This window comes from Streptomyces sp. NPDC002055 (assembly GCF_040296705.1).
GTDB lineage: Bacteria > Actinomycetota > Actinomycetes > Streptomycetales > Streptomycetaceae > Streptomyces.
Window position 1 is genome coordinate 112,698 of record NZ_JBEOXS010000009.1, and the last position, 56,705, is coordinate 169,402.

The following is a 56,705-nucleotide window of genomic DNA, read 5'->3' on the forward strand; positions in this document are numbered from 1 at the left end:
CCTCGGACAGGGCGGCGAGTTCGCGGCCGGTCAGCACGTCGGGGGCCAACGCGTCGACGTCCAGCGCCTGATCGATGGGCTCGACATCCAGTCCGACCTCGGCCGCCCGGCAGAACGCCACCCCGACCAGCCGGCCGCCGTGCGTCACGGAGAACCGGATGCCGCCCGCCTCCTCCGCGCCCCGGAGGCGAACCTTGCCGTGCGGTCCGCCGCACTGCGGGCACTGCCGTACGAGAGGGACGTCCGCGGGGTCCGCCCCCAGGTACGCGCCCAGCGCGATCCGGCTGATGGCACAGCCCAGCAGGAACCGGTGCCGGTCGTCCGGGCGGGCGTACGCGTCGAGCCGGGTCCGTTCGACCGGGTCGAGGAGCCGTGCCAGCCCGTCGTGCGCGTCGTCCAGCCCGGCCCACCACACATGCACGGCACGGTCCGGAAGCGAACTGCCCGTCAATGCCCCGCTCCCTTCCCTCGATCCGACATCCCGTGGTCCCGTGGTCCGACGCCCCACGATCCGACGTTCCGTGATCCGGCATCCGGCGATCCGACGTTCCGGGGCCGACGTTCCGCGGTCGATGCCCGGCCGCAGGGGGCGAACCGTCGCCGTGGGCGGCAGTCCGCTCCCGCCCGGTGCACCGCCGCTGATCCGTCCGGGGGCACCCGTCGCCACTCGCCGGCGCAGGTCCGCTGTGCCGGGCCCCGACACCGGACCGGTGGAATTCCCACCCAAGCGGAATCTTGTGCTCCGCCGATCGCTTCCGTTCGGAACATCCTGCGGAAGGTGTCACCACTGAACGGAAGCGGCGAGGAAAAACTGCGGTACCGAAAAAGAATTTCCTCTCATGGAATATGGCACACCATGAGAGGAAATCGAAGGAAGGCTGAGCTTTCGAGGATCAGCTCAGTCGTCGTCACTCGTGGGGCGGAGATTCCGGGATTCCGCGATGCCGCGGTCCTGGTCGCGCTCTTCCTTGTCGTCCGAGGTCGTCGGCTTGCTGCCGAGTTCCCGCTGAAGAGCATCGAAGTCCGCTGAGGGAGACGAGTACTTGAGCTCTCGGGCCACCTTTGCCTGCTTGGCTCGCGCGCGGCCACTTCCCATAGCTGCATCTCCCCGGAACAGGAGCGGTGCGGCCGGCTCATCGACGGAACCGCTCGTCTTTTACGTCACGCAGCGTAGGTTACCATGTGCACTACACCCACGCCATGTCAGAGGGGCCCCGGACGGCCGTCCGGCCTGCGCCCGCGCCCCCGTCGACCGTCCCGCTCCCCGGGCGGGACGGATGGGTCGTTTCGCGTCGTCAGCCGCGCGATGTATGACCTCAGTTGAGTCGTTGGCCCTGCTCGGCGTCGCGGTGCCCGGGCCCGTCCGGGCGGCTCCCCGCCGTTCCCGTGGCGACGTGCTCCGCAGGGGCTTCCGACGGCTCCACCCGCTCCCGCACCCCCGCCGGTAGCCGCGCCGTCCCCCCAGGGGTGACGCTCAGTGAACGGCGCGCAGCAGGCGGGAGACGTTGATGCGGGTGGGCGACAGGTCCACCTCGATGCTCTCCATCATCCGCTCGCCATTGAGGCGGCCGTAGGCGAGCAAGTCCACATTCGCCAGGTTGAATTCCGGCCAGGTGTGAATGCTGAGGTGTGAGGCCGACAGCAGGAGAATTGCCGTCACGGCGCCGTTCGGGAATACGTGCGAGGCCTCCCCGAGGACCTTCGCATTTCCCTTCTGGGCCGCGCTGCGGAGCACCTCCAGAAGGCGGCGCTCATCCGTCAGAATGGTCGGGTCACCGACCCATACATCAACCGCGTAGGAGCACAGGTCGTCGACATTTATGTCTTCGGGGCCGGTGGCGAGGTCGTTCGTCATGGGCGATGGGGGACACGCGCCACGCGTCGACCCCCGTCTCCTTTCGCTGTGGTCTGAATTCCGATACGCGATGTTGCGGTGTTCCACACAGGCGGCAGCCCGACGCTCGGATGACGCCATTTTAGCATCCATGCCCCAAGTCGCCCTTCGTGAAGATCGTCCCACCTGGACCGCAGGCAGGACCGAACTCGACTGCTGCATAAGCGATCTGAATCGCCGTCGCCGTCAGCGATACGGCTCGGAGGGCGGAGCTGTTCGGGTGGTGCGGCTGCGGCGCAGGTGGTGAGGCCGGGTGCGGTGCCGGCCGGTCCGGTGCGGCCGACGGGTGCCGGCGACGCTTTCCGCCGGTGGGTGGGTGTTGTGCCGGGGGGCGGGCGGTAACGCGGCCTCGGGCGGCTTATCGTCAATGCCCTGCATAAACCGCGCTTTGCGGTGATGCGGGTGGCTGCCGAATACTTTTGATGTTCCGTCAGGAATAGGAGGCGTGCCTGCCGGGCCGGGAGCACGGCAGGAGGCCGGCCGAGTGGCGCGGCCCTGCCGCCGTGCTGTCGCGTCGCTGTGCCGCGCTGTCACGCTGCCGTGCTGTGCTGCGACGCCCCGGCGCCGGTGTGGTGGAGATCGCCTCGGCGGCGTGCGGACGCCGCTACGATCGGACGCAGTGGCCGTGCCGGTGTCGCCGGACGGTCCGACGGGGGCTCTCGCACGGGGTGAGTGGCGCCCGGCCCGGCGCCTGCTCCGGGGCGCCCGACGGGGCGTCAGGCTGCGCCTGTATCACAGACGTTCATCTATACTGCGAGATCATGCGTACATTTGGAACCCTATTGTGACGGGCCCGCGTTCGGGCGAACGAAGCCTCGGGGCTGAGGGAGTTCTGCACGAGGTGGCCGGCGCGGTCAGGCTGCAGGAGGGCGCACCGGGTGTGCGTTCGGTCCTGCGAGCGATTCGCCGACTGGCGCCCGCCTCGACCAAGGACATCAGCCGCGCGACCAGCATTCCGGTCCCCATCGTCGCCGCCGTCGGCAACGAACTGCGCCGCCGGGGCATGCTGACCGAGAAGCGGCCCTCTCGCCTCACACCCTCCGGTCTCTCCCTCGTCGCCGAGCTCGGTATGGATCTGGTGCTCGATCCGACCTGCGGCACCTGCGAGGGCCGGGAACTGGTCATCCCCGACGTGCTGGACGAGGCCGTGGAGCGGCTGACCGCCATCATGGCGGCGGGGCCGCAGGCCGACATGAGTCTGGACCAGTCGCTGTGCACCCCGGAGACCAAGGTGCGCAGGGTGCTGGCACTGCTCCGGGCGGGCGTGCTGCCGGGCGGTTCCCTGCTGCTGGTCGGCGACGACGACACGATCTCGCTCGCCGTCGCGGTCGTCGGGGAGGTCCTCGGTTCACCGCTGGTGGAGCGGGTCACCGTCGTCGACATCTCCCCGGAGATCCTCGGCCACATCGCGGAGGTCTCCGCCGGGTTCAAGACCAGGGTCGACACGGTCGAGCACGATCTGCGGCAGCCGCTGCCGGAGGTGCTGCACGGCCGGTTCGACGCGGCGATGACCGACCCGCCCTACACCCCGGAAGGCGCACAGCTGTTCCTCTCCCGGGCCGTGGAGGGGCTGCGTCCCGGCGCCGCGAACAGCATCTTCTTCTCCTTCGGCGCCAAGAGCCCGAACGAGATGCTGGAGGTCCAGCAGGAGATCATGGATCTCGGGCTCGTCGTCAACGGGTTCATCCGCAACTTCAACGAGTACGAGGGCAGCGGGATCCTCGGCGGCACCGGATTCATCCAGCACCTGCTCACCACCAGCGCCACCCAGGCGTCGGTGGGCGGCAGCTACGGCGGACCGCTCTACACGCGGGACAAGCGGTCCCGGCAGCGGGAGTACGAGTGCGTGTCCTGCGAGGCCCGTACGCCGGTCGGACCCGGTGCCCGGTGGAGCTCGGTCGGCGCGCTGCGCGCCGACGGCTGCCCGCAGTGCGGCGGCGGCCCCTTCAAGCCGCGTCAGCTGGTCAGCATGGCGGCGACCGGGGACGGTGCCGGGCCCGGTGATGGCAATGGTGCCGGTGATGGCAACGGTGTCGGTGACAGCAGCGGGGCCCGTGACAGCAACGGGGCCGGTGACGGTCCGGCGGCCGGGGACATTCCGCATGTCCGCCCGCCCGCGGAGCCGGCGTCCGGCCCGGGGGCCGATCCGGTGTCCGGTGCGGCGCCCGGTGCGACGTCCGGTGCGACGTCCTTCGGTGGATCCGAGCCGGTGGCGCCTGCCTCGGCCCCCGTATCGGCTGCTGCCGTCGAGCAGGCTCCGCTGTCCGTCTCCGCGACCGTGGCTCCGGGGGCCGAGCTTCCGGGGGCCGAGCTTCCGGAGCCCGTGCTTCCGGAGTCCGCGCTTCCGGGGTCCCCGCTTTCGGGGCCCGTGCTTCCGCGGGATGTGGCCGGGCAGCGCACCGTCGTCTGGCAGCCGCCCGTGGCGCGCGAGGTGCTGGCGAGCGTCGGGGAGCGGGCCGCGCCGTTCGTGACCCGGCCCGCCGATGAGCGCGACCTGGACGCCATCGCCGCCTTCGAGGCGGAGATCGCCCGGATCTCCTTCGGTGACGCCGCGGTCGACAACCCCGAGCGGCACCGGTCGCGGCTGTCCCGGGCGATGCAGAAGTCCCGTGCGGGCATGTACGTGGCCTGCGGTCCGGACGACGACACGGCCGTCGGCTGGCTGTGGATGAGCATCAACCAGAACACGATGACCGGCGACCGGTACGCCAACTTCCGTTCCCTCGCCGTGGCGCCGATCGAGCAGCGGGCCGAGGTCGGCGAACTGCTGATCGCGGAAGGGCTCGCGTTCGCCGTCGAGCACGAACTGATCGAGGTGGTCGGGAAGGTGCACGTGGGCAACGTGCCGATGCGCACGCTCTACCGGAAGTACGGCTTCGAGTCGACCCACATGGCCATGAAGCTGCAGCTGGCCGAGGTGAGGCGGGCCGGACGATGAGTCACCCGGTGCATCCGGCCGATGGTGCGCAGTCCCGTCCGGCGGGCGGTGACGGCGGGACCGGCGCCGTCGCGTTCGACCGGGTGAAGTGCGTCGTCTGGGACCTCGACGGCACCCTCTGGGACGGAGTGGCGGTCGAGTCCGAGACCGAGGTGCTGCCCGCCTTCCGGCCCTGGGTCCTGCGCACCATCGACCGGCTGGCCGAGCGCGGCGTGCTGAGCAGCATCGCCAGCCGCACCGCGCCGTCGGTCCTCGAAGCGCTGCGTGCGGACGCGGAGGTGGCCGAGCGGTTCGTCGCGCCGCAGGTCGGCTGGCAGGACAAGAGCGAATCGCTGCGCCTGATCGCCGAGGAGCTGGGCATCGGGACGGACGCGCTGCTGCTGGTCGACGACAGCCCCTATGAGCGGGCCGAGGTCGCCACCATGCTGCCCGGGGTGGCGGCCATCGCTCCGGAACAGGTGCCGGACCTGCTCGACGGCCTCGATTCCGGTCCGCTCACGGCGGACGCCCGGGAACGTGTCCGGCGTTACCGGACGGAAGCCGTCCGGAAGGACGCGGGGCGGCAGTTCGCCGGAACCCGGGAGGAGTTCCTCCGCTCCTGCGCGATGCGGCTCTCCGTCGGCACCGCGAGCGACGACGACCTGCCGCGGGCCGTGGAACTGGCCACCCGCACACACCGGTTGAACTCGTCCGGCCTGCCCCTGGACGCCGACCGCGTCCGGAAGCTGACGGCGGACGGTGGGCACGCCCTGCTGGTCGCCCGGCTGGAGGACCGTTTCGGGGAGTACGGGCTGATCGGCGCCGCGCTCGTCGAGCACACCGCCGACGCCTGGTGGGTCCGGCTGCTGGCCCTGTCCTGCCGGGTCGCCGGCCGCGGGGTGTCACTGGGCTTCCTGCGCTGGCTGATGGACCGGGCCGCGGAGTCCGGCGCCGCCGAGTTCCGGGTGGACTCCCGTCCGACCTCGGCCAATGTCGAACTGCGGCTGCTCTTCCGGCAGGCGGGCCTGCGGGTGACCGACGACGCGAGGGCGGAGGGCGGCCCGGTCACGCTCGGCCGTTCGCTGGAGGAGCCGTTGCCGGAGAACCCGTCGTGGCTGGACATTACCGGCCGGTAAGGAGACGCCGACGATGGCGCAGTACATGACGACGACCGAGGTGGAGCGGACCATCCGCGCGCTGCTCGCCGAGGCCCTGCGGACCGACCGGGAGGCCGTCGACCGGCTGCCCGCCGACACCGAACTCTTCGGGCCGGAGATCGCGCTGTCCTCGCTGGCCGGCGCCGCCCTGCTCCGCGGCATCAAGGCCCGCTACGGGGTGGACGTGGCCGAGGAGGACCTGAACCTGGACTCCCTCCAGTCCATCGCCACCCTCCGGGACTTCGTGGCCGCGTACCGGTGAGCGGGGTCGGCCCGGGCGCTGGTGAGAGCGGTGGCCCGGGGCGGTGAGCGGGTCGGCCGGGGGCCGGGGGAAGCGGTGTCCCGGGGCGGTGAGCGGGTCGGGGCGGTGCGGGAGCGGACCGGGCCGGGGCAGGTCAACGCCCGGCCCGGCGCGGGGTGTCAGGCCTGGGGGCCGCGCTTGCGTTCCATCATGTGACGGCCCAGGGCGCGCTTCTGCTTCCACTCCCGGAGGATGTCGGCGCGCAGCCGGGCATCGCTCTGGGAGGCGATGCGCTCGTTCTCCCGGACCAGCTTGCGGTAGCTCTCCAGCCGCCGCTCCGGCAGCGTGCCGTCGTCGATCGCTTCGAGCACCGCGCAGCCGGGTTCGACTGTGTGCGAGCAGTCGTGGAAGCGGCAGTCGCGGGCGAGTTCCTCGATCTCGGCGAAGGCCTGGGCGACGCCGTCCTCCGCGTCCCACAGCCCCACACCGCGCAGCCCCGGGGTGTCGATGAGGACACCGCCGGCGGGCAGTGGCAGCAGATCGCGGGTGCTCGTCGTGTGCCGCCCCTTGCCGTCGCTGTCGCGGGTGGCGCGGACGTCCTGCACCTCGTGCCCCAGCAGAGCGTTGGTGAGGGTGGACTTCCCGGCTCCGGACTGGCCGAGGAGGGCGGCCGTCCGGCCCTGTTCGCCGCCGAGGAGCTCGGTGAGCACCTCGATGCCCAGCCCGCTCTCCGCGCTGACCGGCAGCACCCGCACGCCCGGAGCGGCGGCCTCCGTATCGGTGGTCAGATACGACAGGCCGATGGCGTCGGGCACCACGTCCGCCTTGGTGAGCAGCACCACGGGCTCCGCGCCGCTCTCCCAGGCCAGTGCGACGAAGCGTTCGACCCGGCCGAGGTCCAGCTCGGCGGCGAGGGAGACGGCGATGAGGGCGATGTCGACGTTGGCGGCCAGGACCTGGCCCTCGGACCGCTGCGAGGACGTGGAGCGGATGAACGCGGTGCGGCGCGGGAGCAGCGCCCGGACGGTCCGCCACTCGGCGTCGATGGCCGCCCAGTCGCCGGTGCACGGGTTCCGGACCGGGTCCGGGGAGGTCACCGGGCCGGTGTCGGCGTGCAGGGTCAGCAGGCCCTCGCCCGCGTCGGCGACGGCCTCGCACCGGCCGCGGTCGACCCGCACGATGCGGCCGGGGACGAGCCCGTCGGCGGCGTGGGGGGCGAACTCCGCTGCGAGCGCGTCGGTCCAGCCGTAGCGGGTCAGCGGGGTCGGGGCGGCGGCACGGTTCAACACGGGACCCTTCGACGGGCGGCTCCGGCGGCGGACGTTCCCGCCGGTGACTACGGGGTGGGGCGGTTCGGTCTTCCGGATGCGGCGGCGCCCGCCGTGACGACGGCCGCGGCACCCCCTGCCGCCGTTCCACAGGCTCTGGCACCGCCGGGTGCGGCGGCACCTCGGCCCGGCGGGAACGGTGACCGCTCGGCTCCGGTGCCCGGACGCACCTCGGCCTCGGTCGAGGACGGCACGACAGCCCGTGGGCGGCCGCATGCGGAGCAGTGTAGTGCCGGGCCCCGGCACCTCCGCGAGGCCATTTCGCGGTGGACGAGCCCCTGGTGACGCTGCGTAGGGCGGCGGCGGGACGGTGGGTGACGTGCGGCCGGGCCGTGCGGCGCGGCGGCCGGCGGTGATGTTCGGGGTGCCGGGCGGAGTGGCTGACGGGCGAGTGTCAGTGGCGGGTGTCACGCTGAGTACCGAGCTGACCACCAGCTCTCCTCCTCATGGATGCGCGTATGGGACGTGCGAAGGGAATAGCCGTGATCACCACTGACTTTGTGCCCGGTTCCCCCTGCTGGATCGATCTGGGCGCCCCCGATGTCGCCGCCGCGACCGACTTCTACACCTCGGTCTTCGGCTGGGATTTCCAGTCCTACGACCCGGAGGGCGGCCAGTACGGCCTCTTCCGGCTGAACGGCAAGGCCGTCGGCGCGATCGGCCCGCTCACCGAGGAGGGCGCCCGGTCCGCGTGGATGATCTACCTCCACACCCAGGACGCGGACACCGCGGCCCAGTCCGTGGAGCGGCTGGGCGGCACGGTGCGGGTCGCTCCGCTCGACGCCGACGGCATGGGCCGGCTGGCCCAGTTCACCGACCCGCAGGGCGGCCAGTTCGCGGTGTGGCAGCCGCAGAGCAACAGGGGTCTGGAGGCGGTGGACGAAGCGGGATCCCTGTGCTGGACCGAGCTGTACACCACGGACACCGCCGCGGCGAAGGAGTTCTACGGCAGCCTCTTCGGCTGGCAGTTCCAGGACATGGAGCTGCCGGGCGGCGAGGGCGCCTACGGGCTGATCACGCCCGCCGGGCTGAACCCGGACCGGATGCACGGCGGACTGATGCAGCTCCCGGCCGAGCAGCTGACGGCGGCCGGGGGCCGTCCCTACTGGCACCCGGTGTTCGCCTCCGCGGACTGCGACGCCACGGTCGCCCGGGTCAGACAGAAGGGCGGCACGGTGCAGATGGGGCCGGAGGACGCGGAGGGCGTCGGCCGGCTGGCGGTCTGCCTGGACCCGGCCGGTGCGGACTTCGTGGTGCTGACCCCGAGCGAGGTGGCGGCCTGAGCGCGGTGCCCGGCCTCAGCCCTGCCGCGCCGCCATGCGCTCGACCTCGTCCTTGGCGCTCTTCAGGTCGGCACCGGTGATCTCCCGGTAGGCCTTGATCGCGGAGATCGTCCGGCCCTCCCGCAGCAGCGCCTCGACCCGGTGGAGATCCGGGCCCGCGGCCTGGAGACCGAGGTGGCCGAGGATCACATCGAGCTTCTGGTCCATTCGGGTGACCTTGCGGTCGATCCGCTGAATCCTGCGCTCCATTCCTGCGCTCAGCAGGATCACCACGGCGATGAGCACGTACACGGCGTATATCTCCATGATCCGGCATCGTAGCCCGTGGCCGAGAAGTGACCCCGGAGCAATGGCCGGGAGCGGCAGGGGGGTTGGGATGCGGGCGCCGGGGCGGCCGAGCGGGGGCGGGCCGCTGCCCGTTCGGTCGCGGTCCCCGGGCCCGGGGGTGCGTCCCCGGCCCGGGGGTGCGGTCCGGGGCGGGTGCCGGGGGCCGGCGCGGGGTGCCGCACGGACCGGACCGCAACCGCGGCGGTGCCGGTGCGGGCGGCCGGACGTCACCCGAATGGCTCGCCCACCGGCCCGGAACGGCTGTTCGGGCGCAGGGTGGTGCCATGTGGTCCCGACGACTCGCCCTGGGCGCCGTGGTGCTGCCGCTGGCTCTGCTGGTGATGCGTGATGCCCCCGTGCGGCTGCTGCCGCCGGAACCCGCTGCCGTCGGCCCGGCCGCGCCGCACACGGCCCCGCAGCCCGCCATCGTCAAACGGTCGGTGTGGCGGGCGGACGAGCACATGGTGCGGCACCGGGCGACGTACACGGGTCCGGTGAACGCCGTCTTCATCCATCACACCGGACATCCCAACGGCTATGACTGCGCCGACGTCCCGGCCATGCTCCGGGCGCTGCAGATGGACCACATCCGGGTCGAGGGCTGGGACGACATCGGCTACAACTTCGTCGTCGACCGCTGCGGCAACATCTACGAGGGCCGGGCGGGCGGCATCGGACGCTCGGTGCACGGTGCCCACACCCAGGGGTTCAACGACGACAGCGTGGGCATCGCCGCGCTGGGCAATTTCGGGGCCGGGGTGACCGTGCCGAAGCCGCTCCTGGAGGGCATGGCGAAGCTCGCCGCGTGGAAGCTGCGGCCCGGCGTCGATCCACGGGGCACCGTACGGCTGGTCTCGACGAACGGTGAGAGCCGGTACCGGAAGGGCGCCACCGCCGAATTCCATGTGATCTCCGGGCACCGGGACAGCCACCAGACCCGCTGTCCGGGCGACGCGCTGTACGACCGGCTGCCCGCGATCAGGGACACCGTGGCCCGCATGAGGAAGGACTGAGGTGCGGAAGGGCTGAGGCGCGGAAGGGCTGAGGTACGGAAGGACCGAGGTACGACGAGGCACGGGGGACGGGCGGGGGTGTGGCGCGCACGTATGCCTGAGGGGCGGTGTTCTCCCTCCGTTTCCGCCTGCTGCCGTCATTACCCGGCAGATACCCGTCCCGGAAGCATGGCGGTGGGTGACCGACCACCCATCGACTCACGAACGGGGCTTGCTTTCCATGCGCATCACCAGCCGGTTCACCACGTCCGGGAGAGCCACTGCGTCCGGGGGAACCACCACGTCCGCGAGGGCCACGCTGTTCGGGGGAACCGCGACGTCCGGGGGAACCGCGACGTCCGGGCGGGCCCGGGCCGAGAAGGCCGAGAGGCGCTTGGCCAAGAAGACCAAGACCAAGACCAAGAAGACCGAGGAGGCCAGGAGGAGCGCGGCGGGCACGGGGCTGGCAGCGGTGCTGCTGCTGGCCGCCGCCGGATCGTTGCTGCCCGCCGGCCCCACGGCGGCGGACACCGGGCGGACGGCGACCACCGGGGGGATGACAACGCCCGGGCGGAAGGCGACCGCCGGAGGGACAGCTACCGCCGGAGGGACAGCGGCCACCGGCCGAGCGGTGGCGGGCCGGCCGACGGACGGCGTCTGGCGCATGGACGGCTACGGCACCGTTCTGGCCGTGCACCGCGGTCGGCTGCGGGAGTACCAGACCACGGCGGTCAGCTGTCTGCGCGGGATGAGCGGGCGCAGTACGGACGAGGGCGGGAGCGGCTCCCGGGCCGTCCGCTTCGCGCTGTCCGACGACGAGACCGGCACGCTGACCGTCGGCCCCGGACCTCGGCCCTCCCGGGCGTCGTTCCAGGTGCACGGGTCTGCGGGCGACCGCGGCCTGCGGCGCATCGGGGCGTTGCCCGCCGCCTGCACCCGGCCCGTCCCCGACGACCCGCGGGCCGCCTTCGACGTCTTCTGGCGGAGCCTCGAGGAGAACTATCCGTTCTTCGCGGCCAAGGGCATCGACTGGCAGGCGGTACGGGACCGCTACCGGCCCGAGGTGCACGCCGGAACCACCGACGACGAACTCTTCGCCGTCTTCCGCAAGATGATTGAGCCGCTCCACGACGCCCACGTCAGCATCGACGGCGGCCCCGGCCGTCGCTTCGGGACGAGTCGCCCCGGCACCACCCTGCCCGGCCCGGACCTGGACCGCGATGTCACGGCGTACATCCAGGAACGGGACCTCGGCGGGCGCCCGTTGCGGACGTTCGCCCGGGGGCGCATCGGATTCGCCGACCTGCCCGGAGGCCTCGGTTATCTGCGCCTGTCCAGCTTCTCCGGCTGGACCGACGACCGGCACCCCGGCTACGCCGCGCACCGGAAGGAGCTCGACCGGGCCCTGGACGCGGTCCTCACGCCGGAGCGCACCCGCGGCATGCGCGGCCTGATCATCGACCTGCGGATCAACGGCGGCGGCTACGACGCGCTGGGGCTCCGGCTCGCCTCCCGCCTCACCGACCGCACCCACCTCGCGTACGCCAAGCGCGCCCGCAACGACCCGGCGGATCCGTCCCGGCACACCGAGCCGCGGCCGGTGTACGTCCGGCCCGCCGACGCGCCGCGCTTCACGGGCCCCGTCGCCGTGCTGACCGGTGGCAGCACCATCAGCGCGGGGGAGACCTTCACCCAGGCCCTGATGGACCGGCCGGGGCGGACGGTCCGCATCGGGGAGCCCACCCAGGGCGTGTTCTCCGACGTCATGGGACGCGCTCTGCCGAACGGCTGGACCGTCGGCGTGCCCAACGAGGAGTTCCTCACCTCCTCCGGCCGCACCTTCGACGGCGCAGGGGTTCCCCCGCACCTCGCCGAACCCGTCTTCACCGAGGCGGAGTTCGCGCACCGCCGGGACTCCGCGTTCGACCGTGCGCTGACGGTGCTGCGGCGGCGTCCCGACGACCGGTCCTAGGTCGGGTCGTCGAACTCCCCGAACCCTGCCGAACCCTTCCGAACTCTTCCGGGCCGGTGCGGGAGGGAGCCGGTCTGGTCCGATAGCCAGTCCGGGAGGGAGCCAGTCCGGGAGGGGACCCGGGGGCGCGCTCGGCGCACGGGGGTCGAGCGCGCCCCCGCCGCGGCGGGTGGCCGTGTGTGCCGTGCGGAGGGGGAGGGAGCCGTGGGGAGCGGGTGGCGCGGAGGGCGGTCCGGAAGGGGACGTCCACGGAAGAGATTTCCGCGTACACGGGTATGACGTGGACATGGCGCGCATATGATCTGGAGCCCCCCACGGAAAGGCAGTCCCATGAAGAAGACCTCCGCTCGGAGGATCACCGGCCGGATGCTGCTCGCTCTCGGCTGTGTGGCGGTGATGACCCTGTCGGCCACCGCCGCGGGCGCCGCCGAGCGCTTACCCCGCACGGCCACCGACGCGCACCCCGACACCCACACCCACACCGACTCCGGAACCCACACCGGCACCCGCACCGACTCCGGCCGGGGCGGCCGGTGCGTGGTCGTGTACTTCGACCTCGGCGAGACGCTGGTGCACACGGCCGAGGACAAGAGCATCAGCTACATGCCGGGAGCCGCCGCGCATCTGCGCGCGCTGCGCGCCCGCAACATTCCTGTCGGCCTGATCACCAATGTGCCGTCCTCCTGGGGCGCGACCGACGCGGAACGGGCCGCGGAGCTGAAGAGAGTGATCGACAAGGACTGGAAGGGGTCGCGCCCCTTCGACTGGGCGGACTTCGGCGACCGGATCTTCACCCCGCGCACCGAGGAGGAGCGGAAGCCCGCGCCCGCGCTGTGGCAGCGGGCCAGGGACGCCGCCGGGGGCTGCCGGATGGTGTACCAGGCGGAGACCGACGACGAGATACAGGCCAGCCGGGACCTCGGGTACGTGCCCTACCTGGTGGGGCGGCGTAACTGGCCCGCCTACATGCCGGCTCGGCTGATCACGGCGCTCGCCCATCTGCCGCAGCTGCCCTCCCTGCCGTCCCTGCCGCGTCTGCCGAAGGGGAACGCGGCTGCCGTCCAGGCCGGTTGAGCCCTGCCCGGGCACCCGGGCACCCGGGGCCGGGGCCGGGGCCGACGGGTCGTGCCGCTGAACCCGCGGAGTCGCCGAACCGCCCGGCGGAGAGCCAGAACGGCGGAGAGCCAGAACGGCAGAGAGGCCGTGCGGCAGAGCGGCAGAGAGACCGAGCGGCAGGGCGGCAGGGCGGCAGATCCGCGGATCCGCAGCTCGGCCGCGTGCGGTGAGTGAAGCAGTGGAGCCCCGGGTCGATGGCCCGGGGCTCTGGTGCCGATACCGGCCGTCCGCCGGGAGCGGGGCCGCTCGGATCAGGTCGCTCCCCGCCGGGGCGGGCTACTCCCCGCCGGGAACGGCCATCTCGCCCAGCAGCGACCAGTCGTCCTGCGGGATGTCCGCGTTCACGATGCGCGGGGTCTCGGCCAGGTGCGGCGGCAGGGTCCGCTGGGCGGTCCGGAAGTGCTCGGACTGCACGTGGGCCGCGCCCGCGTCGCCGTCCCGGAAGGCCTCGACCAGCACGTACTCCGTCGGGTCCTCGATGCTGCGGGACCAGTCGAACCACAGGCAGCCCGGCTCGCGGCGGGTGGCCGCGGTGAAGTCCGCGGCGATCTCCGGCCAGCGGTCGGCGTCCTCGGGACGGATCCTGAACTTGGCGGTGATGAAGATCATCGGCTTCCTCTCGTCTGGACCGCGCACCCGGTCCGCGCGCCGCCTCCTCGTCTCGTGCACGCACGCTACCAAGGTCCACGAGCCCGGCGCGCAGCACCGCGCCCCACCCCGCGCAGGGCGCTGACCGGCGGAGATACGGTTCGCCGATGCGATTCGCCGATGCGGTTCGACTCGGAGGTCCGCCCCTGAGGATCCGGCGCGGGCGTCCGCACCGGATTCCCGCGTTCCGCCCGTCGGTTAGCGGGCCACGAACTGGGTGAGGATGGCCTGTACCTCGTAGATGTCGACGCCCTTGGTGAACGTCTTCTGGATCGGCGTGGCGCTGCCGGAGAGCCAGATCTTGAGCTCCGCGTCCAGGTCGAAGGTGCCCGCGGTCTCCACCGCGAAGTGGGTGATGCTCCGGTACGGAACGGAGTGGTACTCCACCTTCTTGCCGGTGATCCCCTGCTTGTCGACGAGGATGAGCCGGTAGTCCGTGAAGAGGATGGTGTCCCGGATCAGCAGGAAGGCGGCGTGCACCTGCTCGCCCTGCCCCAGCAGCCGCGCGTACTCCTGCTGTGCCGTCGCCGGATCGATGGTGTGCGCGTTCCCGAACAGTGCCATGACGGCCCCCCGCGTGGTCAAAGTTGCACGATCTTCGCACTGTATACCGGACCGGTGCGGGGCGAAGGGCGTCCCTTTCAACGTCCCCGCACAGCAGTGCTGTTCGGCCCGCGTATGGCCGCGTGCGCGGTCGGGTCAGTCGGCCGGGTGGGCGAGTCCGGTGCTACGGGCGGTCTCGACGCGGGTGCGTTCGTAACCCGCCCGGTCCACGATCGGCCAGGCCGCGCCTCCGATGGCGAGGACACCGCGGGCCGGCAGCGGCGCGTCGCCGATCCGTGGGTTCCGCTGCAGCCGGACGGGCCGGCCGAGGTCGGCGCCGTCGAGCACGGCCCGGGAGTCCTCGACGAAGTACATCCGTCGTGGCATGAGGATCCCCCGGTGGCCGCTCGGCATCACCCCGGTCAGCCGCAGATCGCCCATGCCCAGGGCGCGGGCCATCAGTTCACGGGCCCGGACCAGGGCGCGCGGTCGCCACGTGGCGGGCGGCAGGGCGGCGCCCACCGCGTTGATCACATCGAGAAGCCGGGTGGACGAGGCGGTGAGACTCCAGTCCAGGCGGAGCGCGTCCACGGTCACCCGCAGGGACGCCGGACCCGTCCAGGTGAGACCGATGCGGGCGAATCCGGTCCGGTCGCAGGCGGCGCCGTAGTACCGGGGGCAGGCCGTGTCCAGCCGCGGGCCGTCGACATGGATCGACCAGCTGCCGGCCGGGTCGCGGTGCCACAGCGTGCGGTAGGGCGCGAAGGAGTTCTCCGGGAAGACGCGCAGCGCCAGGACGTGCCCGGAGTCGAAGGGCAGCCCGAACACGCCCCAGCCCTGTACGTATTCGTGGTGCGGCCAGGGCGCGCGGTCCCGTGCCGTCGGGAGGTCCGACAGAGCGGAGGACAGGTCGAGCATCGGCATCACCCCGCGCGGTCGGCTCGTGGGTTCGCCCCGCTCCGCGTTTCGAACCCTGTTCCGGCTCCGGTTCCAGCGTAGAGCGGGCGGGGCCGGACGGCAGTGGCCCGCGGACGGCAGTGGCCCGGGGAGGGCGGGGCCGGTGCCGGGGCGGAGGAGGGGCGGCCCCCGGCGCGGTGCGAAGCGGTCCTCCCACGGGGTGCGGATCCGTCCGGGGTGACGCCCCGAGCGGGCGTGGCAGGGAAGGGCCCCGCGGTCCCCCGGGCCGGGGTGGGGACCGCACCAGCCCGCGGTGGCTGGGCTGCTCCATGGTCACCGGACACCCCGGGGAACAACGCTTGCGGCATGACACCACGCATGCGAACACCCCTGTTGCTCGCTCTCGCCGCGGTCGCCGGCACCCTGGGTTCGGCCGCCCCGGCCACCGGCGCCGGCCCCGCGGCCCCGACGTCCGCAAGCTCGACGTCCGGAAGCTCGACCGCCGGAGCCCTGTCTGCCGGAGCTCTGACTACCGGGGCTCTGTCTGCCGGAGCCCTGACTACCGGGACCCCGGCTGCCGGGACCCCGGCTGCCGGGACCCCGGCCTCCGGAACCCCGACGGCTGCCCGTGCCGACGCCCCGGCCGTGTTACCCGGCCTCGACTGGAAGCCCTGCGCGACGCCCGACGGCCCCGCCGGGCAGGAGTGCGCCACGCTGCCCGTGCCGGTCGACTACCGCGACCCGGACGGTCCGCGGCTCACCCTCGCCGTGACCCGGCTGCGCAGCGAGGAGCCCGCCGCGCGGCGGGGCACGCTGCTGATGATTCCCGGCGGGCCGGGCGGATCCGGGGTGCAGCACCTGCGGCGCAAGGGCGAGGCCTTGCGGAAGGCGACGGCCGGGGCCTACGACCTCGTCAGCCTCGACCCGCGTGGCGTCGGCGGCAGTACGACGGCGAGCTGCGAACTCGACCCCGACGACCGGCATCTGGTGAACCTGCTCGCCTGGCCGGATCCGGACGGCGGCATCACGGGGAACGTCGCCCGCGCCCGGCGCGTCGCCGAGGCGTGTGAACGGCACGGCGGCCCCGTGCTGCGCAGCATGACCACCGCCAACGAGGTGCGCGACATCGACCGGTTCCGCCGGGCGCTGGGCGAGCGGACGCTGTCGGCCTGGGGCGTCTCGTACGGCAGCTATGTGGGGGCGGTCTACGCCCAGAAGTACCCGCAGCACACCGACCGCTGGGTCCTGGACAGCGCCGGGGACCCCGATCCGGCCCGGGTCGCCTACGGCTGGCGGCGGAACACCGCGGCGGGTGCGGACGACCGCTTCCCCGACTTCGCGGCCTGGGCGGCGGACCCCGCCCGGGAGGACGAGGGGCTCCGGCTCGCCCGGCGGCCCGAGGACGTACGGCCGCGGTTCCTGGCCCTGGCCGCGCGGCTGGACCGCGAGCCGAAGCGGTCGAACGTGCCGGATGTCCCGCTCACCGGCAACCGGCTGCGGCAGGCGATGCAGGTGGCCCTGGAGAGCGACAACGCGTTCCCCGCCCTGGCCCGGCTGATCAGGGACGCCCGGGACCCGGACGCCACGCCCGTTCTGCCGCCCGACGTCGCCGGTCCCCTGCCGGACGCGGAGGCCGCGGCGACGATGGCGACCGTCTGCAACGACGTGCGCTGGCCGACGTCGGTCCCCGCGTACCGGCGTGCGGTGGCCGCGGACCGCGCCCGGCACCCGCTCACGGCGGGAATGCCGGCGAGCGTGCCGGCGTGCGCCTTCTGGAAGGACGCGCCGGTGGAGAAGCCCACGCGGATCACCGGTGACGGCCCGTCCAACATCCTGATGGTCCAGAACCTCCGGGACCCCGGCACTCCGTACTTCGGGGCCCGGAGGATGCGCGAGGCCCTCGGCGGACGGGCCCGCATGGTCACCGTCGACCGGGGCGGGCACGGCGCCTACCTGGACAACGGCAACGCGTGCGGCGACCGTACGGTCACCGCGTTCCTCACGACCGGCGAGCGCCCGGACCGTGACACGGTCTGCGGCGCGGAACGGGCGCGGGGCCGGTGACGCCCCCGGCCCGGGCGGGTCGGTCGGTGAACCACCGGGCCTGCCTCCGACGATGCGGGCCTTGCGCGTCCGCCTCATCCGGGGAAGGGATTCCAGCCAGGCCCTGACCAGGCCCGCACAACGGTCCGTCCCCGGGCGACCAGGAGCAGCGGGCGGGCGGGGCAGGCCCGTCCACTGCCCGCCCCCACCTCCCGTCCTGACGGGAGGTCACCTCCGATACGCCCTTCCCCCTCCCCGATCATGTAACGACTTCTAAACTCACCGTTACTGGGGGTGCTGGCGGAGGGGGAGCCGGATGACGGTGAACGGAACGCTCGGGCCGGACGACGACACCGCGTCCGAACCGACGCTGGAGAGCCTGCTGTCGGTGATGGGCACCGGGGCGCTGGAGCTGTGCGTGGCTCCGCGCGGCCTGAAGGTGCCGGTCGCGGGCGTCACGCTGTTCGACCCGCTGGAGCCCGGGATTCCGCCCGGGCAGGTGCTGCTGGCGGTGGGGATCGATCCGCAGTCCGCGCTCGCGGTCGACTGCGTGCGGGACGCCGGCCGGGCGGGGACGGTCGCGGTGGTCTTCGGGCGGGGCGGTACGGGGCCGGCGCCCGCGGCGCTGCGGGCCGCCGCGGAGGACGCGGGGACGGCCGTGCTGTTCCGCACCGCGTGGTTCAGCTGGACGAAGCTGATGGCCGAGCTGCGCGCGGGCCTGTTCTCGGTGGGACTCCCCGCCGATCCGGCGCTGGCAGGGGTGGCGCTGGGCGACCTGAACGCCCTCGCCGACGCGACGGCCGCCCTGGTCGGCGGGTCCGTGACCGTCGAGGACATGGAATCCCGGGTCCTGGCCTACTCCTCGACCGAGGAGGACGTCGACGAACTGCGCCGGCGGACCATCCTCGGCCGCCGGGTGCCCCAGTGGCGTGTCGCCGCGATGCAGGAGGCCGGTTTCTTCCGGGCCCTGTGGGGCTCGGGGGACGTCATCCACCGCCCCGAGCACGGGGAGAACCCGGAGCGGCTGGTGGTAGCGGTCCGGGCGGGCGGCGAGGTGCTGGGGTCGATCTGGGTGGCCGCCGCGGGCCGCTCGCTGGCACCCGACGCCGCCGACACCCTCCGGTCGGCGGCCCGGATGGCCGCCGTGCACCTGGTCCATCACCGCTGCCACCGCGGGCAGGCCCGGCTCGTCGAGGAGGCGGCCCGCGCCCTGCTGGACGGGCGGGGGCCCGCCGAGGCGCTGGCCGAGCGCGCCGCCTTCCCGCCGCACGGACACTGCGCGGTCCTCGCCGTACGGACCGGGAACGCTCCGGGCGGCGTCGACCACGGGAAGCTGACGAGCCTGCTGGGGCTCCAGTGCACCGCGTACGGCCACCAGACCGTGGTGGTGACGCTCGACGGGGGCGCCCTGGTGCTGCTGGGCACCCTGGATCCGGCCCGGCAGCGGGCCGAGGACCAGGTGGCACGGCTGGGCACGGCACTGGCGCGGCAGCTGTCGGAGGTGTTCGGCACGGCCGTGCGGATCGGTCTCGGCACGGTCGTCGGAGCCCTGGCGGAGCTGCCCGAGTCCCGGCGGTCGGCCGAACTGGCCGTACGGGCCCTGGTGTCGGCCGGCGGGAACCGTGCCGTGGCCTTCGCGAGCGAGGTGGCCGAGGCGGTCGCCCTGAACCAGGTCATGGACGCGCTGGAGGGGCTGGCCCCGGCCCCGGAGACCCCGGTGGCCCGGCTGGTGGCGCTCGACGCCAAGCAGGGCGGCGGCACCCTGCTGGAGACCCTGCGGGTGCATCTCGACCACTTCGGTGATGTGCCAGCCGCCGCCCGGGTGCTGGGCGTGCACGCCAACAGCCTGCGCTACCGCATCCGTCGGCTGACCGAGCTGTCGGGCATCGACCTGCGCGACCCCGACGCCCGCCTGCTGGCCCACCTGCAACTGCGCCTGCTCGCCCACGGCGGGGGCGAAGCGGAACGTCCCGGGTGACGGGGAACGTTCCCGGGTGACGGGGCCGGCTCCTTCGTCCTTGGTGCCGGCGCACGACGCCGGCCCGCCGCCGTAGTCCTCCCGCACCACAACCGCGTGCCACCGTCCCGCCGTTGCCCTGCGCCGACAACGCGGCCGGGAAAGTCCGGGGAACGCCACGAAGACCCGGCCACCGGACCGGGGCGAACCTGATGGCACGCCCGGCTACGAGCGACCAGCGGGACGGTCGGCGGTCGGCGGGCGGCCCAGGACATCGACCTCGGAGGAGTCCCCATGAGCAGGACGGCAGAACGGCGCGAACAGATCCTGCGGGCAGCCGTCGAACAGGGACTGCTCGACCCCGGAACGGCCGTGCCGGCCGGCTTCGTCGACCTCGACGGCATCGCCGAGAGCGTCGCGGCCCTGCACGGCGCGTTCCCCGACGGGCTCCCGGTCCGGCACGCCTTCGCGGCCAAGGCGAACTGCCTGGTTCCCGTCCTGGAGGAGCTGTGCCTGAACGGCATGGGGTGCGAGGTCGCCAGCGCCGGCGAGCTGGCCCAGGCGCTGGCGGCCGGCTTCGACCCCGCGGACATCGTGTACGACGCCCCCGCCAAGACCGTGGCGGAACTGGAGCAGGCGCTGCGCCTGGGTGTCGCGGTGAACGCCGACAGCTTCCAGGAACTGGCCCGCATCGACCGGCTCCTGGCCGACCGGCCGTCCGCCTCCCGGCTCGGCATCCGCGTCAACCCGCAGGTCGGCGGCGGTGCGATCGCGGCGATGAGCACGGCCACCAGCACCTCGAAGTTCGGCATCCCGCTGGAGGACCCCGGCAACCGGCAACGGCTGCTCGACGCCTACCGGGACCGCCCCTGGCTCACCTGGGTGCACACTCACGTCGGTTCGCAGGGCTGCCCCCTGGACCTGATCGCCCAGGGCATCGCCCGCGCCGTGGAGTTCGCCGAGGAGATCAACGAGACCCTGGGCCACCCCCAGGTCGTCGGCATCGACATCGGCGGCGGGCTCCCGGTCAACTTCCGGAGCGACGAGGTGACCCCGGGCTTCGCCGCCTACGTGGACCGGCTCCGGGCGCACGCGCCCGCCCTGTTCACCGGCGCGTACGAGATCGTCACCGAGTTCGGGCGCTCGCTCCTCGCGAAAAACGGCTTCACCGCCGCCTATGTCGAGTACACCAAGACCGTCGGCGGGCGGCCGGTCGCGATCACCCACGCCGGCGCCCAGGTCGCCACCCGGACCGTGTTCGCCCCCGACGCCTGGCCGCTGCGGGTCGACGCCCACGACTCCCGCGGCGCCGCCAAGCACGGGCGGACGACGCGGCAGGACATCGCCGGGCCGTGCTGCTTCGCCGGGGACCTGCTGGCCCGCAACCGGCCGCTGCCCCTCCTCGACGTGGGCGACATCGTCGTCCTGCCGGACACCGGCGCCTACTACTTCTCCACGCCGTTCCTGTACAACTCGCTCCCCGCGCCGGCCGTGCACGGCGTGCGCGTGGACGCCGACGGGCAGGTCACCTTCCGGCTCATCCGCCCGGCGCAGACGGTGGAGCAGCTGCTCGCCGCGGCCGGTACGCGCCCCCTGGCCACCGCGGCACCGGCGCTTCCGGTCTCCTGACGTGCTCCCGGCGGTCCCGGCACGGCCACCGGGCCGGGAGCCGGCCGGCCACCGGGCCGGGCCGTCCGGCACACCGTCGGGCCGGGATGCCCTTCACGACACCGGACCGGACGCCCGGAGTGAGCGTCGGGCCGGGACGCCCGCACGGGCCACCGGGCCGGGATGCCGTACCCGGCCGGTCATCAGCGCGTGCGGCCGTCCCCGGCCCGCGCCCGATGCACCGACCCACCCTCCAGGGCTCCGCGATCCCCCGCAGGGCTCCCCGATCCACCCGCCCGCCCCAGGGCGGCCCGACCCATCCTCCTCCGGTTCCACGACACAGAGGAAGCAGGTGCAAAGACCGTGCATGACGAGCACACCCCACGGGGGTGTCCGAGCACCCCGCAAGGGGGTCCGACGGAACAGCCGCCGATCCCGCTCCGGACGGCCGTAGCCCGGCGGCTGGCGGCAGCCGCGGCGCGCAGCCGGCGCTCGGGGCGGGGGCTGGCCGGCTGGCTCTTCCGGCGCCGGAGGGTCGCGGCCGACCAGTTCCTGCGCGGTGCCTGTTACGGAGCGGGCACGGCGGTGGTGGGCCTGCTCGCGGTGTGGGCGCAGACCCGCTAGGAGTCCGACGACAGCACCCAGAGGTCCCGACCGGCAGCGGTCACCCCGAGAAGCCGAACGCGCTGGTCATCGGCGGCCCGAGCAGCGCCGATGCCGCCCGGCGGCACGACGGTCGCCGGACCGGGGTGCCGTGCATGCCTCCGGCGGCCCGGGGCGCAGGGGCCGCCCGCAGGGCCGGCTGTCCGGTCACGGCCGCCGGCCCCAGGCGGAGATCATTCCGGGGGAGAGGCCGGTGCAGGAGCCCGAGGCCAGCGACTCCTCGGCCGCGTCGAGCGTCCGGGCGTCCACCAGGCCGGTGCCGAGCATCGGGCCGCGCAGCCGGGCCCAGGTCTCCAGCCAGAACGCGGTGATCGGCCGCCCGGGGCCGAGCGGCGGTACGTACACCTCGGCGCCGACGTCGGTCAGCCCGGCCGCACGCAGCCGTCGCGGATACCCCGGCACCCAGCCGATGTCCGTGCCGATGGTCTCCCGCAGCGCCTGCCACATGGCCCGCATGGCCGCCCGGTACGGCGAGTCCGGTGAGTCCAGCGCGTCCGGCGAGGCCCGTGAGTTCGGCGCGTCCGGCGAGGCGTCCGCGGTCAACTCGACGGCGTCGCTGACCAGCAGCCATCCACCGGGGGCCACCAGTCCCGCGAGCCGGGACAGCACCTGCTCGTGGCCCGGCAGGTGCATCAGCAGAAAACGCGTGTGCACCAGGTCGAAGCGGCCCGGGTCGAAGGACGGGTTCGTGACATCGGCGCTCAACGGCCGGAGGGTGGCGTCGGCGGCATCGCTGAGGAACCGGATGTCCCGGTCGACCGCGACCACTTCGGCCACTCCGACGTCATGGGCGAGCCAACGGGACACGGTCCCGGTCCCGGCGCCGGCATCGAGGCAGCGCCACCCGGGCGCCACTCCGAGAGCGAGCAGGCGCGCCCGGGTGAGCGGGTCGTAGGTGAGCGCGCCGTAGTCGATGCGCTCGGACTCGCCGGGGACGTCCGGCTCGAACGCGTCCTCCCCGTACTGCCCGGGAGAGCCGTTCCGCGTGGGAGATCCGTACCGCCCGGGAGAGCCGTTCCGCCCGGGAGATCGGTTCCATCCGGGAGGGCCGCTCCGCTCCGGAGAACCGTTCCGCCCCGGGGACCGATCACCCGGAGCACGGCCGCCCCGGTCGCCCCGTCCGTCCTGCCCGTCCCGCCCGGGTCCCGGCGTCGCTGGTGGTGCAGGCATGCCGCCCCCTTCGCTGCCGCCGGTCGGTCCTCCGCACTCCACGCCCGATCGGTCGATATCGGCATCAAAAGGATAGGTACCGGGGCGAGGGCTCCGCGCGCCGGAGCCGGCGGCGGTTCGCCCGCCCAAGACGCGGGCGCAGGGAGCCGGACGGGGATTCACCGCAGCCCTGCGTGCCTGCCGAGCATCCCCGGGGTGCCGAACGGAAGGCGGCCGGCCAGTCTCCGATGCCACCCGGTGTCTCCAGGGACTTAAACGCGCCAAATAGCGCGTTAGGGCGGGGAGGGGTGTGGCCAGGGGGCATGGCCCGCCCGGGCGTTGAGCGGCGGCTTCGGGCCCGTACACCCGCCGGTCGAGCCCTCGGGGAGGCCTGTCCTGATCATGCCCCTCGGGGCCCTCGGCGCGCCGGACGGGCGGGTAGCTTGACGCGGGCAGGTGATCACCGCGTTCAGGTGATCACGTTCTTTCGTTCCACACGTGTACTACGGGGGATTTCACATGGAGCTGCGGAAACGCGCCGCGACGGCGCTGACGGTCGGCGCACTTCTCGGAGGGTCCTTCGTGGGACTCGGCACCTCCGAGGCCGTCGCCGGCGGCCACTGCGACGCCGCATACGTGGTGAAGAACAACTCGAGCGGCTCCGGACGCTTGAAGGGGAGGACCCCGGTCTTCGAGCAGCCCTACTCGGACTGCGCTTCAAAGTCCTACCGCTCGGGCACCCGGTTCTCCTTCTGGTGCTCCTACAAGAACACCCGCGGCAGCGAGTGGATCTTCGGTAGCGTCGGCGGCACGGACCACACCGGCTGGGTGTCCGCGGGGAACATCACGGGCCGGACGGGCTCGCTCCACCGCTGCTGACACGGCAGGGGTGAAGCCGGCGTCGTGACGGCCCACTCCCGCCGCGCAGCACCGTGCGGGGGCGGGCCGCCACCACGGCCTCGAAGGCCGGCGGGCCGATGAGCTCCGGCACCCGCATCAGCACCCGCATCAGCGCTCGCATCAGCACCCGCGTCAGCGGCCGCAGTTCACGGGTCCGGCTGCCCGCGCGCCGCCGACTACTGCGGAGTCGCCGCGGCCGGGTGTTCCGTCGTCGGGCACGTCCGGTACCGGACCAGGGCGACTCCCGCTGCGACGGTCCCGAGCATCCCGGCCAGGGCCACCGGAAAGCCGAGGATGGCGAAGTACCCGAACACGGCCGGTGCCAGCAGACCGATCCCCCCGCCCACCAGGGCGGCCACCACGATGATCGGTGCAACGGTCCTGGTCAGGGCGTGCAGCGTCGCCTCCCGCCGGGCGGCGAGATGGCGCTGGAGCGTCACCCGTACGGTGCGTCGGATCAGGAAGAACGCCACGACTGCGCACAGGACCCAACCGACCCACATCCAGGGAGCGTCGAGCGTGGCGCGGCAGGTGCTCGCCTCGCCGCCGAGACTGAAGTCCGAGCAGGGGTCGAGCAGGTGGCTCCACGACACGTAGCAGAATCCCAGCGCGAGGACGGCCGGCGCGACGGCTCCCTTGGCCGCGGCGACTGCTGTCTCCTTCAGGCGCAGGTGCAGGGGCAGAAGCCCGCGTTCGACCGCCCAGGACGTGGCGAGCGCGTCCACATCACCCCCGAGGTAGTCGGCGGCGTCCCGGCCGTCGAGGGCCGCGGCGGTCAGGTCGGCGGCCAGTTCCTCGGCCATCTCGGCGGTTGCTTCCTCGCCGACTCCGAGGCGGCGCCATGTCTCGATGGCCTGGGATATCGCGGTTTCGACAGTCATGCTCATGGTTCTTTCTCCGTGGTGTGGGTGACGATGGAGCCGATGCTCGTGGCAAACGCGTGCCAGTCGCGGCTCCATGACCGGAGCATCTGCAGGCCGGCTTCGCTGGGCCGGTAGTAGGTGCGGGCGGGGCCCCCCTCCCCGGTACGACGTTCCGCCTCGACCAGCTGGCGCTTGCGCAGGCGTGCCAACGCCGGGTAGATCGACCCGTCGGCGACGTCCAGCCCTGCCTCGCCGAGCCGGACGGTCATCTCGTATCCGTAGATCGGGGCTTCCGCCATCAGTGCCAGCAGGCACATGTCCAGCACGCCTCGAAGCCACTGGGCGCGTGGAGCGGATGTCTCCTCCATGCGCAGTACCTTACACAGCAAGAGTCTTGCACTGCAAGGTAGTGCGCGCAGGGGACGCCGACGCGAGATCGCGTTCCCGGCCTTGCCCACCCGCCGGTTGCCTCTTGGCCTCGCTACCGGCCACCCGGGCCCGAGAATGAGCGTGCCCGCGGCTCGGACGCGCGTCCCGGGTGGCAGCGCGCCGTCCCGGCCGCCGCCATCCGGCCGCTCACCGATCACGCCGTGCGTGACGATCCCGTCGGGCCCTTGCCGCCCCCACCGTTCAAGGAGACCGCATGAGCATGTGGACCAGCCGGCTGGATGCCGCGGGCATTCACGACCCGCAGCTGCGCGACGACTTCACCCGGCAGCGTTCGTTGGTGGCGCAGTACAAGCGCGCGGCCTACGCCGCGGCCCTTCTGCTGCTGCCGCGTCCCCTGGCTCCCCACCTGATCGCCGTCGTCGCCTTCATGCACCACACCGACAACCTCCTCGACCACGGCCCGCTCCCCCAGCGCGCCGCCGCCTACGCGGCATGGGAGCAAGAGGTGGGCCGGGCCTTGGCCACCGGCAGCAGCGACCACCCCGTGCTCCGGCCGGTCCTGCACATCGGTGCCCGCCACCCCCAGCTCCTCGACCGCGTCGCGGACTTTCTCCGCACCGCGGTCACCGACCTCGAATTCAAGGGTTTCGCGACGGAGTCGGACTACCGGCGCTACGTGGACGAGTACTCACTGCCCGCCTTCATGCTGGTGGCCTGCCTGCTCGTCCCCGGTGACGAACCTGTCGGCTACCGCGCCGCCTGCCGCACCTACATCGACGGGAGCCAGCGGCTCGACTTCGTCAACGATCTCGCCGAGGACCTGGCCGACGACCGGATGACCCTCCCCGAGGACGCCTTGGCGCACCACGGCGTGACCCGTACCGACCTCGAACGCGCCCAGGACACCCCCGGAGTGCGCGCTCTGCTGCGGCGCCTCATCCAGCAGGCCCGCACCGACCTGGTCGCGAGCCGCGAGGTGACCGGCTTCCTGCCGCCGGCCAACCGCCCCTTCGTGCGGGCCCTGATCGCCCTGGAGGAGGCCACCGCCCACGCTGCCGAGGGCAGGGGTCCGGGTCTCCTGACGGCTCCCGCCCGGCCCGCCGTTTCCACGATGCTGAAGATCCTCATCCGCGAGTACCGTCACGCGCGCGGCCTGCGCCGTTCCGGTGGAGATCGCCCGGAGTGAACCGGGGTGAACCGGGGTGCAGTGGGCGGCATCCGGGTGGCGGGTCCGCATGCCCCACATGCCAGTGGCGGAGCGGGCCGTATCCGGGGGCGAGTCCGCCGCCTCCCCTCACACGTCAGCGATGTGGCCGAGGCGGAGGCCCAGGGGGCGCAGGAGCTGCCCGGCGATCACGCGCTGCAGGCGGGCCACGCGGAGGATCGCGTGGCTGACCGGCCCCGCCCGGGCGGCGGTGGGCACCGGCACCTGGAAGGTGGCCGGCGCCGTTGTCGGCGGAGCGGTCGGCTGTGCGCGTCCCGGGTTGGTTGTCCGGATCATCAAAAGCGTCCAATCCCCGCTTGACCTTGCCGGACAGCGATCCGCCCGGCAGTGCGCCGGGCGCAGGTCGGGGCAGCGACCCTCCCCACCCCGCGGTCCCCTTGTGTTCAGCGGCCAGTAGCCGCGAGTCGACCAGGGGTTTCCTGGCGAGAGGGGTGGTGGGTGACGCAGTTCACGCGAGAGGGCGGGAAGGCTCAGGGGCGATTTGCTTGTTCGGACAGGTAATGGTGCCCTGGGCACCGTACGCCGAGGGAGAGCCGCCAGTCCGGGCGCCTCCCGCCCCTGAACGAAGGAGTGATCATGACGACCGCGTTCGACCCGATCGAGCTGGGTGGCAAGCGTCTCGCCAACCGCGTGGCGATGGCGCCGATGACCCGCAGCCGCGCCTACGGGCCGGGTGCCACCGCGACGGAGCTGATGGCGACCTACTACGCCCAGCGGGCAGGCGCCGGGCTGATCATCACCGAGGGCGTCCAGCCGTCGGTGGTCGGCCAGGGCTACCCCGACACCCCGGGCCTGCACTCCGACGAGCAGGTCGCCGCCTGGCGGCAGGTGACCGAAGCCGTCCACCGCGAGGGCGGGGTGATCTTCGCGCAGCTGATGCACACCGGCCGGATCGGCCACCCCGGCCTGCTGCCCGACGGCCTGATCCCGGTGGGCCCGTCCGCTGTCGCCGCCCAAGGCCAGGTGTACACCCACGAGGGCCCCCAGGACTTCGTCACGCCGAAGGAGCTGGAGCACGACGAGATCGTGCGGACGATCGCCGACTTCGCCGACGCCGCGCGCAACGCCATCGCCGCCGGGTTCGACGGGGTGGAGCTCCACGGGGCGAACGGCTACCTGATCCACCAGTTCCTCGCCCCCAACGCCAACCGGCGCACCGACGGCTGGGGAGGCGACGCGGCGGGCCGGGTGCGCTTCGCCGTCGAGGCCGCCGCGGCCGTCGCGGAGGCCATCGGCGCCGACCGGACCGGTATCCGTATCTCGCCCGGCACCCCCTTCAACGACATCTCCGAGACGGATCCGGCGGACCTGGAGGAGACCTACACGGCCCTGGTGGCCGGTCTCGCCCCGCTGAACCTGGCCTATCTGCACGTGCTCGAAGGCCTCGACCGCGGCCTGACCGAGCGTCTGCGCAAGGACTGGCCCGGCACGTTCGTCCTCAACCCGTTCACCCACCCCGAGCCCACCGGCCACGCCTCCCTCGGCCTGGTCGAGGACGGCACCGCGGACATGATCGCCTTCGGCGCGCTGTTCCTGGCCAACCCCGACCTGCCGCGCCGCCTGGCGTCCGGCGGTCCGTACAACGAGCCCGACCGGACCACGTTCTACGGCGGCGACGAGCGCGGCTACACCGACTACCCGGTCCTGCCCGCCTGACCGGGGTCACCACAACCCCGGGGCACAGCGAACCGGTCCTGAGGAAAGGAACGCCCATGAGTACCCCCTTCGCGCCCGACGCACGGAACGACGCCCCGCTCGACGGCAGGGTCGTGGTCGTCCCCGGCGGCACGGGCAACGTCGGAGAAGGCATCGTCCGCGCCTTCCTCGGCGCCGGCGCCACCGTGGTCGTGCCCGGCCGGAGCCGGGAACGTCTCGACGAGCTGGCCGAGCTGATCGGCCCCCGCCTCGGCGACCGCCTGGTCCGGCTCCCCGCCGGATACGGAACCTTCGAGGAGTCGACGGAACTCGCGGAGCGGATCGTCGCCGACCACGGGCGCGTCGACCACGTCGTCCCGTCCATCGGCGGGTGGTGGATGGGCAAGACCCTGTGGCAGACCGACGAGAGCGACTGGCAGCAGCACTTCGTGGAGACCACCACGTCGCACTTCGCCGTGGCCCGGGCCTTCGTGCCCCGGCTCGACGCGGCCGGAAGCTACACCCTCATCGCCGGATTCGCCGCACGTGAGCCCTACCCGCGGGCCGGCGTCATCAGCATGCACGCGGCGGCGGTCCTGATGATGCGCGAGGCATTGAGCGCCGACCTGCGCGGACAGCGCCGCGTCAACAACCTCCTGCTCGGCCCGATCGTCAACCGCAGCCGCCCGAACGGCGACCCGTCCTGGCTCACCGCCGACCAGGTGGGAGAGGCGGCTGTGGCAGTGACGCTCGCCCCCTCCGTTCAGGACGAGAGCGTCAGGCTCGGCACCGTGGAGGAACTGGACAGGGAACTGGCCCGCATCCGCGCCTGACCCGGTGCCATGGGCCGTACCGTTCCGGTCGCTGCGGGGAGCGGGACGCCTGTGGACATGGCCTCGGCCGGTCGGACGCCCCTGGTTCCGGCAAGCGGCGCCGTGCTTCCCGACCAGCGGGCCGGGCTTGGCTCTTCGGGTTCTCCCGGGCGTCCTTCCGCTGCTCACACCGGGTTAGCCGGACGTTAGGGGAGCGGCAGCTTCGCGACAGCGGCCCCGAGCAGAGTGGGTGACGTACCGAGGAAGCAACGACACCGACTGCCCCAGGGGACCCGACATGAGCTCCAACACCACTGTCCGTACTGCTCGTCGCCGCACCCTGCGCGTCGCCGCCGCGGCCCTGACCGCGGTCGCCGGCCTCACCCTGACGGCCTGCTCCGGATCGGACGACGGCGGCGCGAAGTCGGCGGGCCGCACGGACACGGACACGGCAGCCAAGTCCGTGCGGCCCGTGGGCTCCTCCGACGATGCCCAGGACTCCGATGCCCAGGACTCTGCTGCCCAGGGCTCCGATGCCCGGGCGGGCGCCGGTGCCCAGGGCTCCGATGCCGGGGTCGACACCAAGGCGGGCGCCGCGGGCAAGCGGCCGGGCAGGGCGGGCGCGGGCGTCCAGCGCTGCCACACCTCCGGCCTGAAGGCGTCGTTCGCCATGGGCGAGGACGCGACCCCGGACCCGAACGCGGACGGCCCGACGACCACCAGCGTCGTGCTGACCAACAAGGGCAGCCGCACCTGCGTGATCGGCGGCTTCCCGGGCGTGGACCTCAAGCCCGGCAACGGCGGTCAGAGCTGGTCGCTGGCCCGCTCGTCGGCCAAGCACGGCTCGATCACCCTGGGGCCCAGGGACAGCACCGACTTCACGATCAACCTCGGCATGGCCGAGGAGAACGAGGAGGGCTCCTGGAAGCCCGCCTTCGCGGTCGTCACCCCGCCGAACGAGACCACCGCGCTGACCCTGAAGTGGCCCTGGGGCCCGCTCGTCGACCAGCAGGGCGCCACCCACCCGGCCACCTTCGTCAACCCCATCGGCTGACCGCCTCGGCGCCGGCGGACTCGATCGGATGATGCGGGCCGCGCGGGCGAAAGGGCGCTGGGCAGCCGGACAAGGCGGCAGGTGGTGCGGAGAGGGGCCGCCTGCTCCCTATTGGGAAGGCCGCCCGCACCACCCGCACCGTCTCCACCGGGACTTCCCCCGGGCTCCTCCGGCCGCATCTCCTCACCCCCGAACGACAACGCCGGTCTTCAAGACCACAACCGGGTCTTGAAGACCGACGTCACGCCAGGCCCCGAATGCGTGCAACGGCATCACAGCAGTGCCGAGGCCCATGAAAACCGGGAATGCGCAAGGGCCGGGGTGAGAATGCACCAAGGAGAACTTGGTGCATGCGTCTCAGACGCCGAGGCCGCCGGAGAAGCCTGCCTGTCCGGCGACCGGGCCTGCCTGAGCGCTCAGGCCGCCGGAAACCGAGCCACCCAGAGCGGGCAGGCCGGGCAGTGCGGATTCCGCGCCACCCGTCACAAGGTCGGCCCCGAGAATTCCGCCGGAGACGTGGTCCAGCTCACTGTCAGGGATCTCGCGAGTCTCGGTCTGAGGCATGGTGTCCTTACGCATGGCAGGCCCTCCCATTCGCTTTTGTTGTGATCACGGACCGTGTCGAGCGGCCCGGCCCAAGCCGGCGGCCGGCTTGGCAATCGTCCGACACCCGGAAGTGGATGCGCGGATTCCGATTGGCGTGGATCAAACCATGGTTACGGCGGCTCAGCCACCCCTGACTCGTCCGGAATTTCCGTAGACGCTTCGGTATCTCGGCATGTCGGCAAGCCGGATCTTCGACCGGATGGTGACAACTTCCTCACCGAATTTTTCAGTGGCCGAGTCTTGTGGAGGGGACTGGCATGGTCACTCGAAGGACATATCCTCCCCTGAGGGCGGCGTTCACCCTGCACAGCGCGACTCGGCGACTCGGCTGTGACCTTTCTGTGTGGATGGCGCGCAGGTTCACCGAGCCGCAGCGCCATGGACTGCGCGGACCTTCGCCGGTGGTCGCCGGTCTGCGTCACCGGACCCGGCCGCTTGAGGCCCGAAGGACCTGCGACGGTCGCGGCCGAAGCTTCGGAAGACCGGCTCAGGGGCCGCCCGTCAGGACGTCCGGATGCTGAACGTATCCGGACGTCCTGACCATGGTGAGCTGCCGTGGCTGTCGTCGTGCCCCCCCCACCAGGGGCTCTGCCCGGGACAGTCCTCAGAGGGGCATTTCCAGGTGAAGGTCGCTCTGCTGGTCTCCGCAGGTAATCGTCAGCGTGAGCGTCAGAGACTCGGCGGTGGCAGGAGGAGCGGGCTGCACGGAGACAGTGCCTTCGGTGAAGTGGCCTTCCGGGTCGGTGCCGAAGGCACCGCCGCCATCCGGATACTCCCCTCCGAGGTCGTCAACGGCCTCCACGGAGAGGAAGATCGGCGGGCCGGCCTCCACGAGCGAACCGTCCGGCGCGTCCCGCCACCGCTCCGGCAGGGGCGGCGTGATGCGGTAGGCGACCTCGATCCACTCCGCGCTCACGGCGCATCGCAGGACGGTCAGCTCGTGTTGCCCGTTCAGGATGGGGAACGTCCTGCCCGTGCTGTCCTTGCCCATCAGGTACTCCTCGTGGTCCTTCAACGACCTTCCGCACCGGTACAGCCGGTACAGTGGGGGTGGTGCCGCTTGCCCTCACCGCAATTGAGGACAAGCGGCACCTGTTCATTTCAAGGCACTGAGTGCTTCCGGCCGTGGTCGGTTACTTGGTCGCCTTGCCGACGCAGAACCACACCGTTCCCGCTCCGACGCCCCCTGCGGCGGTGAGGCAGGGAATGCAACCGGCACCTGCGGTTCCTGCGCAGACGGCACCGCAAGCAACGCTGATGAGCCCCACAGTCCATGCGGAGATGCCCGCACCGGAAAGGCAGTCGTTGAACTTCGAGAAGCTGAAGCCCTTCGTGGTGATGGCGGGCTTGCCGGCTGAAGAGCCCTGCGCAGTCGGGTCAGCGGGCAGGTCCTTGGGCAGGTCTGCCACCTTCAGGATCTTGTCGGCGATCTTCGAGCCATTGCGCCATACCTGGGTGTGACCGGTCTGCTTGTCGTGGGTGAGTTGCATCTCCAGGGTCTCCACCAGAGCTCCCGAAGAGGAGTAGACGGCGTTCATGCTGGCGCCGCGCACCTGTCCACCAATAGGAACAGAGACCTGCGTGTTGCCGTTGGAGAGGCGGTATACCGAAGCAAGTCCGGGAGTGAGCGAGGAGCCGGTGTCCAGGTGGGCGCCGATGGTGTTCCTGCCCAGGTCGGCGTTGAACTGCTTGAGCCACTTCTGTGCATCGACTCCTTCCAGAACCGTAGACTCCTTCGTCAAGGTCTCCAGCTTGTTCTTGAACGCCTCCATTTCCGGGGAGGCGTTCTCTGATTCGGCGACGGCCCTGACAGGAGCAACGGCCTGCACCTGCGCGGCCGCAGTCCCGACGAGTGTCAAACCGACCAGTGCGGCAGACGCGATGCGGTAAGAGAGTTTCACGAAACTTTCCTTTGCCTCGGCGAGCCCAATTCTTTTGGCGAGGGCCCGACTACGAACTCCTGCTGTTGCGGAGGACGATGAAGAGGAGAACGAGCGCTACCAGGGATGCAGCCACCCAAGGGCTCGGCCCGTCCTGCCACGTCAAGATGGCAGCAAGGGTGCTGATGCCGGCGTTGAAGACACAAAGGCCGATCACCAGGCCGGACGATGAGCGCGGATCATTCATGACTATTCCTCGGTTGGCCGGACCCGACTCATCGGTGGACCGATCACGGATCACTTCTGTGAACACAGCCTCGCGGCATCACTGAGCCTGCGGACACCGCATGGCCCCGACCGGGCGCTCGGCCGCGAGCCGAAGCCCCGCGGCAGGGCGGGACGGGTGGTGCAGACGTGGCTCATCAGGGGGTATCGATGACATGCCCTGGGGGCTGTCTACGGCAGCTCGTTGGGCTGAAGGGCTCTATTGCCGCCCATGAAGCGCCCAAGCATGATCGCCGTCAAGCGTCATGAGGCTGTTTATGGGACTGTGTCGCCCCACCGATTTCCCCCTTGAGTACGAACCGCAGCGGTGCGTCATTGCCGCTACGGGTGGCACCTTTGGTCAGTGCTCGAAAGTGCACTCCCCTTGACCTGCAGGCACCTCAGAGGAGTCAACTCGGAGGTGAATGCGTGCGGCAATCCTGCCACAGGGGAATCGCGGCCGCCATGAGATCAAGATCACGGGGTTCGGGCCGCGTATTTGTTCATCCCCGCCGAGGGTGCGGAAGTGCCGTTGCCGCGATCGGGGTGGGAACGGCGGGTAAACCGGTCGGCCTATATATCACCAGGTTCGGCAATCGCTCGGTGAATTAACGGCTCTCTAACAGGAGGGAAGTCGCGCAACCTTTGGCGGTCTGTCGATGCTGCCGATCAATCAGGACGACTCCAGCGGCTTACGCGAAGGCATCAGTGGCCTCAGTTCGGGCCTCGGTTCGCGATCCGATGCGTCGGCCACCGCCGCCAACCGGTTGCCAACCGGCCGCTGCCCACCCTGTACCCGAGTTCGCGCTGCCTTGGGCCGCACGCACGTCCTTCTGTCGTTCCCTGTGCGGCTGGAATGGGCGTGAGGCACGCTCCGGGGTCCGCCTGCCGGTGACTGCCGCTTCTTCCACGGCTCTTCGGCGGGGGGATACAGTCCGGCGAGGGTCGCAGCACGGTACCAGGGGAGGGACTGGCGTGATCGAGATCGTGACGGTGGGGGCGCTCACCGCGTTCCTCACCGCAGTGGGAAATGGTGCCGCGGGGGAGATGGGCAAGCAGGCGCTGGTGTCGACGGGCGCGTTGGTGAGACGCACTCTGGGGCGTGAGACGCCTTCGCCGTCCACCCCGGTGGGGTGGGAGGCCTTGGCTCGGGAGCTGCACGCGAGACTCGGCCAGGACCGGCAGCAGAATGACGAGTGGGCCCAACTCCTGAGGAGCATGCCGGAACCCGCGCTGCTTCTGCCCCTGGGGGCAGGACTGCCGCCTGCCACCAGAAACTTCACCGATCGCCGTCGGGTACTGAAGCAGCTGACACGAGAGGCGGTCCGGTCGGCAGAGGGCCGGCCACGGGCTGCCCTCCTGTACGGGCCGCCCGGAATCGGAACCACCGCAGTAGGTCTGCACTGGGGTGCCGGCCAGCTCGCCCGCTACCCCGACGGACAGTTCTACGTCGACCTCCGCGACGCAGCCGCGGAGAACGGACCCGGACCGTCGGCCGTCCTGCTGCGCTTGTTGCTGAGGATGGGGGTCGAGCGGGAGGGCATTCCGCCCACGGAGGCCGGGCGGGAGGAGCTCTACCGGCGGCTGACAGCGGGCCGAAAGGCGCTGGTGGTGATCGACCATGCCTCGTCCGTCGCGCAGGTCCGCAACCTCATCCCCGCCACCCCAGAGGTCTTTCTCCTGGTCATCGCGTCCGGACCGGCCTTCGGACTGGAAGCGGAGCGCATCGCGGTACCCCGGCTCACGGACCGGGACGCGGTGAAGATGCTGAGGAAGGTCGCCGGCCCGGAGAAGGTCGCTCTCGCCAAGCCGCACCTGCCCGGACTGCTGGGCCACTGCGCGGGCAACGCCTTCGCTCTGAAAGTGGCGGCCATGCGTCTGCTGACCGAGGAACCGTCGCTCCCGGAACCGGCGGATGGTGCCCCGGGGCGCTCCCCGGTGCACGGCATGGCCCAGGCCACGTGCCGCGGACTCGACCCCGGGACGGCACGGTTGTGCCGGTTGACCGCGGTGGCCGGCTGGCCCGCGTTCGACGCCGACCTGGCCGGGGCTGCCGCGGCCGTCGCCCCCGAGGAAGCCGAGCGGATGCTGTCCGAAGCGGCGGAAACGCAGCTCGTGGAGCCCCTGCATGACGGTCGTTACCGCTTCCGCCCCGAGGTCCGACGCCTCCTGGCGGACGCCGCCGGTCTCGAGCACGGAATCGCGGAGTGTGCCGCGGCCGTCTCCCGGGCCCTCGACTTCCTGCTGAACCGAGCACTGCATGCGGCACATGCCGCGCTGCCGCGAAGCTGGCGGGTCGAGCCCTGTCCGGCGAAGGGCACGCCGTACCGCGACGAAGCCGCGGGCATGGCTGCCTTGCGGGCCGAGGCCACGAATGTGATGCGGGCCGTCTCCGTGGCCCAGGAATACGGGCACCTCGACACGGCACTACGGCTGGCCCGCGCGCTGTGGCCGCTTCAGCTGAAGTCCGGATACTGGGACGAGGTGCTGCCTGCTCTGCAGATCGCGGCCCGGTGCGCCGACGAGTCCGACCCGGATTCCCGCATGGCAGCCGCACTCCACTTCCAACTCGGTCACTGCCTGGGCGAATTGCGGCGATGGGAAGAGGCCGAACGTGAGGCGCACCTGGCCGTCGCAGGCGAGCGTGCGGCAGGCCACCTGCGGGGCGAAGCGTCGTCCGTGGAACTGCTGGGTCTGCACATGCTGAGCCGGTGGCAGTACGCGGCGGCCTACGAGCGGTTCGTCGAAGCGGAAGACCTGTACCGACGGATCTCCGCCGAGCAGGATGACGCGAAGGACCTGCCACGCGCGCTCGCCCTCGCCACGCGCCACCAGGGACGTGCCCTCCGCGGCCTGGGACGATCGGAGGAATCCTGCACCCACCTGGAGAGGGCGCTGGACTTCTTCGTGGAACAGGGCGAGGCGTACAACCAGGGGCGCGTCCTCACCGACCTCGCCGAGACCCTGCACGACGCAGGCGACGACGCCGCGGCGCTTGCCAGGATCACGGAGGCCGAACGCCTGCTCACACCGGAGGGGGCGACTCCGCACCTGGAGTACCTCGCTCGCCTCCGGCGGCGATGCGAAGCCGCGCAGTAGCAGTCCTCACCTGGTGCACACCACCGGATGAACGCTGTCGGCCACGTGGACCCGAAGGGTCGTCCCGCCACGAGGCACCTCACCGCCGTGCGTCAACCACGCGTGCAGCGCCGAGGCGTACACCGCCGGGTCGGCGTCCGCCGCCGGACCCGCCGACAGTCGCACAACGCCGAGGCCACGGGCGCGCACCGTGCAGTGGTCCGGACCGCTGACGTACGCAGCGAGGGAGCAGTGCGGGTGACGGTGCAGCACTTCCGCGGCCCAGTCGTCCAGGGGCCCCAAGCGCGGGTCGCCCGGGGCTCCGTCACGCCAGATGACGTCGGCCGTTGCCAGGTCGCCGGGATCGAGAGTGTCCTCGTGCACGGCGCGGTGCGTCTCGCCGGCAGCGTCGTAGGGATGCCCCGTGGATCGCTCGACCACGACATCCACGCCGCGGACACGGGTGCGGACATCCAGCGGATTCGTACGCCGTGGCGGATCGTACTGGGGCAAGGGCAGCGGTTCCAGCAGAGCGGCAGCCGCGGGCTCGGGGAGTGCCATCAGCCCATAGAAGTGCCGCCGCAGCAGCTCCGCCGAAGCGCCTGGGGCCGAGGTGGTGAACTGTGCGGGCCCGGTGAGCGGCCGGTGACGCGCCAGCAGTTCCGTGAGCTGATCGCACAAAGCACCGTGCGGGTCGAGCCGAGGGGCATCCCGGACGAAGGCGGCGAGCGGTGCGTCAGGATCCAGCCGCGCCTCCCCGGAGGCGGCCAGCAGCACAGGGGTTCCCAGCGCTGCGGCATAGTAGGTGACCGCCCCGAAGTCCCCCAGCACCACGTCCGCCGCCAAGAGGGCCTGGCGCCACGCGTGCACCGGATCGATCAGGGCCAGTCCACTGCGGCGTGCTCGGTCCAGCCACGCGCGGATCTGGCCGGGGCCGTGCCCGTACCAGATGTTCGGATGCAGGATGGCTGCGAGCCGGTAGTCGTCGGTCGGCAGCTCGGCGGCGAGCCGAGGCAACAAGCTCGGCAGAACGTCTCGGTCACCGCCGTTCCCGAAGAGACCCTCCGGATTCCACGTGGAGTTCAGGACGACGAGGCGCTGGCCGCGGCGAACCCCCAGAGCGCGCCGGAATCGCTCCCGATAAGGGCGCGCGGCCAGCATGCGGTCGAAGCAGGGATCGCCGGCGAGTACGGCGGCCGTCTCGGCCTCGGGGCAAACGCGTCGCAACCGCTCCAGTTGCTCCGGATGCGACAGCACAAGCCCATCCATGAACGGTTCGCCGTCCGTCAGCAACCAGTCCGGGGACAGGCCGAAGGTCGGCTCCCGGCTCCCGGCTCCCGGCTCCCGGCTCCCGGCTCCCGGCTCCCGGCTCCCGGCTCCCGGCTCCCGGCTCCCGGCTCCCGGCTTTCCTAGTTTCTTAGTGTATCCAACTCCATGTGACAATACAGTCAATTTGCCCTGCAGGGCATGGAGTTGCCCTCCGAAGCTCGCGGAAACCGCCAGGTCCACTGGTGTCCTCAGCGCTTGATTCCAGGGCAGCACGGGCAGGCCCAGCTCGGTGAACAGCTCGTCCAGACCGCCTTGGAATGCGGACGATTCCGTCGACGTGACCAGTAGTTGCACCCGGAAGTCATCGTGGAACAGGGGGACCACGTCGAGCAGACGCCCGGCAGAGGTCACGTTGTGCGCAACAAGCAGCACCCGGCGGCAGTTCGTTCGACTGGTCCAGCGGTCGGAGTCTTTGCCGACCGGCACTCGTATCGCCGGAGGCTCAACTGCCCGCACTCGTTGCCTCCTGCCGGCTCCGCCCTGTCCCTGGAATCCCGATCAGCCTAGCCATAGGGACGAGGGAAGCGGTCCTCGGCGGAGGTGCGCACGCAAAGCGCAGGTCCGGGCCGAGGAGTTGGGCCTTGCCGGAGCGTGGGCCGCGGCGGTGCCAGGTGGCCGGGTGCGGTGGAAGGTCAGGCCGTCCGGTGCTCAGCGCCGTTCTCCGGGAGGTGTTCCTCAGCCCAGACGATCTTGCCGTCGGTCGTGTACCGGGTGCCCCAGCGGCGGGCCAGCTGCGCTACGAGGAACAGGCCGCGGCCGCCCTCGTCGGTGGTCCGTGCGTGGCGCATGCGGGGTGAGCTGCTGCTGACGTCGGAGACTTCACAGATGAGCGCATCCTGCCGGATCAGGCGCAGCCGGATGGGTCCGTTGCCGTAGCGGATGGCGTTGGTGACGAGTTCGCTGACGATCAGCTCGAAGGTGAAGATCAGACCGTCCAGTCCCCAGGCGGTGAGGCGGTCCGCGGTCAGGGTGCGGGCGTCCGCGACGACCGTCGGGTCGGACGTCAGGTCCCAGGTGGCCACCCGGTCCTCGCTGAGGGCGTGGGTGCGGGCGATGAGCAGTGCGACGTCGTCGTCGGGGCGGCCGGTGAGCACGTCGCTCAGGACGGTTCCGCAGAGGTCGTCGAGCCGCGCCCGGGGTGAGGCCAGCGCGCTGCGCAGCCGGGTGAGGCCCAGCTCCATGTCCTGGTCGCGGGTCTCTATCAGGCCGTCGGTGTACAGGGCGAGGACGCTGCTGTCGGCGAGGTCGAATTCGGCGGATTCGAAGGGCAGGGAGCCCAGGCCGAGCGGAGGCCCGGCGGGCAGGTCGGGGAAGGCCACCGAGCCGTCCGGGGCGATGACCGCGGCAGGGGGGTGGCCGGCGCGGGACATGGTGCACGTACGTGTGGCCGGGTCGTATACGGCGTACAGGCAGGTGGCGCCGAGCGCGGCGGGGGCCCCTGACGGGTCGGCGGTCTGTTCCTCGTCGATCAGACGCAGTACCAGGTCGTCGAGGTGGGCCAGCAACTCGTCCGGAGGGAGGTCCATGTCCGCCAGGGTGCGAACGGTGGTGCGAAGCCGTCCCATGGTGGCTGCGGCATCGATCCCGTGGCCCACGACGTCTCCGACGACCATGGCCACCCGGGCCCCGGACAGGGGGATCACGTCGCACCAGTCGCCGCCCGCACCATCGGAGGCATGGGCGGGCAGGTACCGCCAGGCGACGTCGAGAGTGCTGCCGCCGGTGAGACTGCGCGGGAGCAGGCTGCGCTGCAGGGCCAGCGCGGTGCTGTGCTGTCGGGTGTAGCGGCGGGCGTTGTCGATGCTCACCGCCGCGCGGGCCACGACTTCTTCCGCGAGGAGCAGGTCGTCCTGCTCGAAGGGGTCGCGCAGCTGCCAGCGGATGAATCTGACGACGCCCAGAACATCGCCGAGGGCGAGGATCGGGACGAGTATCAGGGAGCAGAGGCCGAATTCCTGGATCTTCGCGGCTCGGGCCGGGTCGGTTGCGAACCAGCTCATGGTCGAGGCACCCGGCATGGCTTCCAGGCGGGAGCGCCCGTCGAGCATGCACTGCATCTCGGGTGACTGAGGGTGGAAGTCGACGGCCTGCCCGGTCGCCGCGACCGACTCGGGGACCCCTTCGTGGATCGACTGCTGGCCCGCGCGGCGCATCTGTGGCGCATGGAGGTGAGCCCCAGGACGGGGTGCGTCGCCGCGTATCACCGATTCCATCAGGTCGACGGCGACGAAGTCGGCCAGCCGGGGCACGCTGATATCGGCCAGGGTCTGCGCGGTGTCCATGACGTCCAGGGTGCTGCCGGTCTGCGCTCCGACCTCGTTCAGCAGAGCGAGCCGCTCCCGAGCCCGCCAGCGGTCGGTGACGTCGAGGACGATGAAGGACACGCCCAGTACCCGGTTCGTGGCGCTGTGGAGCCGGAAGACGGACAGCGAGTAGGCGAGCGGCCGATGGGGGTGTGCCTTCGTCCCGCCTCGCAGCAGGTGATCGACCAGGGGCCGGCCGGTCTCGAGCACCTCCCGCGTGAGCGCCTCGATCCCCTCGGCATCCAGCCTGAGGTCCAACAGGGGCAGCACGTCCCGCAGGCGCTTGCCCAACCGCTGGTCACGGGAAAGGCCCCCGAGGCGCTCCAGAGCCTCGTTGACCCAGACGAAGCGCAGATCCCGGTCCAGCACGGCCATACCCGCCGGCGAAAGGGCGAGGATCCGCTCCAGCATGGGCGGGTTCGCATGCCACCACTCGTCGGAGGGCCCCGGGCTGCGGCCGACTGCACCTGCGCTGTCAGAGGTATCCATGGGGACTGCACCATCGTCCGTGAGAGGCAATACCGGACGTGTCCGCCGCGCTGGGCTTCCGGACGCGTCAGAGGCTCCTGCTCCAAGGATCGCACCGACCTCCGGAGCCGTCGCAGCAGCCGGGCCCGGCCCTTCCGCCGATGCGCTGGAGCCGGGGCCTGGTCGCTCGCGAAGCAGGGACGACTCCATCGAGGTGTGCTCCTGGCGGCTCCGTGCGGCACGGCGCACCCCACAGAAGGCATGTCTCGCGGCATGAGGTGACGGCCGGTCAACTCACTTGGAACGGACTTGCCCGCGCCAACTCGGTGCGGTGCTCGGTGCGTTATGGCGCGCGCGTGGTACGCCGCTCGAAAACGGCCTGGTCAATGAAGAAAGCCCCAAGGCTAAAGAGCAAAGCCCCAGGGCTGCTGACCTGGGGCTTTCGCATGGAGCGGGTGACGAGAATCGAACTCGCGCTCTGAGCTTGGGAATCACCGACGCTCGGAGCGTCGACACGGCCTCTGACCTGCGGAAACGGCCGCCTTGGTCATGGCGTTCGCCGACTTGCAGGCACCCGTGTTGACCGCTGTTCACCACCCTGAGGGGCACGCTCGGGGCACTTCCAGCTTCAAGGCTCCCCTCGTCATGACGCGTGCACCCCGACGGTGCCGTCGACACAGTCGATGGCGTACGTCTTGCTGCCGAAAGCTGCGACGGCGGTCTGAGTGAAGTCGCATGCTTCGCGTATGCGGCTCGGTTGATCTGAGCTGCTCACCGGTACCGCCAGCGGCGCTGGGACATAGAAGCGGGCTAGAAGGTGTCGACAGACTGGCTTGAATCTTCCGGCCTTCTCGCTGTGAAACAGGGACAGTGTGTGCCAGTGCGAGGCATACTCTCCCTACTGGCAACAGCGCGGGCTCCCTGCATACACCGCCCCGAGGGGCATGACTTGAGGGAGTCCACGATGGAACCGATTTCTCTGCTGGTCTTTGCGATCATTCTCATGATCGTGAAGATCAAGAGTTAATCGCGGCCAGGGGTAGGGGTCTTTCGGGGCCCCTACTTTACTTTCCGAATACGTCACTGAACCCTGACATTGCGGCGCCAACGGCGGCCACTATGGCGATGGGGATGCCGATTGCTGCGATCTTTTCTGCAGCGGATAGGTGGAACCACCATCCGCCGGGCGAAATATTGGAATTTACTTTCAGGCGTGCCCGGAGTGCCCTCCGCTTCAGTAGGGGGATGATGGCACCCGCGAGACCCAGTGCCATCAGGGTGGCGAATATTGCGTTGACAGTCGGGGCGTCTTCTCGGATCTTTTTCGCTCGGCTGAGGCATTCGGATACTGTGTCGGGCCCGTCGTCGGCCATGAGGAAGAAGGCGCCAATTATCGAGAACACGAAGATGAATCCAGCTGAAATCTTGGCCTCGTATTTAGGTGAATTTGTGACCGCCCCCCTCTGGCTGAGGAACTTTTCGATTCTCGCTGACTGGCCGTAGGCCCAGACGGCATCGGATCCCGATACGTTGTACTCGGTCCTGTCGGTGTCAATCGTTATCGAGACAACCCTTTCTCTCCCCGGGTTCTCGGCTTCCAGATTCAGGTTCGTCCACTCGTCGCCGGATTCTGCCGATTGTGACTGAACTGCGGTAACTAGGCTAGGGAGATTTTCCTCCCAGAATCGCGTATTTCCGGAGACTGTCGAGACTTTTACTGTCGGCGATTCAATTCCCTCGCATGCCATGTTGAACATGCGCTCAAGGTCGTCGCGGCCGAGCCTGCATTGGTAGAAGACCTTGCGAAGGTCGGTCTGCTGGTTGGGTGTAACTGCCATAGCAGGATGATGGCGTGAAGGAGGCAGCCTGCGCTCAGGTTTGAGTGGGTTGCCGTAGCTTAGGGGTCAAGGTGGTGGCTGAACCAGGAACGCCTTGCTCGGGTCGACGTCCGATGCGCAGGTGAGGACGGGCAGCTCGTGATCAGGCGATCCCATCATCTCCATGATCGCCCGGCCCGTCATGTGGGCTGCTTGGATCGACTGGCCGTCGGCCACGCTCGTGTAGAAGCGCGCGGCGTAGTTGATGGCATCGGTGTCGTCGATCTCATCGGTCATGCCGATCGTGAACGGGACCGTCTCGACAAGGTGCTTTCCCTGAGCCGCGGAGTGACAAGAGTTCAAAAGCACCAGCAACGGAGGCTCGTCGACCGCCTTGATGGCGCTGGAGAACGCGCGGGCGGAGACGATCGCTCCCTCGTGAGGTTCGTCGAGGTCCTGCTCGAAAACGATCAGGTCCTTGTCGCTGTGGCCGGAGAAGTGTACGACGTGGGGCCGGAACCTCGTGAGGCCGTCGAGGAGGTGCTCGATGGTCGCGGCGGGATGGACGTCCAGTTCTACGAGGTCACGGTGAAGCGACCTCTCCACCGCCGAACGGATGCGCTCTTGCTCGCGGTTCACGCGAAGGTCGCCGCCCGAGGCGGCGCCGAGCATGAGAACGCGCAGCTTCTCTTTCTTGGGTTCCCGAAGCTGTCGGATCACACTCTCGACGCGTTCCTCGGTCAGGGACAGGCGGCTGTTGGTCTTCTTCCGCTCGGCAGCCGCTTTGCGCTCGCTCTCCTTCCGCTCCCGCTCCCGCTCCGCTTGCTCTGCCTTGGCCAGCTTCACCTGGAGGTCCGCAGCCTCCTTCCCGAACCGGGCCGCCTTCCCGCTCCACGAAGCCGCATCGCGGGCGGCGGCGTTGGCCGCGTCCTCCCACGCTCCGCCTCCCGTAGCTTGCTGTTTCGAGTGGACTGGCTGGACGCCTTCGTAGCGGCGGCCTGGGCTTTCGCGGCGGCGGCTCGCTTGTCGGCCTCCTTCTTCCGGTACTCGCCGACCTTTTTGCCCGCAGCGGCCCGCGCCTTCTGCTTCTGGTCCAGCTGTTTGCGGTAGTAACTCGCGCTCATCACATGGCCTTTCGACTCACCCACTCGTACCACCACGCTAAGGGGCACCACTGACAACAGGGGCGAATGCGTTGACATAGGAGATCGGTGGGAAAAGGAACGGCGAGCTGATCCCAAGTCCTACCGCCTCCTCAAGGCGATCATGGAGACGGCGGCGGACGACGAGTTGATCCGCCGCAACCCGTGCCGGGTCCGGGGCGCGGGTAGCGAGAAGGCGAAGGAACGCTCGACGGCCACGGTCGACCAGGTCGACGCTCTCGCCGAGGCCATCGGGATCCGCTGGCGGCTGATGGTGTGCCTCGGCGCCTACGGCCCCATGCGCCCGGAGGAACTGGCGGCCCTTCGCCGGACCTCGGTCACTTTCGACCCGCTCGCGGTGCGGGTCACCGAGGCCGCTCCGGAGCTGAACACGGGCCGCCGAGCCGAGGGCGACACGAAGTTCTCCGCAGGTGTGCGCACCATCCACCTGCCGCCCTTCCTCTTCATGGAAGTGAAGCGGCACCTGGACTGGTTCGCGGAGAAGGAGCCCGACGGCCTGCTGTTCGTGAGGGAGAGGGGAGCGCCGTTCCGGCGGACCACCTTCGGCCGGAAGTGGGCGAAGGCGCGCGCGGCCGTCGGCCTGCCGAAGGGCTTCCGCTTCTACGACCTCCGGCACACCGGCCACACTCTCTCCACCCAGTCTGGCGCCACGCTCAAGGACACGATGGTCCGCGCCGGCCAGTCCTCGGAGAAGGCCGCGATGATCTACCAGCACTCCGACGACGCCCGCCAGCAGGAGGTCGCCGGAGGGATCGACGAGCGGGTCCGTGAGCTGCGCGGACGTGCGACGGGCATTGAGTTCGACTGAGATCCTCCACGACGTCCCCGGTCGGACGGTTCACGACCAGCTCTGACCGGGGACGGTCGGACTCTGATAGTCGACTGACCAGCAGCGCTTCTTGATTTCCTCCCTCGAGTGAGGGAGGATTTCCGGAAATCGCACTCTGTGGTCAGGGGCTGAATATGGCAGTCATGCACGTAGAGGACTCGCGCGGTCAGAATCGTCTCGCCGACCTGGGGCTCTCGACCGAAACCATCGAGAACGTGCTGCGGCGCGCCGAGGCGGAACGCAACTTCTGTACGCCCCTCGACCCTGTCTCGCTCCCGGGCAACATCTTCTGGGGCAGGACCATCCGTTTCCTGCGTGAGGCGTACATCCCTGACGGGTGGCGCAGTGTGAGCCCTCAGAATGTCCCGCTCCTGCTGTCGCCGGGGGAGGACTTCGCCATCACCGCCTCCAGCGGCAACAAGGCCACTGGCTACGCCGCGCTCACCCCTGCCACCCGCTACTCGAAGGGCACGGCGGTCATCCGCCGGGTTGAGACCAACCGGCAGCTGGTGTTCCCTGGCTATGAGGCTGAAGCCGAGTCCCAGGGAGTTGCAGAGGGAATCCCGACCTGGTTCCTCCTGTACCAGCACGTGAACACCCTGACGGGCACGAGGCTCTATTACGAGCTGTCGCTGCCGACCAACCCGGGGAGTCGTGGCAAGATCGACAGCTGGCACGAGCGGATCATCTTCCCCTACATCGACTTCGAGGGCTTCAACCCGTTCCCGAACGGCGACGACGGCGAAGGCGGCATCGACATCCCGATCGAGCGTCTGGGCTGATCGTCCACCCCACCACCCATTGGCACTCCCATGACCACCGCATCCCGGCTCGTCCTGGCGCGCAAGCGCCGCGGGCTCACCGTCACCCGTCTCGCCCAGATGGTCGGACTCACCGCTCGCCGGTTGTCCGACTATGAGAACGGCCGGGCCTACCCTCCCCCGGCCTCCCTGGCCAGCCTTGCTGAGGCTCTGGAGTTCCCGGAGTCCTTCTTCGTCGCTGAAGAGGTTGCCGACCTGCCTGTCGAGTCGGTCAGCTTCAGGGCGCTGAGCAAGATGACGGCCTCACAACGGGACATCGCCCTAAGCAGTGGTCGTCTCGCTCGCATCTTGCAGGACTGGATCCGGGCTCGCTTCAAGCTGCCGGCGCCAGACCTTCCGTCCTTGACGTCGTTCAGTCGTCTCGGCAGCGACAACGAACCGGTGTTTCCAGGCGAGGCTGGCGCCGAGAACTGTCCTGCCGAGCGCGCGGCCGAGCTGGTTCGCACGCGATGGGGATTGGGAGTCACCCCGATCCCCAACATGGTTCACCTGCTCGAAGCGCATGGCGTACGCGTGTTCTCTCTGTCCAGGGACTGCCCGGAAGTGGACGCCTTTTCCTTCTGGGACCGCGGCATCCCGTTCGGGCTGCTGAACACAGATAAGACTGCCGAGCGCGGACGTTTCGACGCCGCGCACGAGCTTGGGCACCTGGTTCTGCATGGTGAGGAGCAGGTCCCCCATGGGCCCCAGGCCGAAGGGGAGGCGCACCGCTTCGCTGCCGCCCTGCTTATGCCGGCCGCGGACGTCTTGGCACACGCCCCTCGCAATCCGAGCACCAGCTGGATACTGCAGGCCAAACGCCGCTGGAAAGTCGCCGCCATGGCACTCGCTCACCGCCTGCACGAACTCAACCTCACCACCGAATGGCAGTACCGCACGCACTGCGTCGAGCTCAGTCGTATGGGCTACCGGAAGTCGGAACCCCAGAGCACACTCACGCGCGAGACCTCCCAGGTGCTGGGCAAGGTCTTCGCTGCCCTCCGAGCGGAAGGCACGTCACTTTCGGAAGTCGCCCGCGATCTCGATCTGCGAGCCGTGGACCTCAGCGACTTGATCTTCGGTCTGGTGGTCATGGCCCAGGAGGGTGGGCGCGGTGGTGCCCGTAGTGCGGCCGCCTCCCGTAGGCCGCAACTCTCTGTCGTGCGTTGACACTCGCATTTGCGTCTGCGGAGGAACGTTCCCTCGCACTGAAGTGGCGCGGATCGCAAGGTTCTCCACGCAGAACTTGAGGCGGGGCTGTCCCCGCACCACCAAGGTGTGCGGGGACAGCGCCATCGACATGGCACGTACTGCGGCCGTGCTCCAGGATCGTCCAGGTCAGAGGCGGGTCTCGGTGATAAGCCGCACGAGCTCGACGGCGGACGGGCGTGCGTCGGGAGGTGCGGCCATTGCAGCTCGTACTGCTCCCGAACCACCGTCCGCTGCACGGGAAGCGTGAAGGCCGGAGGTCGGGACGCCGATTTCCTTCCCGGCCTCCGGCCTGATGGTCGCTACAGCCCGTACGCACGGAGGTAAGGCTGCTTGGCGTCGGTGGCACGGAGGAAGTGCGGCTCTTTCTTGGGTCTGCCACCGGCCGTACGGCAGGCCACCCCAATGGCGGCGTCGCAGTCGCGGCACTCCCAATCGAGGGCTTCGGCGACCCCCTGCGCCTTGATTTCGGCGAGCACCTTTCGGCGCTGATCCCACCAGGCTTCCCGCTCCGGCCCTGTCGCCGGCGGTTCCGACTCTTGCTGTCGACGGAAGGCATGCTGGCGTTCGGGATCGGCGAGGGGGCCTGACAGCACCTTGGTGACGACAGTTGTCTGGGCCGCTCGTTCACCCGCCTCCAGTTCCGCCTCTAGCGCATCGACCCGCTGACGCAGATGCTCCTCGAAGTCGGCAAGCGTCGCCTCCGGGTGCGTTCCGGAGTAGTTCAGCGTCTCCACATAGAAGGAGCGCAGGACGCTGAGTGTGCGCTGAGCCCTGTGGTTCGTGAATTGGCGCATCGCGGTACTGGAAATCCTCTCGTCCGATGCTCTCAGGGAAATGGCCTCATAGGTGAGGGGCGAACGCGGTCTCCAGGCGCTCGACGGCTTCACTGTGGGCGCTTAGATGTGGCTGCATCACCCATACGCCCTCACGGAACGGCTCGAAGCCCAAGGAACGCCAAGTGCGTTGGACTACGGCCATTTCCCGTGCCTCCCGCGCCATGTCATCGCGCTCGGGGACCGGGACGTCGATCGGGTACGGATGTGTCGCCACGAGCGCCGCTTGGCCGGCCACCCAGCGGAGCAGGTGGCTGATCAGCAGCCGGCCGACCCCGCCCAGCCCACGCCAAGCCAGCGCGATCCGCACTCGGTTGATGATGACGACCTGGTCACCGCTCACCAGGCACTCCTCCAGATCGGAGTGCAGGCCGAGATCCCCCGACTTGTCGAAGAGCGGTGCGAAGTGCTCGTAGTCGGCGTCGCGCGAGTCCAGCGACTCGTAGATGTTCACGATGCGCCACAGGTCCAGCGTCAGGCCGGACATAGCGAGGATCGTCACCTCCTGGCGCTCACCCTGGGACGACTGGGCCAGCGATACGCCAGGGGCCAGGAGCCGCGCGTTGTCGGCCTCGGCCTCGTCGTCGTCCGGCTCCCACAGGGGCAGGACGGCGCGGCAGCGCCATTCCAGTGTTGCGGGATCGTCGTGGGCATCGGATGCGACCAGGGAAGCGGACGAGTCGAAACGTAACTCCAGACGGTTCAGATGCGTCAGGAGGTCCGCCCCGGAGCGTGCGGCGTCGGTCATGAGGCCACACGCTAGCCACGCGGTCGGCCGCGTATGGGGCGATTCCCAAGACAAGCGGCGATCCTCTCGGCAGGCACTCTGGCGCAGGCGGTGCGAGATGGTGCGCCGCGTGCCCTCCGAGCAGGGCATTCGTGCGAGATGAGGCACGTGGAGGGCACGACAGCCTCCGAGAGGTCTAGACAACGATGAACCCCCAGGTCGATGACCTGGGGGTTCATGGAAGAGCGGGTGACGAGAATCGAACTCGCGCTCTGAGCTTGGGAAGCTCATGTTCTACCATTAAACTACACCCGCGAAAGATCGCCGTTACGGCGTCTCACCGTTGCACACTGTACCCCATCGCTGGCCCGTGGTGTATCCGTCCATCCGTCGTGAGCACCGTGGTTGACCTGATGCGTCGTGGGGTCTCCCGTCCGTCCGGACTCGTGACCGGGTGCGCGCGTCCCTCCGCAAGGCGCGTCGGGGTGGCTGTCCCGGGGGTGTCGAGCCGGAGTGTGCGGCGGGTTGTACGGTGCCTGTTCGGGCCCGCGTCCGGAGCGTCTTCCGATCCGTCTCCGGGTGTCCCGGGTCCGCCTGTGAGCCGCGTTCCGATCCGCCGCCCGGGCTCGCGCCGGGGCTTGTGTCGGCCCGTCTCGCGCCCGTCTCGGGTCCGCCTCCGGAGCGTCTCCGGAGCGAGACTGTGGGGCACCCGTGGGGCGCCCGTGGGGCGCCCGTGGGGCGCCCGTGGGGCGCCCGTGGGGCGCCCGTGGGGCACCCCGCGGGGCGCCCGCGGGGTGTCTTGTCGGGGGCTGCCGGGGTGTCTGTCGGGGCCTCTGTCGGGGTGTGTTCCGGCAGGGTCCGGAGTGTCGTGGCAGGCCCGCGTCGAGGGTGTTCCGGCGTTGTCGCCCGGACGGGGATGCGGGTGTGGGGTATGGCAGTTGAGGCGTACCGTGGGGGCCGGAGTGCCGCGTGCGGAGGCGTCCGGACCATCCCCTAATGTGGCTTTTGTCTTGCACGTTCTTTGGGGAAGGGACTCGATGGAGCGCACCGTCGTTCGTTGTGCCGAAGGGCACGTTTTCAGCACCGCGTCGTTCCCGCTGCAGAACCTCGGTACCGACCGGCTCGGCCCCGGACGGCTTCTGCGCTGTCCCCGGTGCGCCCGGTTGCGTCACTCGGTGCCGGTACCGGTCGCCGTGCCGGCGCCGGCCGCCGCGGCCGGCCCGGAGTGGCGCCGCGCCTGACAGCCGGCAGCCGCCCCGGGGCGCGGTCCCGTCGGCCGGCCGCACATCAGCCGGCCGCAGGGGGCGGCAGGGGCGGGACGACCGCTCGTAGCGATAAGGCGCTCGTAGCGATAGCTCGTAGCGATAAGGGGTGGGCCCGGTCCGATTGGGCCGGGCCCAGCCCGTCCGCGTACCCTTCGACCCGTGCTTCTCTCTGACAAGGACATCCGGACCGAGATCGACGCCGGCCGGGTCCGGATCGATCCTTACGACCCCGACATGGTGCAGCCGTCCAGCATCGACGTACGGCTGGACCGCTTCTTCCGGGTGTTCGAGAACCACCGGTACCCCCACATCGACCCCGCCACGGAGCAGAGCGACCTCACCCGGCTCGTGGAGCCCGAGGGGGACGAGGCCTTCATCCTGCACCCCGGCGAGTTCGTGCTGGCCTCCACCTATGAGGTCATCACGCTTCCCGACGACATCGCGTCGCGGCTGGAGGGCAAGTCCAGCCTGGGCCGGCTCGGCCTGCTGACGCACTCCACCGCCGGGTTCATCGACCCCGGCTTCTCCGGCCACGTGACGCTGGAGCTGTCGAACGTCGCCACGCTGCCGATCAAGCTGTGGCCGGGCATGAAGATCGGGCAGCTGTGCATGTTCCGGCTGACCTCGCCCGCCGAGCACCCCTACGGCTCGGCGAAGTACCAGTCCCGGTACCAGGGGCAGCGGGGGCCCACGCCCTCCCGCTCCTTCAAGAATTTCCACCGCACGCAGGTCTGAGACAGGGAAGAGACGGGGCGGAACGACGTGAGTGACGAGCGGGAGAATCTGACCTACCCCCTCTTCGGGCAGGCGATACGCGAGCTGGCCCAGACCGTGGCCGACGACGGGTACGAGCCGGACATCATCCTCTCCATCGCGCGCGGCGGCCTCTTCGTCGCCGGTGGTCTCGGCTACGCGCTGGACGTGAAGAACCTGCACGTCATGAACGTGGAGTTCTACACCGGTGTCGGCACCACCCTCGACCTGCCCGTGATGCTGCCGCCCGTGCCGAACGTGGTGGACCTCAGCGAGAAGAAGGTGCTCGTCGCGGACGACGTCGCCGACACCGGCAAGACGCTCAAGCTGGTGCACGACTTCTGCGCCGGGCACGTCGCGGACGTGCGGTGCGCGGTGATCTACGAGAAGCCGCAGTCGCTGGTGAAGTGCGAGTACGTCTGGAAGAAGACCGATCAGTGGATCAATTTCCCCTGGTCGGTCGAGCCGCCCGTCGTCCGCCGCGAGGGCCAGATCCTGGACGCCTGAGCCGGATCCCGGACGCCCGCGGGCGTCCGGACGGCGCGCAGGAAAGCCACCGCGCAAGGGGGCACAGGAAAGCCGCAGCGCAAGGGAAGAGCCCGGGCCGGGCCTGTTCTCACAGGTTCCGGCACCGGGCTTGTGTGCTCTGTGCGGGCCGCTGCCCCGCTCCTGCCGGCCCCGCTCCTTGCTGCTCCGCTCCCGCCGCCCCGCCGCTGCCGTCCCGGCGGCAGCGGCCGTGCGGAGTGCGTCCTACAGCGTGCCCAGCTTGATCAGTGCCAGCAGCGCGACCAGCTGGATCGCGGAGGCGCCCAGCGCCTTCGGCCACGGCAGGTCGTGCGACTTGCTCACCATCGCGGTGAACAGCGCGCCCGCGGCGACCCAGGTCGCCCAGCCCAGGACCTGCACCAGCGAGCTGTCGCCGCCGAGGAACATCGCGAAGAGCAGCCGGGGCGTGTCGGTCAGCGCCATGATCAGCATCGACAGGCCGATGGTGGGCTGCCAGGCGCCGTCGCCGCCCAGCTGACGGGCGAGGGTGTGCGTGACCGCGCCGAGCAGCAGACCACTGATCACCACGGCGATGCCGGTGCTGACCACCCACGGGATGCTGTTGGAGAGTGTGGCGTTCAGCACGTCCTCGCGGGCCTGGTCGAAGCCGAACACGGCGACCAGGCCGTACACGAAGGTGACGATGAGCGCGGGGCCCCAGACCGGGTAGTCGCGCATCTGGAAGAACGTGGCGCCCGGCCGCAGCACGATCCCGCTCAGCAGCTCCTTCCAGGGCAGGCGCGGGCCCGCCACCGGGGCGCCGGACCCGCCGGCGCGGTAGGTGCTGCCCTGCGGGCCGTCGTCGTACGGGGCGTAGCCCTGGTCCGGGCCGTAGGCGTCCGGGCTCTCGCCGATGCTGAACGCCTGGGTGTGCCCGGGGTTGTTGGCATGAGCATCCGGTCCCGGGCCGCCCTGGCCCTGGTACGGCGCGTAGCCCTGGTCCGGGCCGCCGAAGTACTCCGGCTCGTCACGGGACGCGCCGCCGGGGCCGGGGCGGGGGCCGTGCCCGCCGCCCGGGCCGGGGCCGTATCCGCCGCTCGGGCCGGGGCCCGGCGCGTAGGCGTTCGGACCTCCCGGTCCGACGCCCTGCCACTGCTGCCCGGCGTGCGGCGGCACGGGCTGACCGCCGTACGGCTGCCCGCCGTTCCCGTACGGTTGCTGCTGCCCCTGTTGACCCTGCCGCGCCGAGCGGGAGTCCCGTCCGCGTCCCATCCTGAATCCAGCCACCCTTCGAACGTACCTGCTTGTGCAGACGTGCATGCCGCGCTCATGGGTTCAGTCCGGGGTTTGCTGCCGAGCTGTGACATCCCCTACGGGCTCCCCCGAGGGGTGCTCCCGCGGCTCCGGGGCGGGGTGCGGCTCCGCCTCGGCGCGCCCCGGAGCCGCCCGAGGGCTCAGTTCGGGAACCCCGAGCCCATGCCGGTGAGGAGGTACGAACCGGCGGCGGAGGGGCCGGACGCGGTGCCCGGCAGGACGTATCCCACATCGTCGCCCGGGGCGCTGACGGTCAGTTCGGCCCGGCCGTCACGGTTCAGGTCCCGCAGCCGCACGTTGTTGCCGAAGGTGTCGTCCGCCGCGGGAGTGCCCACGATCCCGGGGGAGTTCTCGGCGAACCAGCTCGAACGGGTGCCCTTCAGGCCGCCGGAGCCGCCGCGGAAGACGGTGACCCCGCCCGCCCACTCCTCGGAGCCCACGGATTCGCCCGGGACGCCGACGGCGAGGTCCGCGTAGCCGTCGCCATTGGTGTCCCCCGCGCTCAGGGCGTCGCCGAAGCGGTCCTCACGTTCCCGGGCGCCGGTGACACCTGCGGTGCCCTGGGTGAGCCGGACGGTGCGGCGGCTGGTGCTCGGTCCGCCCGAGGCGCCGTACCAGAGGGTCACGGAGCCCTTGCCGGCGTCCTCGTCGGGGTCGCCCAGGGCGATGTCGCCGTAGCCGTCCCGGTCGAAGTCGCCGATCGCGGCGTTCGGGCCCCGGTCGATCGCCCGACGGGCGTCGATGGTCTTCTTGCGGCCCGGGGCGAGTCCGGCGGCGGAACCCTTGAAGAACCACGCCTGGGTGCGGTTCGTGCGAAAGCGGACGCCGAGGACGACCAGGTCGGTCCGGCGGTCGGCGGTGACCTTGCCGGCGGCCAGGGAGCCGGGGGCGAAGTCGCTGCTGCCGATCTCGCTGACCCGCCCGGCGCGGCCGGACCGGGTGAACGGACCGCGGTGCAGCCAGGTGTCCACGCCGCCGATGGCCGCGATGTCGGGGGAGCCGTCGCCGTTGAAGTCACCGGTCGCGAGATCGGTGCCGAAGCCGTACGGGGTGTCCGTCCGGTCGCGGAGGGTGGTGCCGCCGGACAGGCCGCGGGCGCTGCCCCAGACGATGACGACGGATCCCTTGCCCCGGTTCTCGGCGGGATTGCCGACGACGAGGTCGGCGTAACCGTCCTTGTTCAGGTCGGCGTTGGCAAGCTCTTGGCCGAACGAGTCGTCCTCCTCACCCGATCCGGGGATGCCGGGGCTGTCCTGGTGGATCAGCTGGTGCCTGCTGTCGTCCAGGCGGCCCGAGGCGGTGCCGTAGACCACGACGACGGCTCCGCCGCTGAAGCCTTCCGTCGTGCTGCCGGTCAGGTCGTAGGAGTAGGCCAGGTCGCGGTGGCCGTCGCCGTTGAAGTCGTCGTAGTGCTTGGCCGGGGCCGCGGAGGCCGGGGCGGCCAGGGGGAGCGCCGGGGCGAGCATCAGGGTGACTGCGAGCGCGGCGGTGCGTAAGCGCGGGAGCATGAGGTCCTCGGGGGTCGTAGGTCGGTGACGGAGTTGTACGGGGTGGTGCGGGCGCGGACGGGCCGTCGGCCTCGCGTCAGCCGGAGTCTCAGCGGGAGTCTCGGCCGGAGCCTCAGCCGGAGATGACGCTCTCGTACCGGGGCAGGCCGGCGGGGACCGGGCTCAGGTCCAGCGGGGAGCGCAGCAGGGCGCCCGCGCCCGCCGTGGTGACCGATGTGCCGTCGGAGAGCAGGGTCACCAGTGAACCGACGCCGTCGTCCGCGGAGTCGGCGCCGATGGTCAGGTCGGCCCGCCCGTCCCCCGTCAGGTCGGAGAGGACGACCGTGCCGCCGAACACCTCCGGGAGGTCGCGGGAGCCGGGGACGCCCGGGGTGCCCGGGTGGAAGGACTGCACGTGGCCGGTGTTCAGGCCCGTGGAGGAGCCGTAGACGACGGTGACGGAGCCGGTGCCGGCGGTCGCGGGCAGCCTCTCGTGCGGGGTGCCGACGGCCAGGTCCTGGAAGCCGTCGCCGTTGATGTCACCGAGGGTCACGGCGTGGCCGAACCCGTCGCCGGCCTCGGAGCCGCCCGGAACGGCGCCGGACTCCTGGGTGATGGTGTCCCGTCGGCGGGTGGGGCCGAAGGGGGAGCCGTAGACGACGTCGACCCTGCCGCCCCGGGCACCGGTGCCCTCGGGCCGTCCGCCGACGAGGTCGCCGTAGGTGTCGCCGTTGACGTCGCCGATCGCCGTGAACGCCCCGGCGGGGAGCTGCTTCGCCCGGGACGCGTCCGGGCCCGAAGCGCTGCCGGGCAGAAAGGAGTTGGCGTGGCGGGCGTGGTCGCCCGCGGCGCCCGATGTGCCGCCCACGACCAGGTCGGTGCGCTCGTCGGCGGTCACCTCGCCCGCGGTGAGCCGGACGATGCCGCGGCCCGTGCCGCCCCGCACCGGGGTCCGGACGGCCTGCCGGGCGCCCGCGGTGCCGGTCCGTGCGATGCCGCGCTTGAAGATCTGCAGCGTGGACGAGGCCGTCCCCACCGCGAGATCGGTCCGCCGGTCGCCGTCGAAATCCCCGGCGGCCAGGGCCTGTCCGAAGCGGCTCTGCGCCGTCGGGGTGGGGCCGGCGAGGGTCGTGCCACCGGTGAGGCCCGCCGCCGAGCCCCAGAGGATCTGCACGGCGCCGACGGCCCGGACTCCGGAACGGCCCTGGGAACGTTCGCCGGGGCCGCCACCGGAACCGTCCCCGGGGCCGCCACCGGAGCTGTCCTCGGAGCGGCCACCGGAACCGTCCCCGGAGCGGTCCCGGGACCGGCCCTCTGCCGTGTCCTCGGACCGGCCTCCCGACGCGGCTTCGTGGGGCACGCCCACGGCCAGGTCGGCGTAGCCGTCGTTGTCGAAGTCGCCCACGGCCGTGGCGTGGCCGAAGCGCTCGCCCCGCTCCGCGGTGCCCGGTACGCCGGGGGTGTTCCGGCTGACCGTGGCGCGGCGGGCGGGCCCGGCGCCGGAGGGCGACCCGTAGAGCACGGTGACCGCGCCCGCGTTCCGCCGGCCGGCGACGGTGGCGTCCGGCGTGGGGACGGCGAGGTCCCGGAAACCGTCCCGGTCGAAGTCGGCCTCGGCGGCGCTGCCTTCCGCGCCCGGGGAGGCGGTCGCGGGGGTGCCGGCGAGGGACAGCAGCCCGCCGGTCAGCGTCGCGGCCACCGCTGCGGCCAGGACGGTACGGAAACGCTGGTGCACGCGGAGATCTCCTGTGCCTGCGGGGGATGCGCTGTGGCATCCGCAGAGGGGTGGCGTGCCGGCCCGCCGTGCGGTTCCCGGCGGACGGGCTCGGGCCGCACGACGGTCGGCGATCACAAGACCTCGCTCAACGGCCAAGGGTTGTACGGAAAGTGAGACTTTTTGCTCGTGGTGTGTCTGAACTGCGCTCGTGGGCAGGGGCGTTGCCCGCCTTCGGAAGCCTTCGGAAGCCTTCCGCGGTCTCCCGAAGCGCCTTCCGCACGCACTCGCCGCACGCCCCTGGCCCGCACCTCTGCCCGCCACCGCCCGCACGCCCCCTCCACACGTGCCTGCCACGACAGGGCCGCCGTCGCCCCACGGGGCCCGGCGGCAAGACGCCGGTGAGTGGGCTTCGTCGCAGGCCGGAGCGGGGGTGATGCCGTCGGGCAGGCGAGTGGGTGCGGGGCGTCGGGCAGGCGAGCGGGTGCGGGGCCGGGCGGGACGGCTCGGCGGGGGTCAGCGCACCCCGGCGCCCGGGGTGTACTGCGGCCAGGCGTGCTGGTTGGGCAGATAGGCGAGCATCTCGTCCGGGATGGTGGACGGGGCCTCCCAGCCGGAGGCCGGCAGCGGCCCGCCATACGGGTCGTAGCCGAGCGTCGTCGTGCCGGAGTCCCGCCGGTGCCGGCCGGCCCGGTCCTCGGGGGCCGGGCAGGGGAGCGGCTGCCCGGTGAGGCGCCCCTCGGCGGAGAGCTGCTGGACCCGGGCGACCAGCCGCGCCAGGTCGAGGCCGAACTCGTCGGCCAGGACGCTCAGGTCGATCCCGGACTGCCAGCTGTCGATGAGGACGACGTCCATCGCCGAGGTCCACGCCGTCTCCCGGGCCATCGGGTTCTCGAGGCCGGTCGGCATCGGCATCTCGGGGCCGGTCTGCGCGACGTCGAAGTACTGCGGGGCCGGCTGGTGGAGGTACTGCTGCTGCGCCGTGTGCGGGGCGGCGTGCTGCGGGACGTGCGGCTGCTGCGGAACGTAACCCTGCTGGGCCGGGGCCGCCTGGACGGGCGGGGCCGGGGCCTGCTGGACCGGCGGGGGCTCGGGCAGCGGCTCCTCCTCCGGCTCCGCGGCCGGCGGGGTCGCGCCGAGGACGTTCTCGGCCACCCGGCGGGCGTCGTCCTTGCCCACGGTGCGCCGGGCGACGCGCACCTCGCGCTCGCTCAGCCCGAGCAGGTCGGCGACGGAGCCGTCGCTGCCCACGGTGACCGCGAACGCGGCCAGCAGGCGTGACCGGTGCGCCTGCGTCTCGTCCAGGGCGCTCTGCGCCGACTTCACGTGCTCGTCGCTGAGGCAGAAGGCCTCCGCCAGCACCGTATTCCGGTTCCACAACTGCCGGGGGTCCATGTCGCGTCCAACGCCCCAGCCGCACCTGGGGAATCGTTCCTGGGGCAGGCTGCACCCGAACAGCGGATTCTTCGCACCTATACCAAGAGCGGTTAGTAGGCCGTTCGGGGCGGGGTGCGGCGGCGTACGGCGGGGGCGGCGGGGAGCAGCGGGGAACGGCGGGGAGCCGCCGGTGCCGGTTCCCCGGCCGTCCGGCGGCGCCCCCCCTCGGGAAGCAGGCCGCCGGGCTCGCCGCCCGCGGCGTCCCCTCGGGAAGTCCTCGGACGCCGGGCCCGTCACCCGCTCGCGCCCCCTCGGGCCGCCCGAGGCCGCCGGGCCCAGCCACTCGCCGCGCCCCCTCGGGCCGCCCGAGCCCGCCGGACCCGCCGCGCCCCCCGCGTCCCCGCCGTCTCACACCCCCGCTCAGTCGTCGATCGCCGCGCCGAAGCGGGCGTCAGCGACCGGGGCGCCCAGCGAGCCGCCGTCGTACGTCCAGGAGCCCGTGGCGGTCACGCCCGCGGTGCCGGACGGGAGGAACCACAGCACGCCGTCGCCGGTGTTCTCGCCGGGGGCCGCGGCGAGGAGGCCGAAGGTGCCGTTGCGGTCCGGGTCGACCAGCCGGACCTGGCCGCCGAAGCGGTCCTGCTTCTCGGGGGCGCCCGGGACGCCCGCCGTGTCCTGGTTGAAGTCCTCGGCGCGGGTCGTGGTCAGCCCGGCCTTCGAGCCGCGGAGCACCCAGACGGCGCCGGCGTCCGCCAGGGTGCCGAGGTCCTCACCGGGGGCGCCGACCGCGAGGTCCGCGTACCCGTCGGCGTCGGTGTCGCCGAGGGAGAGGTCGGTGCCCCAGCCGTCGCCGCGCTCGGCGGCGCCGGGCACGCCCGGGGAGTCCTGGGTCCACCACTGCGGCGGGGTGCCCGGGCCCCCGGTCCCGGCGGGGCCGTCGGGGCTGCCGTAGTACACGCCGACGGTGCCGCCGGTGGTGGTCGCCCCGCCGTCGTCCGGGCTGTTCGGTTCGCCGGTGACCAGGTCGTCGTAGCCGTCGCCGTTGAGGTCACCGGAGGCGGCGACGGGCCCGCCGCGCAGGTCGCGCCCGTACACCAGGCCGTCCTCGCGGCCGGAGAACTGGACCGACCAGCCGTGGCCGGGCTCCTCGCCGGTGCTCTGGCCGGAGACCACCAGGTCGGCGAAGCCGTTGTGGTCGTAGTCGCCGGTGGTGAGGGACTGCGGGCGGATCACCCGCGGCCCGTCGGCCGCCGCGGTCCCGCTGCCGTTCTTCGCCCGGGGCCCGGTGTCCCGGGCCGCGCGGCCGGTGAGCAGCGATCCGGCGCGCTCGCGGACCGCGCGCTCCGCCGTGCCGTCCGCGTCCGCCCGGCCCTCCGCCCGGCCATC

General features: G+C 71.4%; 49 protein-coding genes, 1 tRNA gene and 1 pseudogene (1 of these 51 only partly in view). 23 read left to right on the top strand and 28 right to left on the bottom strand.

The features are described 5' to 3' along the window. The 3 genes from ABT112_RS07740 to speD all read right to left on the bottom strand — a co-directional run. Positions 1 to 451: 4'-phosphopantetheinyl transferase family protein (locus ABT112_RS07740; RefSeq protein WP_502975275.1), on the bottom strand; the 451-nt coding region annotated here is incomplete at its 3' end. A gap of 447 nt (positions 452 to 898) precedes the next feature. Continuing rightward, positions 899 to 1,060, bottom strand: coding sequence for a DUF3073 family protein (locus tag ABT112_RS07745; RefSeq protein WP_502975276.1), 162 nt, complete (start codon positions 1,058 to 1,060; stop codon positions 899 to 901). A 414-nt stretch (positions 1,061 to 1,474) separates the two neighbouring features. Then, positions 1,475 to 1,855 carry an S-adenosylmethionine decarboxylase gene (gene speD / locus ABT112_RS07750; protein WP_351506700.1) on the bottom strand — a complete coding sequence of 127 codons (381 nt, stop codon included), beginning with the start codon at positions 1,853 to 1,855 and terminating at the stop codon, positions 1,475 to 1,477. Positions 1,856 to 2,774: 919 nt separating this feature from the next. On the opposite strand from speD, the gene ABT112_RS07755 reads away from it, so the two are divergent. The 3 genes from ABT112_RS07755 to ABT112_RS07765 are packed head-to-tail and all read left to right on the top strand — an operon-like array spanning position 2,775 to position 6,230. Further along, entirely contained in the window at positions 2,775 to 4,832 is a 2,058-nt protein-coding gene (locus ABT112_RS07755) for a GNAT family N-acetyltransferase (protein WP_351506702.1), read from the top strand. Beyond that, positions 4,829 to 5,947, top strand: coding sequence for an HAD-IIIC family phosphatase (locus ABT112_RS07760; protein ID WP_351506704.1), 1,119 nt, complete (start codon positions 4,829 to 4,831; stop codon positions 5,945 to 5,947). Before ABT112_RS07755 ends, ABT112_RS07760 begins: the two co-directional genes overlap by 4 nt. A gap of 13 nt (positions 5,948 to 5,960) precedes the next feature. Continuing rightward, positions 5,961 to 6,230, top strand: coding sequence for an acyl carrier protein (locus ABT112_RS07765; RefSeq protein WP_351506705.1), 270 nt, complete (start codon positions 5,961 to 5,963; stop codon positions 6,228 to 6,230). Positions 6,231 to 6,388: 158 nt separating this feature from the next. Here the strand turns inward: ABT112_RS07765 and rsgA are convergent, their stop codons facing one another. Continuing rightward, positions 6,389 to 7,495 (bottom strand): ribosome small subunit-dependent GTPase A, encoded by a 1,107-nt coding sequence (gene rsgA / locus ABT112_RS07770; RefSeq protein ID WP_502975277.1) that lies wholly within the window; start codon positions 7,493 to 7,495, stop codon positions 6,389 to 6,391. Between the two features lie 524 nt (positions 7,496 to 8,019). Here rsgA and ABT112_RS07775 point away from each other — a divergent pair. Then, positions 8,020 to 8,820, top strand: a complete 801-nt coding sequence (locus ABT112_RS07775) for a VOC family protein (RefSeq protein WP_351506709.1) — start codon at positions 8,020 to 8,022, stop codon at positions 8,818 to 8,820. A gap of 15 nt (positions 8,821 to 8,835) precedes the next feature. Here the strand turns inward: ABT112_RS07775 and ABT112_RS07780 are convergent, their stop codons facing one another. Further along, positions 8,836 to 9,126 carry a hypothetical protein gene (locus ABT112_RS07780; protein ID WP_351506711.1) on the bottom strand — a complete coding sequence of 97 codons (291 nt, stop codon included), beginning with the start codon at positions 9,124 to 9,126 and terminating at the stop codon, positions 8,836 to 8,838. A 305-nt stretch (positions 9,127 to 9,431) separates the two neighbouring features. Between ABT112_RS07780 and ABT112_RS07785 the strand changes: the two genes are divergently transcribed. Further along, positions 9,432 to 10,160: a peptidoglycan recognition protein family protein gene (locus ABT112_RS07785; RefSeq protein WP_351506713.1), complete on the top strand. Its 729-nt coding sequence runs from the start codon at positions 9,432 to 9,434 to the stop codon at positions 10,158 to 10,160. Between the two features lie 198 nt (positions 10,161 to 10,358). Here the strand turns inward: ABT112_RS07785 and ABT112_RS07790 are convergent, their stop codons facing one another. Beyond that, positions 10,359 to 10,541, bottom strand: coding sequence for a hypothetical protein (locus tag ABT112_RS07790; RefSeq protein WP_351506714.1), 183 nt, complete (start codon positions 10,539 to 10,541; stop codon positions 10,359 to 10,361). 154 nt (positions 10,542 to 10,695) lie between these two features. On the opposite strand from ABT112_RS07790, the gene ABT112_RS07795 reads away from it, so the two are divergent. After that, on the top strand, positions 10,696 to 12,111 hold the full coding sequence (locus tag ABT112_RS07795) for a S41 family peptidase (RefSeq protein WP_502975280.1): 1,416 nt from the start codon (positions 10,696 to 10,698) through the stop codon (positions 12,109 to 12,111). 330 nt (positions 12,112 to 12,441) lie between these two features. Next, entirely contained in the window at positions 12,442 to 13,185 is a 744-nt protein-coding gene (locus ABT112_RS07800; RefSeq protein WP_351506716.1) for an HAD family hydrolase, read from the top strand. 318 nt (positions 13,186 to 13,503) lie between these two features. Here ABT112_RS07800 and ABT112_RS07805 read toward each other — a convergent pair whose 3' ends face one another. The 3 genes from ABT112_RS07805 to ABT112_RS07815 form a co-directional block, all read right to left on the bottom strand. After that, complete coding sequence (locus tag ABT112_RS07805; protein WP_351506719.1) at positions 13,504 to 13,836, bottom strand: putative quinol monooxygenase; 333 nt, start codon at positions 13,834 to 13,836, stop codon at positions 13,504 to 13,506. 237 nt (positions 13,837 to 14,073) lie between these two features. Then, positions 14,074 to 14,439, bottom strand: a complete 366-nt coding sequence (locus ABT112_RS07810; protein WP_351506721.1) for a PH domain-containing protein — start codon at positions 14,437 to 14,439, stop codon at positions 14,074 to 14,076. Between the two features lie 135 nt (positions 14,440 to 14,574). Continuing rightward, entirely contained in the window at positions 14,575 to 15,336 is a 762-nt protein-coding gene (locus ABT112_RS07815) for a hypothetical protein (protein ID WP_351506723.1), read from the bottom strand. A 624-nt stretch (positions 15,337 to 15,960) separates the two neighbouring features. Here ABT112_RS07815 and ABT112_RS07820 point away from each other — a divergent pair. The 4 genes from ABT112_RS07820 (at position 15,961) to ABT112_RS07835 (ending at position 21,547) form a co-directional block, all read left to right on the top strand. After that, positions 15,961 to 17,379 (top strand): alpha/beta hydrolase, encoded by a 1,419-nt coding sequence (locus tag ABT112_RS07820; RefSeq protein WP_351506725.1) that lies wholly within the window; start codon positions 15,961 to 15,963, stop codon positions 17,377 to 17,379. Positions 17,380 to 17,674: 295 nt separating this feature from the next. Beyond that, complete coding sequence (locus ABT112_RS07825; RefSeq protein WP_351506727.1) at positions 17,675 to 19,336, top strand: PucR family transcriptional regulator; 1,662 nt, start codon at positions 17,675 to 17,677, stop codon at positions 19,334 to 19,336. A gap of 273 nt (positions 19,337 to 19,609) precedes the next feature. Beyond that, a complete protein-coding gene (locus tag ABT112_RS07830) occupies positions 19,610 to 20,944 on the top strand; it encodes a type III PLP-dependent enzyme domain-containing protein (protein ID WP_351506729.1) in 1,335 nt (444 codons plus the stop codon). 342 nt (positions 20,945 to 21,286) lie between these two features. Beyond that, complete coding sequence (locus tag ABT112_RS07835) at positions 21,287 to 21,547, top strand: hypothetical protein (RefSeq protein WP_351506731.1); 261 nt, start codon at positions 21,287 to 21,289, stop codon at positions 21,545 to 21,547. Between the two features lie 186 nt (positions 21,548 to 21,733). Here ABT112_RS07835 and ABT112_RS07840 read toward each other — a convergent pair whose 3' ends face one another. Continuing rightward, positions 21,734 to 22,756: a class I SAM-dependent methyltransferase gene (locus ABT112_RS07840; RefSeq protein ID WP_351506733.1), complete on the bottom strand. Its 1,023-nt coding sequence runs from the start codon at positions 22,754 to 22,756 to the stop codon at positions 21,734 to 21,736. Between the two features lie 498 nt (positions 22,757 to 23,254). Between ABT112_RS07840 and ABT112_RS07845 the strand changes: the two genes are divergently transcribed. Beyond that, on the top strand, positions 23,255 to 23,614 hold the full coding sequence (locus ABT112_RS07845; protein WP_351506735.1) for a hypothetical protein: 360 nt from the start codon (positions 23,255 to 23,257) through the stop codon (positions 23,612 to 23,614). A gap of 197 nt (positions 23,615 to 23,811) precedes the next feature. Here ABT112_RS07845 and ABT112_RS07850 read toward each other — a convergent pair whose 3' ends face one another. Both ABT112_RS07850 and ABT112_RS07855 read right to left on the bottom strand, forming a co-directional pair. Then, complete coding sequence (locus ABT112_RS07850; RefSeq protein ID WP_351506736.1) at positions 23,812 to 24,522, bottom strand: hypothetical protein; 711 nt, start codon at positions 24,520 to 24,522, stop codon at positions 23,812 to 23,814. After that, positions 24,519 to 24,866 (bottom strand): PadR family transcriptional regulator, encoded by a 348-nt coding sequence (locus ABT112_RS07855; RefSeq protein WP_351506738.1) that lies wholly within the window; start codon positions 24,864 to 24,866, stop codon positions 24,519 to 24,521. Before ABT112_RS07855 ends, ABT112_RS07850 begins: the two co-directional genes overlap by 4 nt. Before the next feature lie 275 nt (positions 24,867 to 25,141). On the opposite strand from ABT112_RS07855, the gene ABT112_RS07860 reads away from it, so the two are divergent. Continuing rightward, positions 25,142 to 26,074 carry a phytoene/squalene synthase family protein gene (locus ABT112_RS07860; RefSeq protein ID WP_351506740.1) on the top strand — a complete coding sequence of 311 codons (933 nt, stop codon included), beginning with the start codon at positions 25,142 to 25,144 and terminating at the stop codon, positions 26,072 to 26,074. Between the two features lie 108 nt (positions 26,075 to 26,182). Here ABT112_RS07860 and ABT112_RS35330 read toward each other — a convergent pair whose 3' ends face one another. Beyond that, the gene (locus ABT112_RS35330) at positions 26,183 to 26,389 is read right to left on the bottom strand and encodes a hypothetical protein (protein WP_502975278.1); all 207 of its coding nucleotides are present in this window, start codon (positions 26,387 to 26,389) and stop codon (positions 26,183 to 26,185) included. Between the two features lie 300 nt (positions 26,390 to 26,689). On the opposite strand from ABT112_RS35330, the gene ABT112_RS07870 reads away from it, so the two are divergent. The 3 genes from ABT112_RS07870 to ABT112_RS07880 all read left to right on the top strand — a co-directional run bounded on the left by ABT112_RS07870 (position 26,690) and on the right by ABT112_RS07880 (position 29,614). Beyond that, positions 26,690 to 27,769 (top strand): alkene reductase, encoded by a 1,080-nt coding sequence (locus tag ABT112_RS07870; protein WP_351506742.1) that lies wholly within the window; start codon positions 26,690 to 26,692, stop codon positions 27,767 to 27,769. A gap of 56 nt (positions 27,770 to 27,825) precedes the next feature. Further along, on the top strand, positions 27,826 to 28,581 hold the full coding sequence (locus tag ABT112_RS07875) for an SDR family NAD(P)-dependent oxidoreductase (RefSeq protein ID WP_351506744.1): 756 nt from the start codon (positions 27,826 to 27,828) through the stop codon (positions 28,579 to 28,581). A gap of 277 nt (positions 28,582 to 28,858) precedes the next feature. After that, positions 28,859 to 29,614, top strand: a complete 756-nt coding sequence (locus ABT112_RS07880; RefSeq protein WP_351506746.1) for a DUF4232 domain-containing protein — start codon at positions 28,859 to 28,861, stop codon at positions 29,612 to 29,614. A 357-nt stretch (positions 29,615 to 29,971) separates the two neighbouring features. Here ABT112_RS07880 and ABT112_RS07885 read toward each other — a convergent pair whose 3' ends face one another. The 3 genes from ABT112_RS07885 to ABT112_RS07895 form a co-directional block, all read right to left on the bottom strand. Continuing rightward, a complete protein-coding gene (locus tag ABT112_RS07885) occupies positions 29,972 to 30,178 on the bottom strand; it encodes a type A2 lantipeptide (protein WP_351506748.1) in 207 nt (68 codons plus the stop codon). Between the two features lie 646 nt (positions 30,179 to 30,824). Then, positions 30,825 to 31,211 carry a hypothetical protein gene (locus ABT112_RS07890; protein WP_351506749.1) on the bottom strand — a complete coding sequence of 129 codons (387 nt, stop codon included), beginning with the start codon at positions 31,209 to 31,211 and terminating at the stop codon, positions 30,825 to 30,827. A gap of 142 nt (positions 31,212 to 31,353) precedes the next feature. Next, complete coding sequence (locus ABT112_RS07895) at positions 31,354 to 32,121, bottom strand: hypothetical protein (protein WP_351506752.1); 768 nt, start codon at positions 32,119 to 32,121, stop codon at positions 31,354 to 31,356. 1,218 nt (positions 32,122 to 33,339) lie between these two features. Here ABT112_RS07895 and ABT112_RS07900 point away from each other — a divergent pair. After that, positions 33,340 to 35,463 carry an ATP-binding protein gene (locus ABT112_RS07900; RefSeq protein WP_351506754.1) on the top strand — a complete coding sequence of 708 codons (2,124 nt, stop codon included), beginning with the start codon at positions 33,340 to 33,342 and terminating at the stop codon, positions 35,461 to 35,463. A gap of 6 nt (positions 35,464 to 35,469) precedes the next feature. Here the strand turns inward: ABT112_RS07900 and ABT112_RS07905 are convergent, their stop codons facing one another. The 4 genes from ABT112_RS07905 to ABT112_RS07920 form a co-directional block, all read right to left on the bottom strand. Next, positions 35,470 to 37,227, bottom strand: a complete 1,758-nt coding sequence (locus tag ABT112_RS07905) for a hypothetical protein (protein WP_351506756.1) — start codon at positions 37,225 to 37,227, stop codon at positions 35,470 to 35,472. Positions 37,228 to 37,403: 176 nt separating this feature from the next. Further along, positions 37,404 to 39,563 carry a SpoIIE family protein phosphatase gene (locus ABT112_RS07910; protein WP_351506759.1) on the bottom strand — a complete coding sequence of 720 codons (2,160 nt, stop codon included), beginning with the start codon at positions 39,561 to 39,563 and terminating at the stop codon, positions 37,404 to 37,406. Between the two features lie 1,043 nt (positions 39,564 to 40,606). Continuing rightward, positions 40,607 to 41,380, bottom strand: coding sequence for a hypothetical protein (locus ABT112_RS07915; protein ID WP_351506761.1), 774 nt, complete (start codon positions 41,378 to 41,380; stop codon positions 40,607 to 40,609). Between the two features lie 66 nt (positions 41,381 to 41,446). Beyond that, positions 41,447 to 42,205: a CHAT domain-containing protein gene (locus ABT112_RS07920; RefSeq protein WP_351506762.1), complete on the bottom strand. Its 759-nt coding sequence runs from the start codon at positions 42,203 to 42,205 to the stop codon at positions 41,447 to 41,449. A gap of 393 nt (positions 42,206 to 42,598) precedes the next feature. Here ABT112_RS07920 and ABT112_RS07925 point away from each other — a divergent pair. The 3 genes and pseudogenes from ABT112_RS07925 to ABT112_RS07935 form a co-directional block, all read left to right on the top strand. After that, a pseudogene (locus tag ABT112_RS07925) lies at positions 42,599 to 43,330 on the top strand (tyrosine-type recombinase/integrase); the annotation flags it as partial. Positions 43,331 to 43,485: 155 nt separating this feature from the next. After that, positions 43,486 to 44,133: a hypothetical protein gene (locus ABT112_RS07930; protein WP_351506763.1), complete on the top strand. Its 648-nt coding sequence runs from the start codon at positions 43,486 to 43,488 to the stop codon at positions 44,131 to 44,133. Between the two features lie 30 nt (positions 44,134 to 44,163). Then, the gene (locus tag ABT112_RS07935; protein ID WP_351506765.1) at positions 44,164 to 45,321 is read left to right on the top strand and encodes a helix-turn-helix domain-containing protein; all 1,158 of its coding nucleotides are present in this window, start codon (positions 44,164 to 44,166) and stop codon (positions 45,319 to 45,321) included. Positions 45,322 to 45,662: 341 nt separating this feature from the next. Here ABT112_RS07935 and ABT112_RS07940 read toward each other — a convergent pair whose 3' ends face one another. The 3 genes from ABT112_RS07940 to ABT112_RS07950 form a co-directional block, all read right to left on the bottom strand. Further along, positions 45,663 to 46,157, bottom strand: a complete 495-nt coding sequence (locus ABT112_RS07940; protein WP_351506767.1) for a zinc finger domain-containing protein — start codon at positions 46,155 to 46,157, stop codon at positions 45,663 to 45,665. 46 nt (positions 46,158 to 46,203) lie between these two features. Further along, complete coding sequence (locus ABT112_RS07945; RefSeq protein WP_351506769.1) at positions 46,204 to 46,944, bottom strand: hypothetical protein; 741 nt, start codon at positions 46,942 to 46,944, stop codon at positions 46,204 to 46,206. A gap of 223 nt (positions 46,945 to 47,167) precedes the next feature. Further along, positions 47,168 to 47,238, bottom strand: a tRNA-Gly gene (locus tag ABT112_RS07950). A gap of 722 nt (positions 47,239 to 47,960) precedes the next feature. On the opposite strand from ABT112_RS07950, the gene ABT112_RS07955 reads away from it, so the two are divergent. From ABT112_RS07955 to ABT112_RS07965, 3 genes are all read left to right on the top strand, one after another. After that, positions 47,961 to 48,164, top strand: a complete 204-nt coding sequence (locus ABT112_RS07955; RefSeq protein WP_351506771.1) for a hypothetical protein — start codon at positions 47,961 to 47,963, stop codon at positions 48,162 to 48,164. Between the two features lie 183 nt (positions 48,165 to 48,347). Next, the gene (gene dcd, locus ABT112_RS07960; RefSeq protein ID WP_351506772.1) at positions 48,348 to 48,923 is read left to right on the top strand and encodes a dCTP deaminase; all 576 of its coding nucleotides are present in this window, start codon (positions 48,348 to 48,350) and stop codon (positions 48,921 to 48,923) included. A 27-nt stretch (positions 48,924 to 48,950) separates the two neighbouring features. Then, the gene (locus ABT112_RS07965) at positions 48,951 to 49,448 is read left to right on the top strand and encodes a phosphoribosyltransferase (RefSeq protein WP_351506773.1); all 498 of its coding nucleotides are present in this window, start codon (positions 48,951 to 48,953) and stop codon (positions 49,446 to 49,448) included. Positions 49,449 to 49,691: 243 nt separating this feature from the next. Here the strand turns inward: ABT112_RS07965 and ABT112_RS07970 are convergent, their stop codons facing one another. The 5 genes from ABT112_RS07970 to ABT112_RS07990 form a co-directional block, all read right to left on the bottom strand. Next, complete coding sequence (locus ABT112_RS07970; protein WP_351506775.1) at positions 49,692 to 50,714, bottom strand: Yip1 family protein; 1,023 nt, start codon at positions 50,712 to 50,714, stop codon at positions 49,692 to 49,694. Positions 50,715 to 50,881: 167 nt separating this feature from the next. Beyond that, on the bottom strand, positions 50,882 to 52,249 hold the full coding sequence (locus tag ABT112_RS07975) for an FG-GAP-like repeat-containing protein (protein ID WP_351506777.1): 1,368 nt from the start codon (positions 52,247 to 52,249) through the stop codon (positions 50,882 to 50,884). Between the two features lie 112 nt (positions 52,250 to 52,361). After that, positions 52,362 to 53,963, bottom strand: coding sequence for an FG-GAP and VCBS repeat-containing protein (locus ABT112_RS07980; protein ID WP_351506779.1), 1,602 nt, complete (start codon positions 53,961 to 53,963; stop codon positions 52,362 to 52,364). 495 nt (positions 53,964 to 54,458) lie between these two features. Further along, positions 54,459 to 55,337, bottom strand: coding sequence for a hypothetical protein (locus ABT112_RS07985; RefSeq protein WP_351506781.1), 879 nt, complete (start codon positions 55,335 to 55,337; stop codon positions 54,459 to 54,461). 402 nt (positions 55,338 to 55,739) lie between these two features. Next, a protein-coding gene (locus ABT112_RS07990; RefSeq protein WP_351506783.1) for an FG-GAP repeat protein crosses the window boundary here: on the bottom strand, positions 55,740 to 56,705 show its 3' portion. It continues 666 nt past the right edge of the window; only the last 966 of its 1,632 coding nucleotides appear in the window; the start codon falls outside the window, past its right edge — the gene reads right to left on this strand; the stop codon is at positions 55,740 to 55,742.

What these genes read in the sequence shown, in the direction of transcription:
- ABT112_RS07840 (WP_351506733.1), bottom strand. Translation starts at nt 22,756, where the DNA reads ATGCCTGCACCACCAGCGACGCCGGGACCCGGGCGGGACGGGCAGGAC.
- ABT112_RS07825 (WP_351506727.1), top strand. Translation starts at nt 17,675, where the DNA reads ATGACGGTGAACGGAACGCTCGGGCCGGACGACGACACCGCGTCCGAA.
- ABT112_RS07915 (WP_351506761.1), bottom strand. Translation starts at nt 41,380, where the DNA reads ATGGCAGTTACACCCAACCAGCAGACCGACCTTCGCAAGGTCTTCTAC.
- ABT112_RS07855 (WP_351506738.1), bottom strand. Translation starts at nt 24,866, where the DNA reads ATGGAGGAGACATCCGCTCCACGCGCCCAGTGGCTTCGAGGCGTGCTG.
- ABT112_RS07845 (WP_351506735.1), top strand. Translation starts at nt 23,255, where the DNA reads ATGGAGCTGCGGAAACGCGCCGCGACGGCGCTGACGGTCGGCGCACTT.
- ABT112_RS07930 (WP_351506763.1), top strand. Translation starts at nt 43,486, where the DNA reads ATGGCAGTCATGCACGTAGAGGACTCGCGCGGTCAGAATCGTCTCGCC.
- ABT112_RS07935 (WP_351506765.1), top strand. Translation starts at nt 44,164, where the DNA reads ATGACCACCGCATCCCGGCTCGTCCTGGCGCGCAAGCGCCGCGGGCTC.
- ABT112_RS07785 (WP_351506713.1), top strand. Translation starts at nt 9,432, where the DNA reads ATGTGGTCCCGACGACTCGCCCTGGGCGCCGTGGTGCTGCCGCTGGCT.
- speD (WP_351506700.1), bottom strand. Translation starts at nt 1,855, where the DNA reads ATGACGAACGACCTCGCCACCGGCCCCGAAGACATAAATGTCGACGAC.
- ABT112_RS07810 (WP_351506721.1), bottom strand. Translation starts at nt 14,439, where the DNA reads ATGGCACTGTTCGGGAACGCGCACACCATCGATCCGGCGACGGCACAG.
- ABT112_RS07975 (WP_351506777.1), bottom strand. Translation starts at nt 52,249, where the DNA reads ATGCTCCCGCGCTTACGCACCGCCGCGCTCGCAGTCACCCTGATGCTC.
- ABT112_RS07800 (WP_351506716.1), top strand. Translation starts at nt 12,442, where the DNA reads ATGAAGAAGACCTCCGCTCGGAGGATCACCGGCCGGATGCTGCTCGCT.
- ABT112_RS07910 (WP_351506759.1), bottom strand. Translation starts at nt 39,563, where the DNA reads ATGGATACCTCTGACAGCGCAGGTGCAGTCGGCCGCAGCCCGGGGCCC.
- ABT112_RS07805 (WP_351506719.1), bottom strand. Translation starts at nt 13,836, where the DNA reads ATGATCTTCATCACCGCCAAGTTCAGGATCCGTCCCGAGGACGCCGAC.
- ABT112_RS07780 (WP_351506711.1), bottom strand. Translation starts at nt 9,126, where the DNA reads ATGGAGATATACGCCGTGTACGTGCTCATCGCCGTGGTGATCCTGCTG.
- ABT112_RS07880 (WP_351506746.1), top strand. Translation starts at nt 28,859, where the DNA reads ATGAGCTCCAACACCACTGTCCGTACTGCTCGTCGCCGCACCCTGCGC.
- ABT112_RS07860 (WP_351506740.1), top strand. Translation starts at nt 25,142, where the DNA reads ATGAGCATGTGGACCAGCCGGCTGGATGCCGCGGGCATTCACGACCCG.
- ABT112_RS07765 (WP_351506705.1), top strand. Translation starts at nt 5,961, where the DNA reads ATGGCGCAGTACATGACGACGACCGAGGTGGAGCGGACCATCCGCGCG.
- ABT112_RS07985 (WP_351506781.1), bottom strand. Translation starts at nt 55,337, where the DNA reads ATGGACCCCCGGCAGTTGTGGAACCGGAATACGGTGCTGGCGGAGGCC.
- ABT112_RS07885 (WP_351506748.1), bottom strand. Translation starts at nt 30,178, where the DNA reads ATGCCTCAGACCGAGACTCGCGAGATCCCTGACAGTGAGCTGGACCAC.
- ABT112_RS07870 (WP_351506742.1), top strand. Translation starts at nt 26,690, where the DNA reads ATGACGACCGCGTTCGACCCGATCGAGCTGGGTGGCAAGCGTCTCGCC.
- ABT112_RS07830 (WP_351506729.1), top strand. Translation starts at nt 19,610, where the DNA reads ATGAGCAGGACGGCAGAACGGCGCGAACAGATCCTGCGGGCAGCCGTC.
- ABT112_RS07955 (WP_351506771.1), top strand. Translation starts at nt 47,961, where the DNA reads ATGGAGCGCACCGTCGTTCGTTGTGCCGAAGGGCACGTTTTCAGCACC.
- ABT112_RS07850 (WP_351506736.1), bottom strand. Translation starts at nt 24,522, where the DNA reads ATGAGCATGACTGTCGAAACCGCGATATCCCAGGCCATCGAGACATGG.
- ABT112_RS07875 (WP_351506744.1), top strand. Translation starts at nt 27,826, where the DNA reads ATGAGTACCCCCTTCGCGCCCGACGCACGGAACGACGCCCCGCTCGAC.
- ABT112_RS35330 (WP_502975278.1), bottom strand. Translation starts at nt 26,389, where the DNA reads ATGATCCGGACAACCAACCCGGGACGCGCACAGCCGACCGCTCCGCCG.
- ABT112_RS07890 (WP_351506749.1), bottom strand. Translation starts at nt 31,211, where the DNA reads ATGGGCAAGGACAGCACGGGCAGGACGTTCCCCATCCTGAACGGGCAA.
- ABT112_RS07760 (WP_351506704.1), top strand. Translation starts at nt 4,829, where the DNA reads ATGAGTCACCCGGTGCATCCGGCCGATGGTGCGCAGTCCCGTCCGGCG.
- ABT112_RS07945 (WP_351506769.1), bottom strand. Translation starts at nt 46,944, where the DNA reads ATGACCGACGCCGCACGCTCCGGGGCGGACCTCCTGACGCATCTGAAC.
- ABT112_RS07940 (WP_351506767.1), bottom strand. Translation starts at nt 46,157, where the DNA reads ATGCGCCAATTCACGAACCACAGGGCTCAGCGCACACTCAGCGTCCTG.
- ABT112_RS07795 (WP_502975280.1), top strand. Translation starts at nt 10,696, where the DNA reads ATGACAACGCCCGGGCGGAAGGCGACCGCCGGAGGGACAGCTACCGCC.
- ABT112_RS07815 (WP_351506723.1), bottom strand. Translation starts at nt 15,336, where the DNA reads ATGCTCGACCTGTCCTCCGCTCTGTCGGACCTCCCGACGGCACGGGAC.